Raw genomic sequence first — 57,671 nt, forward strand, 5'->3', positions numbered from 1 at the left:
CACACTATCGCAACATGAATACATAGTGTTGCGAGGCGAACCGGGGGAACTGAAACATCTAAGTACCCCGAGGAAAAGAAATCAACCGAGATTCCCCCAGTAGCGGCGAGCGAACGGGGAGCAGCCCAGAGCCTGAATCAGCTTGTGTGTTAGTGGAAGCGTCTGGAAAGTCGCAGGGTACAGGGTGACACTCCCGTACACGAAAACACACAGGCTGTGAGCTCGATGAGTAGGGCGGGACACGTGGTATCCTGTCTGAATATGGGGGGACCATCCTCCAAGGCTAAATACTCCTGACTGACCGATAGTGAACCAGTACCGTGAGGGAAAGGCGAAAAGAACCCCGGCGAGGGGAGTGAAACAGAACCTGAAACCGTGTACGTACAAGCAGTGGGAGCCTCTTTATGGGGTGACTGCGTACCTTTTGTATAATGGGTCAGCGACTTATATTCTGTAGCAAGGTTAACCGTATAGGGGAGCCGCAGGGAAACCGAGTCTTAACTGGGCGTTAAGTTGCAGGGTATAGACCCGAAACCCGGTGATCTAGCCATGGGCAGGTTGAAGGTTGGGTAACACTAACTGGAGGACCGAACCGACTAATGTTGAAAAATTAGCGGATGACCTGTGGCTGGGGGTGAAAGGCCAATCAAACCGGGAGATAGCTGGTTCTCCCCGAAAGCTATTTAGGTAGCGCCTCGTGAACTCATCCTCGGGGGTAGAGCACTGTTTCGGCTAGGGGGCCATCCCGGCTTACCAACCCGATGCAAACTGCGAATACCGAGGAATGTTATCACGGGAGACACACGGCGGGTGCTAACGTCCGTCGTGAAGAGGGAAACAACCCAGACCGCCAGCTAAGGTCCCAAAGTCATGGTTAAGTGGGAAACGATGTGGGAAGGCCCAGACAGCCAGGATGTTGGCTTAGAAGCAGCCATCATTTAAAGAAAGCGTAATAGCTCACTGGTCGAGTCGGCCTGCGCGGAAGATGTAACGGGGCTAAACCATGCACCGAAGCTGCGGCAGCAGTAGCGATACTGTTGGGTAGGGGAGCGTTCTGTAAGCCGTCGAAGGTGTGCTGTGAGGCATGCTGGAGGTATCAGAAGTGCGAATGCTGACATAAGTAACGATAAAGCGGGTGAAAAGCCCGCTCGCCGGAAGACCAAGGGTTCCTGTCCAACGTTAATCGGGGCAGGGTGAGTCGACCCCTAAGGCGAGGCCGAAAGGCGTAGTCGATGGGAAACAGGTTAATATTCCTGTACTTGGTGTTGCTGCGAAGGGGGGACGGAGAAGGCTATGTTGGCCGGGCGACGGTTGTCCCGGTTTAAGCGTGTAGGCTGAGCATCCAGGCAAATCCGGATGGTCAAGGCTGAGGCGTGACGACGAGGCACTACGGTGCTGAAGCAACAAATGCCCTGCTTCCAGGAAAAGCCTCTAAGCTCCAGGCAACACGAAATCGTACCCCAAACCGACACAGGTGGTCAGGTAGAGAATACCAAGGCGCTTGAGAGAACTCGGGTGAAGGAACTAGGCAAAATGGTGCCGTAACTTCGGGAGAAGGCACGCTGGCGCGTAGGTGAAGGGACTTGCTCCCGGAGCCGAGGCCAGTCGAAGATACCAGCTGGCTGCAACTGTTTATTAAAAACACAGCACTGTGCAAACACGAAAGTGGACGTATACGGTGTGACGCCTGCCCGGTGCCGGAAGGTTAATTGATGGGGTTATCCGCAAGGAGAAGCTCTTGATCGAAGCCCCGGTAAACGGCGGCCGTAACTATAACGGTCCTAAGGTAGCGAAATTCCTTGTCGGGTAAGTTCCGACCTGCACGAATGGCGTAATGATGGCCAGGCTGTCTCCACCCGAGACTCAGTGAAATTGAAATCGCTGTGAAGATGCAGTGTACCCGCGGCAAGACGGAAAGACCCCGTGAACCTTTACTACAGCTTGACACTGAACACTGGTCCTTGATGTGTAGGATAGGTGGGAGGCTTTGAAGCGTGGACGCCAGTCTGCGTGGAGCCGTCCTTGAAATACCACCCTTTAATGGCTGGTGTTCTAACGTAGGCCCGTTATCCGGGCTGCGGACAGTGTCTGGTGGGTAGTTTGACTGGGGCGGTCTCCTCCCAAAGCGTAACGGAGGAGCACGAAGGTTGGCTAATCCTGGTCGGACATCAGGAGGTTAGTGCAATGGCATAAGCCAGCTTGACTGCGAGAGTGACGGCTCGAGCAGGTGCGAAAGCAGGTCATAGTGATCCGGTGGTTCTGAATGGAAGGGCCATCGCTCAACGGATAAAAGGTACTCCGGGGATAACAGGCTGATACCGCCCAAGAGTTCATATCGACGGCGGTGTTTGGCACCTCGATGTCGGCTCATCACATCCTGGGGCTGAAGTAGGTCCCAAGGGTACGGCTGTTCGCCGTTTAAAGTGGTACGCGAGCTGGGTTTAGAACGTCGTGAGACAGTTCGGTCCCTATCTGCCGTGGGCGCTGGAAAACTGAGGGGGGTTGCTCCTAGTACGAGAGGACCGGAGTGAACGCACCGCTGGTGTTCGGGTTGTCATGCCAATGGCACTGCCCGGTAGCTAAGTGCGGAAGAGATAAGTGCTGAAAGCATCTAAGCACGAAACTTGCCCCGAGATGAGTTTTCCCTGACCCCTTGAGGGTCCTGAAGGGACGTTGAAGACGACGACGTTGATAGGCCGGGTGTGTAAGCGCAGCGATGCGTTGAGCTAACCGGTACTAATGACCCGTGAGGCTTAACCTTACAACGCCAGAGGCGTTTTGCGAGACGCGAAGATTTTCAGCTTGTGACGGATAATTCTGCGCGGCCCGTCGGGCGGCGCGGAAGACAGAATTTGCCTGGCGGCCTTAGCGCGGCGGTCCCACCTGACCCCATGCCGAACTCAGAAGTGAAACGCCGTAGCGCCGATGGTAGTGTGGGGTCTCCCCATGCGAGAGTAGGGAACTGCCAGGCATCCAAATACAGTGTGCTGATATGGCTCAGTTGGTAGAGCGCACCCTTGGTAAGGGTGAGGTCCCCAGTTCGACTCTGGGTATCAGCACCAGTTACGTAAGAGTTCGGCGAATAAAGAATTTGCCTGGCGGCTTTAGCGCGGCGGTCCCACCTGACCCCATGCCGAACTCAGAAGTGAAACGCCGTAGCGCCGATGGTAGTGTGGGGTCTCCCCATGCGAGAGTAGGGAACTGCCAGGCATCAAACCAGAAAAAGCCCTTTGCATAAGCAAAGGGCTTTTTTCTTTTCTGCGCTTTGCCTTTTCCACCCATAAAAAACCCCGGAACCGGTCCGGGGCGTTGATGCTATGCTCAGCGTTAATGAATAACCTGCGATAAAAACGCGCGCGTACGTTCAGACGTCGGATTCGAAAAGAAAGTTTCCGGCGGTGCCATCTCCACGATCTCGCCGCGATCCATAAAGATCACGCGATCGGCCACGGTACGGGCAAAACCCATCTCATGGGTAACGCACAGCATTGTCATGCCGTCTTCCGCCAGCCCAATCATGGTATCCAGCACCTCTTTAACCATCTCGGGATCCAGCGCTGAGGTCGGCTCATCGAACAACATAATCTTCGGTTTCATGCAGAGCGAACGCGCAATCGCCACACGCTGCTGCTGCCCGCCAGAGAGCTGGCCCGGAAACTTATGCGCATGCTCGGCGATGCGTACGCGCTCCAGGTAGTGCATCGCCAGCGCCTCTGCCTCTTTTTTCGCGGTCTTGCGCACCCAGATGGGCGCCAGCGTGCAGTTCTGCAGCACCGTCAGGTGCGGAAAAAGATTGAAGTGCTGAAACACCATACCCACTTCGGTACGCACGCGTTCGATGTTGCGTACATCATCATTCAGATGGATACCGTCGACCACGATGCGTCCTTGCTGATGCTCTTCCAGATGGTTAATACAGCGAATCGTCGTAGACTTACCGGAACCGGAAGGGCCGCACAGCACGATGCGCTCGCGCGGCTTCACCTGCAGGTTAATATCTTTCAGGACATGAAACTGCCCATACCATTTATTCACGTTCTCGAGCGAAATCATCAAAGCTGAATCGTGATGCGAATGTTGTGTCATGGAAAACCTCAGTGCGATTTACGCCCGGTGTGAAAGCGCTTCTCCAGATGCTGGCTATAGCGCGACATGCTAAAACAGAAAATCCAGTAAACCAGCGCGGCAAAGACATAGCCTTCGGTCGACATTCCCAGCCAGGCGGGATCGACGGTAGCCTGCTGCACGCTGCTAAACAGATCGAAAAGGCCGATAATGATCACCAGACTGGTATCTTTGAACAGCGCGATAATGGTGTTCACCAGGCCGGGAATCGTAAGCTTCAGCGCCTGCGGTAAAATCACCAGCAGCTGGGTTTTCCAGTAGCCGAGCGCCAGCGACTCCGCCGCTTCATACTGACCTTTCGGCAGCGCCTGCAAACCGCCGCGCACCACTTCGGCGACGTAAGCCGACTGGAACAAAATCACCCCAACCAGCGCGCGCACCAGCTTATCGATGCTGGTGCCTTCCGACATAAACAGCGGCAGCATCACCGACGACATAAACAGCACGGTAATCAACGGCACGCCGCGCCAGAACTCGATAAAAATGATCGACAGCGTACGCACCACCGGCATACGCGAGCGACGCCCCAGCGCCAGCAGAATACCCAGCGGCAGCGCGCCGGCGATGCCGACCGCGGCGATAATCAGCGTTAACGTCAGTCCGCCCCACTGGCGCGTCTCGACGTGCTCCAGGCCAAACAGGCCGCCATACATCAGCAGCCAGACGACGAGAGGATAGATCACCGCCCAGCAGGCGATATAGCGCCCGCGATACGGCAGAGATTTCACAAACATCGGGATAATCGAGGCGACGCCCAGCACCAGCGCCAGGTTAATCCGCCAGCGCAGCTCGTGCGGATAGAGTCCATACATAAACTGGCCGAAGCGCGCATGAATAAAAACCCAGCATGCGCCCTCTTTGGTGCAGTCGGCGCGCGTCTCGCCAATCCAGTTCGCCTGGAATACCAGCCACTCCAGCGCGGGCGGGATCACCTCCCACATCAGCCAGAGGCAAAACAGCGTCAGCAGCGTATTAAACCAGCTGGAGAAGAGATTTTTTCGCGCCCAGACCCAGGCGCGGCTCAGCGGCGTGGCGGCGGCCGGCGAGGCTTCGTGTGTGGTAACAGACATCGTCATCCCGTTCTCTTAGCGCTCGACCAGCGCAATTTTGCGGTTATAGATATTCATCAACAGCGAAATTACCAGGCTGATCGCCAGATAGACGCCCATAGTGATAGCGATAGTTTCGATTGCCTGGCCGGTTTGATTCAGCACCGTACCGGCAAACAGCGACACCATATCGGGGTAGCCGATCGCGGCCGCCAGCGAGGAGTTTTTCACGATGTTGAGGTACTGGCTGGTCAGCGGCGGAATAATGACGCGCATCGCCTGCGGGATAATGACCTGACGCAGCGTCACCGGATTGGGCAAGCCCAGCGAGCGCGCGGCTTCATGCTGGCCGTGCGGCACGGACTGAATGCCGGCGCGGATCACCTCGGCGATAAACGACGAGGTGTAGACAGAGAGCGCCAGAGTCAGCGCCGCCAGCTCCGGGATCATCACGAAGCCGCCGCGGAAGTTAAAGCCGCGCAGCGTCGGCACGTCCCAGTGCGTGGCGGCGCCGAAGCCCAGATGCGCCACCACAGGAAACAGCACGAACATGGCGAGAGCGGCGGGCCAGGTGCGGCGCAGCTGGCCGGTCTTGAGCTGATATTTGCGATGATAGCGGAACAGCGCATAGCTGCCTGCAGCGGCCAGTGCCAGCGCAACGATAAAGGGCCCGGAGCCTGGCGCATACTGCGGCCAGGGCACATAGAGCCCGCGGTTGCTGACGAAGGCGAGATCGAACGCGCTTAACGCCTGGCGCGGGCCGGGAAGATTACGCAGCACCGCGAAGTACCAGAAGAAGATCTGCAGCAGCGGCGGAATATTGCGGAAAGTCTCGATATAGATAGTCGAGAGCTTGCGCAGCAGCCAGTTGTCCGACAGGCGCGCCAGGCCGATGAAAAATCCCAGCAGTGATGCGAAAACGATGCAGAGCGCAGAAACCAGCAGAGTATTGGTCAGGCCCACCAGAAACACGCGCGCGTAGGTGTCGCCTTCGGTGTACTCGATGAGATGCTGGACGATACCGAAACCGGCACTGCGTTCAAGAAAGCCGAATCCGGACGTAATGCCGCGGCTGGCAAGGTTGATAATCGTATTGTGGATCAGATAACCCACTACGATAACCACCGCAACAATGGCGATAATCTGGTAAAGCCAGGCGCGAACCGCGGGATTACCGAATGAAATGTCCCTTTTCACGCTTGGGCGTTGTGACATGTTGAAACCTCAGAGACAAAGCGCAGGCAGGACGCCGCGCAACGCGGCGTCCCGTTAACATGTGTGATTAGCGGACCGGCGGGGCGTACTGAATGCCGCCCTGATTCCACAGCGCATTCTGGCCGCGCGCAATCTTCAGCGCGCTGTCTTTGCCCACGTTGCGGTCAAACACTTCCTGGTAGTTGCCGACTTGCTTGATGATGTTATAGGCCCACTTGTTGTCGAGCTTCAGGTCTTTGCCGAAGTCGCCTTCCGCACCCAGCAGATGCGCCATATCCGGCGTGGTCGGCTTGGCGGTCATCTGATCGACGTTCTTCGAGTTGATGCCCATCTCTTCCGCATTCAGCATGGCGTAGAGCGACCACTTCACGATGGTGAACCAGTCATCGTCGCCGCGACGCACGACCGGGCCCAGCGGCTCTTTCGAGATCACTTCCGGCAGTACGATAAATTCGTCCGGCTTACCGAGTTTGATACGCAGCGCGTAGAGCTGCGACTGATCGGACGCCAGCGTATCGCAGCGACCGCTGTCGAGCGCTTTAGCGGATTCGTCAGAGCGATCGAAGGTCACTGGGGTGTACTGCATTTTGTTGGCTTTGAAGAAGTCCGCCACGTTAAGCTCGGTATCGGTGCCCGCCTGAATACAGACCGTTGCGCCGTCCAGCTCTTTCGCGCTTTTCAGGCCCGCTTTCTGGTGAGTCAAAAAGCCGATGCCGTCATAGTAGTTCACGCCAGCGAACAGGAAGCCCATGCCGCCGTCGCGCGAAGAAGTCCAGGTCGTGTTGCGCGACAGAATATCCACTTCGCCTGACTGCAGCGCGGTGAAACGCTCTTTTGCGGTCAGCGGCGTATATTTCACTTTGCTGGCGTCGCCGAAAACGGCGGCGGCTGCCGCGCGGCAGACGTCAACGTCGATGCCGGAGAATTTGCCGCTGGCGTCAGCATAGGAGAAGCCCGGCAGACCATCGCTGATACCGCACTGCACAAAACCTTTCTTCTTAATCGCATCCAGCGTGGTGCCAGCGTGTGCCTGCTGAGTAACCGCGAGGAACGCAGCGGCGGCGACCAACGTAGAGAGCATCATCTTTTTCATAAAGCATCCTGTGTGGCGTAATTATTTTGTTATGTTTGATGCGCGCTCTGCAGCGCGCTATTACCTGTCTGTGGCGGTCAGCCACGCATAGCACTGCAAAGCCAGTGCCAGGTTTGCAGAAACGTGAGTGGGCTGGAAAGATCTCTTATTAATCTGAAGAATCAGGAAAGCAGCGTTACTATCGCGCACCAAAAGGAAGCAAAGCGAGTCGCCCCGATCACAATTAGTGCAAATAGTTTCACTATATGGAAGCAATGTGAGCTAAAGCTCAGGAAAGGATGTATGGAGAAGATGAGTTACGCTTTTCGGCAATGAAGATCACTGAGCGGCCGTCAGCGCTGGCGCTGCAGGGAAACAAGCGAAGAAAAGTGGAGGCGCGGCAGGGAAGAATGGGGATCAATGCGCAGGTAATTTTCACTGCCGCGATTGCAACTAAGGTTACCATTTGCGAGCGAGTTGTTTCATCGCTTTCAGCTTTATTGTGAAAGGCTGAGCTAATAAAAACGCCAGCACTCAGGCTGGCGTCATTTACCGCATCAACTAAAAATCAGTTCATGCCGTATTTTTTCAGTTTCTTACGCAGAGTACCACGGTTGATACCCATCATCAGCGCAGCACGGGTCTGGTTGCCACGGGTATACTGCATCACCATGTCCAACAGGGGCTGCTCGACTTCAGCCAGTACCAGCTCATAGAGATCATTAACATCCTGACCGTTCAGTTGAGCAAAATAGTTCTTCAGTGCCTGTTTAACCGAATCACGCAGAGGCTTTTGCGTCACCTGATCCTGTGAGTTAACGGTAGAAACGGTCAGTACGTCAGAATTTACGCGTTGTTCGAACATAGTTCTTTCAGCTCTTTATTTCGTTTACGCAAGATTTTCGAAGTATGCCTCCAACGCCTCCAGCTGTTCGCTGGCATCCTCTATGGCGTTGAATGTGCGCCGAAACTGGTCATTAGGGGCATGCTCCTGCAAATACCAGGAGACGTGCTTTCGCGATATACGGTATCCCTTGCCTGGACCATAAAAGTCGTGCAGCTCACGTATATGCGCAACGAGCATACGCTTCACCTCTGCCAGCGGCAGCGGCGCAAGCAGCTCCCCAGTGTCCAGATAATGCTGGATTTCCCGGAAGATCCACGGTCTTCCCTGAGCCGCGCGGCCTATCATCAGGGCATCGGCCCCCGTATAGTCAAGCACGGCTCTGGCTTTATGCGGGTCAGTTATGTCGCCATTCGCGATAACGGGAATGGTGACACTCTGCTTAACTGTCCGAATGCTGTCGTATTCAGCTTCCCCGTTGAACAGGCAGGCACGAGTGCGTCCATGTATCGTCAGGGCCTGAATGCCACAGCGTTCAGCCAATTGGGCAATCTCTACACAGTTACGGTTTTCCGTATCCCAGCCGGTGCGAATCTTCAGCGTAACGGGCACATCCACTGCGTTAACCACGGCGGTGAGAATAGATTTCACCAGCTCGGGATACTGCAGCAGCGCTGAGCCTGCCATCTTGCGATTCACTTTTTTGGCCGGGCAACCCATGTTGATATCGATGATCTGCGCGCCAGACGCCACGTTAATACGCGCGGCCGCCGCCATATCATCGGGATCGCAACCTGCTATCTGCACGGCGCGAACGCCGGGCTCGTCACTGTGCACCATACGCAAACGGGATTTGTCACTGGCCCAGACTTCAGGGTTAGATGACAGCATCTCGGAGACCGCCATACCGGCGCCGTTCTCAAAACAGAGCGTGCGGAACGGCCTGTCGGTAATCCCGGCCATCGGCGCAGCAATGAGTCGATTACGTAGCTGGTGGTGTCCAATGCGCATGAAGAAGAAGTGACCGTAACTGTTCGCAAGGCGGCGTATATTACGCATTTTTTACCGAAGATGAAAGGCCAAACTTTGAACAATTCGCCGTAAATAACGGGATAAAGACGGTTAAACAGCAGTCAATTTTTTAATTATTATTAATATTCAATTACTTAAAAAAATACGCTGAAATTGTGAACAAAAATTTTTCTCAAAACATGGCGTAAATCACAACATAAAAAGCGCCACATCAGGCAATTAACCAGAGATATGACGCCCAGGTGGTGCTTTATTGCGCAACTTGATTGCGGCCGGAACGTAATTAACAGGCCAGGTCGCGCTTTGGTTTAGCTCAAGATAAAAGCAGGGCGGCGTAACCGACCTGCTTTTATATTAGCGCCGCACGCCGGTAATGCGGCACCACTCCTCTTTTTCCGCCACCGGATCGAGCGCGAAGCGATCGGCATAGGCTTCGCAAACGCTCTCCGCCTGGCTGGCCAGCACGCCGGAAAGACCCAAATGGCCGCCTGCTTTCGGCAGCACGCCAATCAGCGGCGCCAGCTCGCGCAGCGGACCGGCGAGAATATTGGCGACCACGACGTCGGCCTGCAGGTTCTCAGGCTGTTGATGCGGCAGGTAGAGCGACAGGCGATCGGCGACGCCGTTGCGCTCTGCATTATCGCGGCTGGCCTGGATCGCCTGCGGATCGATATCGATGCCGATCGCCTGCGCCGCGCCCAGCTTCAGCGCGGCAATCGCGAGAATGCCGGAACCGCAGCCGAAATCGATCACCGTTTTGCCCGCCAGATCCAGGCCGTCCAGCCAGGTGAGGCAGAGGGACGTGGTCGGGTGCGTGCCGGTGCCGAACGCCAGGCCCGGATCGAGCATTACGTTAACAGCGTCAGGATCCGGCACGTCGCGCCAGCTTGGGCAGATCCAGAGGCGCTCGCCGAAGCGCATCGGATGAAAGTTATCCATCCACTCGCGCTCCCAGTCTTTATCTTCGATCTGTTCGATCTTATGGCGAAAGCCAGATCCCAGCAGAGGATGCTGGCTCAGCTCTGCGACCACATCCTCCATCTCCGTTTCCGCGTCGAACAGGCCGATCACGTCGGTATCGCCCCACAGGCGCGTTTCGCCCGGCAGCGGCTCGTAAACCGGATTATCGTGCGTATCCTGAAAGGTCACGGAGACCGCGCCGCTCTCCATCAGCGCATCGCTGATGGGTTCGGCGTGCTCGCCGGTACTGTTAATCTTGATTTGAATCCATGGCATAGCGTTTCTCTTTATTCCAGCGCGGCATCAGGCGCGCGGCCAAACAGATTACCGACCAGAAAAGCCAGCAGGCTTATGGTCAATGACGGAACGATAGGGTGAAAGCCACCCCATTGAATATTGAGGCTGGCAAGCAGCGTGTAGCTCCCGGCACCCGCCAGCATGCCGGAGATGGCGCCGGCAGCGTTGGCGCGCGACCAGTAAAGGCCAAGCACCAGCGGCCAGAGGAAAACGGCTTCCAGACCGCCGAAGGCCAGCAGATTGAGCCAGATAATCATATCCGGCGGATTCCACGCCGCCAGCAGCAGCAGCACGCCCAGCAAGAAGGTAATGGTGCCCGATAGCAAGCGCAGGCGCGCTTCGTTTTCACTCTGCTGCGGCGCGATGCGCAGATAGAGATCTTTGATCAGGGTAGCGGAAGATTGCAGCAGCTGCGCGTTGATGGTCGACATGATCGCCGCCATCGGCGCGGCGAGAAATACGCCCGCAGCCATCGGCGGCAGCACGGTGATCATCAGCGTCGGGATGACGCGATCGGGAATAGTGAGATCCGGCAGAATCGCCCGGCCGAGCGCGCCGGCCAGATGCATGCCGAGCATCAGCACCACTACCACGATGGTGCCGAGAATAATGCCGCGATGCATCGCTTTGCTGTCTTTATAAGAGATGCAGCGCACGGCGGTATGCGGCAGGCCGATAACGCCGAAGCAGACCAGCACCGCAAAGGAACTAAGGAAGGTCGGATTGATAACGTTGCCGACCCCTTCCGGCGACACCAGCTGCGGATCGATGGCGCGCAGTTTGGTCACCGCCGTGTCGAGCCCGCCCGCCTGATGAATCACGGCGAACAGCAGCAGAAAGGTGCCCACCAGCATCACCAGGCCCTGCATAGCGTCGTTGAGCACGCTGGCGCGAAAGCCGCCGAAAGCGGTGTAGAGCGCAATAGTGCCGCCGAAAATCAGCAGGCCGGTATCGTAAGGAATGCCCGCGGCGGTTTCCAGCAGGCGCGCGCCGCCGATAAACTGCACCGTCATCGCGCCGATAAAGGCCACCAGCAGGCTGATGCTCGCCAGCCAGATCAGCAGCGTGCTGCGATAGCGGGCATAAAGCATATCGTTTAGCGTCACCGCGTTATAGCGGCGCGCCAGAATAGCGAATTTCTTCCCTAACACGCCAAGCGACAGCCAGACCGCCGGCACCTGAATCATCGCCAGCAGCACCCAGCCGAGTCCATATTTATAGGCCGCGCCGGGGCCGCCGATAAACGAACTGGCGCTGATATAGGTGGTGGTGACGGTCATCGCCAGCACAAAACCGCCCATAGAGCGGCTGCCGAGAAAATATTCAGTGAGAAAACTGCCCTGGCGCTGTTTGCGCATGGCAAACACCGACAGCCCGGCGATCAGCACCAGGTAAGCCAGCAGCGGAAGAATGATTTCAGTTTCCATCGTTATCCTCTAACGGCATATCGCGGAACACCAGACGTACCATCAGCCAGCACAGCACGATAAACAGCAGCGGGGCAAACACGCAGGAGAGTTCAAACCAGCGCGGCAGACCGGTCACGCCGGCCTCATCGCCGCCCAGCCACGCGGAGACGCCCCAGACGGCCAGATAGGCGAGCGTCAGGTAGAGCGCCCAGCGCGCCTCTTTATTCGCTTGCAGAAAACGCCAGTCCATTATGCAACCTCTACGGCGACAAAAATGAAAAAGGCCGGTATCACCGGCCTGGTCTTGTTGACAAGGTGCCAACCTGGGCGCTGTCAGCAGTCAGTAACCCCGCCGGCATCGCCCTTGCTGTTGCGCTTACTTATCGTACAGTCCGAGTTTCTTTTCCAGATAGTGGATGTTGGTGCCACCCTGCTGGAAGTATTCGTCGGACATAATGCGCATTTGCAGCTCGATATTGGTCTTGATGCCGTCGATGATCAGTTCAGCCAGCGCATTTTTCATGCGGGCGATCGCCACGTCGCGGGTTTCGCCATAGCAGATCAGCTTGCCGATCATGGAATCATAGTACGGCGGCACGCTGTAGCCGGCGTAAATATGTGATTCCCAACGCACGCCAAAACCGCCTGGCGCGTGGAAACGGGTGATTTTGCCCGGGCTCGGCAGGAAGGTGTTGGGATCTTCGGCGTTGATACGGCACTCGACCGCATGGCCGCGAATGATCACGTCTTCCTGCTTGATAGAGAGCGGCTGACCGGCAGCGATGCGCAGCTGCTCTTTGATCAGATCCACGCCGGTGATCATCTCGGTAACCGGATGCTCGACCTGAATACGGGTGTTCATCTCGATAAAGTAAAACTCGCCGTTTTCATACAGGAACTCGAAGGTGCCTGCGCCGCGGTAGCCGATTTCGATACAGGCGTTAGAACAGCGCTCGCCGATATAGCGACGCAGTTCCGGCGTAATGCCCGGCGCTGGCGCTTCTTCGACCACTTTCTGGTGGCGACGCTGCATAGAGCAGTCGCGCTCGGCCAGATAGATCGCGTTGCCCTGGCCGTCGGCCAGTACCTGAATCTCGATATGACGCGGATTCTCGAGGTACTTCTCCATGTAGACCATGTCGTTGTTGAAAGCCGCTTTGGCTTCCGCTTTCGTCATGTTGATGGACTGCTCGAGCTCTTTATCGCTGCGCACGACGCGCATGCCGCGACCGCCGCCGCCGCCGGACGCTTTGATGATGACCGGATAACCGATACGCTTAGCGATAGCGCGGTTTTTCTCCATGTCGTCGCCCAGCGAGCCGTCGGAACCGGGTACGGTCGGCACGCCCGCTTTTTTCATCGCGTTGATGGCGGAAACTTTATCGCCCATCAGGCGGATGGTGTCCGCTTTCGGGCCGATAAAGATAAAGCCGGAACGCTCAACCTGCTCGGCGAAATCGGCATTCTCAGAGAGGAAGCCGTAGCCGGGGTGGATGGCGACCGCGCCGGTAATCTCGGCGGCGGAGATCAGCGCCGGGATGTTGAGATAGCTTTTAACTGACTGTGCCGGGCCGATGCAGACGGTTTCGTCCGCCAGCAGCACGTGTTTCAGATCGCGGTCTGCGGTGGAGTGCACCGCCACGGTCTTGATGCCCAGCTCTTTACAGGCGCGGAGAATACGCAGCGCGATTTCACCGCGGTTAGCAATGACAATTTTATCCAGCATGGTGCGCCTCGTTATTCGATGACGACCAGCGGCTCGTCAAATTCAACCGGCTGGCCGCTTTCGACCAGAATGGCTTTCACGACGCCAGATTTATCGGCTTCGATCTGGTTCATCATCTTCATCGCTTCGACGATGCAGAGCGTGTCGCCGGCGTTAACTTTCTGTCCGATTTCAACAAAGGCTTTCGCGTCCGGGCTCGGCGTGCGATAGAAGGTGCCGACCATCGGCGAACGCACGATGTGGCCGCTGATTTCAGCAGGCTTGGCGGACTCTACGACCGGCGCTGCGATCGGCGCGACGGCGGTGGCTAACGCAGGCTGCGGAGCTGGCGCAGCGTAAGCCTGCTGCATAACGGGATAACCCACATTGGCAGGTGCACGGCTGATACGAACGGACTCTTCGCCCTCAGAAATTTCCAGCTCAGCGATGCCGGATTCTTCAACCAGTTCGATCAGTTTTTTAATTTTACGAATATCCATGAGTGTGGTTCCGTACTCTGTTTAATTGGAGTGAGACAGGCGTTTTACTGCCGTTTGTAAAGCCCATGAGTAGCCGTCGGCGCCTAAACCGCAAATGACGCCGGCGGATACGTCGGAAAGATAGGAGTGATGGCGGAAAGGTTCACGCGCGTGCACGTTAGAGAGGTGCACCTCGATAAAAGGAATGCTTACCGCCAGAAGGGCATCGCGCAATGCTACGCTGGTGTGCGTAAATGCAGCGGGATTAATGATGATGTAATCCACATTGCCTCTGGCCTCATGAATGCGATCGATCAGCTGATATTCCGCATTGGACTGCAAATGACTCAGTTCCACATCGAGCTGGTCCGCCTGCGCGGCTAAATCGCTGACGATTTGCTGCAGCGTCGCGCGACCATACTTTTCCGGCTCGCGCGTGCCCAGCAAATTAAGGTTGGGACCGTTCAAAAGCAGAATGTGAAATTTATGCGCCATCGTGCTGCCATCTCCCGCAATCATTGAGGCATCGCGTAAAATACCTTGCTATCTTCCGTTTGTCACCCGCCGCGCCCAAAAAGGCGACGCCGCGCGCAACAAAGCCGGGCATTATATCCGTTTCGGGGCAATTCGCAGCAAAATACTGGTCTTATCTGCGAAGTTGATCCAGCGTGGCCCGAAGGCCACACCTTTTATCAGAAATAACGGGAAGAAGACAACTTAGCGTGGCAACCACTGACGAAACTTTTTGTAACGCCACGCTAACAACGCCAGTGCGCCCAGCGCGTAAAGCAGCGGCTGAGGCGAGAGCACCTTCACCGACCAGAGATAGTGAACCGGCGCGAGGATCGCCGCCAGATAGATAAAGTTATGCAGCGTTTGCCAGCGGCGGCCGAGTTTGCGCTGGGCGCGCTGGAACGAGGTCGCCGCGAGCGCCAGCAAAATCAGCCAGGTCAGGATGCCCAGCGTAAGATAGGGGCGCGTGACCAGCTCGCGGCCCAGCAGACCCAGGTTGTCGACGCCCAGCTCCAGCAGGTAGTAACTCAGCAGATGAAGAGAGGCCCAGACGAAGGTCCAGACGCCGAGCAGGCGGCGAGTGCGGATCAGCAATGGCTGTTTCGCGTAGCGCGTCAGCGGCGACACCAGCAGCGTGCCCAGCAGCAGCTTCAGCGCCATTCTGCCGGTGAAGTGCTGAATATCCTTCGCCGGGTCGGCGCTCAGCCAGCCCTGGTTCGCCGCCATAAAGAGATAGACCAGCGGCAAAAACGCCGCCAGATGCAGGACCGCCTTGAGCCAGACGATCTGTTTCAGCGTAAGGCGCACTCAGTAGTTCTCCCGCAAATCGAGCCCGCGATAGAGCGAGGCTACCTCGTCGGCGTAGCCGTTGAACAGCAGCGTCGGCTGACGCTTCACGCTGAGCGTGCCGCCGGGGCCGATAAAGCGTTCGGTCGCCTGCGACCAGCGCGGATGGTCGACGTGCGGATTAACATTGGCATAAAAACCATATTCGTTTGCCGCAATCTGATTCCAGGTCGTCGGCGGGCGATCGCGCGTCAGGGTAATCTTGACGATCGACTTAATGCCTTTAAAACCATATTTCCACGGCACGGTCAGGCGAATCGGCGCGCCGTTCTGCGGCGGCAGCGCTTTGCCGTACACGCCGGTGCTGAGCAGGGTGAGCGGGTGCATCGCCTCGTCAAGACGCAGTCCTTCCACGTAGGGGTAGTCCAGCCCGCCGCCGATAAAGCGATCTTTCTGCCCCGGCATCTGATCAGGCGCGTAGAGCGTCTGAAACGCGACGAAGCGCGCATTGCTGTTGGGCTCCGCCAGCTTCAGCAGCTTATTAAGCTCGAAACCGACCCAGGGCACGACCATCGACCAGGCCTCGACGCAGCGCATGCGATAGATTCGCTGCTCCATGGCGAACTTTTTGAAAATATCGTCCATGTTGAGCGTGATCGGCTTCGCTACTTCGCCGTCGATGGTCAACTGCCAGGGATCGGTTTTCAGCGTGCCGGCATTGGCGGCGGGGTCCGCCTTATCAAGGCCGAATTCATAGAAGTTGTTATAGCCGGCGACCTTATCTTCCGGCGTCAGCGTCAGGCTGGCCTGATACTTTTCCGGCTTGCTGAAGGTTAGCGGGCGTCCGGCAGGCGCGGCGGGGCGATCGTTGCCTTTGAACCAGCTCAGCACGTCTGCCTGCGCGACGCCGGGCATGCCGAGCGCCGCGGCGCTCAGGCCGAGAGTTTTCAGCACCTGGCGGCGCCGCATATTAAAGATGCTTTCCGGCGTAACGTCGGCTTCAGTCAGATATTTTGTGGGTTTCATCGCTCACCTCCCGGCTCGAATATGCCTTCCAGCATGATGACTATTGCCGATCGACGCGACTTTCGCCGCTAAAATATGAAATTTCCTGGCACGACGCGCCGATGAGAATGCGCCGAAAAGCTGAACGACCCGGGCTAACCGTTGTCTGGTACGGATATACTTGCTCATCTTACGCAGCGGCGCTGCCGCAGAGCGGGATTTATGCTATTTTGCTCGCGCTTGCGTCAGGCGCGGCGCAGGGCGGGCGTAAATGGGTCATTACCGCAGCGAACAGGCACAGGGATGCGATTAACCACGAAACTATCTGCGTTTATTACATTTTTAAGCTTACTGGCGATGTTTTTGATGCTGGTGGGCTGCGCTTTTAGCGTTTACTGGCTAACCCATCAGCGCGTCGAAGGACGCGTGCAGACACTAGCGACCGAAGTGGATCAGGCGCTGCTGAAGCAGTCGCCTGACGCGCTGCGCGACTGGCTGCAGCACACCATGACGGTGATGAATACCGAGCGGATCGAGCTGCGCAACGGCGACGGCATCCTGTTCCGACTCAGCCGGCATGAAAATCCGATGCTGGAAGATGAAACCAACCGCTTTATCCAGTTCGACGTGCCGCTGGTTCATCAGCCGGGCGTAACGATGCGCGTCGTGGCGCTCGACCCAGCCAAAACCTGGTTCCAGTCCTTTACCGGCGTCTATACCCTGGCGGCGATCCTCTTTGTCGTACTGGTGATGAGCCTGCTGCTGTTTATGATGCACTGCTGGCTCAACCGCCAGTGGCGCGGCATGGAGCGGCTGGAGAAACGTGCCGAGGCGATCCTGGCGGGCGAGCGGACGCAGCTGCGCAAAGGCGACGTCGACGAGTGGCCGCCGCGCGCCAGCAGCGCCATCGACGTGCTGCTGAACGATCTGCAGGAGGCGGGCGAGCAGCGCCTGCGTATCGACACGCTGATTCGCGCCTTTGCCGCGCAGGATAGCCGCACCGGCCTCAACAACCGGCTCTTTTTTGACAATCAGCTGGCGACGCTGCTGGAAGACCAGGAGGATGTCGGCACGCACGGCGTGGTGATGATGGTGCGCCTGCCCGATCTCGATATGCTCAATGAGACCCTGGGAACGACGCTGGTGGATGAGTATCTCTACGATCTGGTCAATATGCTCTCGACCTTCGTACTGCGCTACCCCGGCGCGCTGCTGGCCCGCTACTTTCGTAGCGACTTTGCGGTGCTGCTGCCGCACCGTAGCCTGAAAGAGGCTAACAGCATCGCGGATCAGCTCATTAACGCCGTCGATTCGCTGCCGCCGATGCGCATGGTGAACCGCGACGATCTGATTCATATCGGCATCAGCGCCTGGCACAGCGGGCAGAGCGTGTCGCAGGTAATGGACAACGTCGAGATGGCGACGCGGCGGGCGACGCTGCTGGGCGGCAACAACTGGTCCAACGGCGAGGGGAATCCCCTCGATGCCGGGCGCGGCAGCGTGCGCTGGCGAACCCTGCTGGAAAACACGCTGAGCCGCGGTGGTCCGCGTCTCTATCAGAAACCGGCGGTGCTGCTGGACGGCAGCGTGCATCACCGCGAACTGCTGATGCGTATCTTCGACGGAGATAAAGAGGTGCTGGCGGCGGAGTTTATGCCGCTGGTGCTGCAGTTCGGCATGGCGGACAGCTGGGACCGTCAGCTGGTCACGCGTATCGCCGCTCTGTCTGACGTCTGGCCTGACGAAACTCTGGCGCTGCCGATCAATATCGACTCGCTGCTGCAGCGTCCTTTCTTTAACTGGCTGCAGAACATGCTGCTGCAGTGTACTAAAGCGCAAAGAAAACGATTTTTATTTGAACTTGCTGAGGCAGATGTCTGTCAACACATCAACCGTTTAGCGCCGGTATTTCATGCGCTACAGGCGTTCGGCTGTCGTATCGCCGTCGATCAGGCGGGCTTAACCGTGGTGAGCAGCGCCTATATCAGGCAATTCCCCATCGATTTAATTAAGCTTGATCCTGGCCTGGTGCGCAATATCGATCGGCGCACCGAAAATCAGCTGTTCGTGCAGAGCCTGCTGGAAGTGTGCAAATCAGCCCAGACGCAGGTGTTCGCGACGGGCGTACGCACGCATGCGGAATGGCAGACGCTGATTGGCCTGGGCGTATCGGGCGGGCAGGGCGATCTCTTTGCGCCTTCGCTGCCGGTAAACAGTAATGTGAAAAAGTATTCACAACGCTATCATATTTAGCCATTTCCGGTGGCAACCACCTAAAGCCGGATCTGAGCGGCAGGAAGAGGCGGCGGCATCGCCAATATCCTGTGGCGGAAATGTTAGATTTTATGTCGAACGAGCACGCCTGAACGGGCGCATGAAGCCAGTAAAACGGGTGAATACCGCCGTTTTGCACCCGTGAGTTCTCGTTGACGATCGTGTAAAGCCAAATTGGTCTATTTTTTCACCGAAGCAGAACGTTTTTGCGCCTTGTGGCGGCTTCGCGTGGTTGGTAAAGTAAGCGGATTTTATTTTCCGCCCCCAGCTTGCAGGATTATCCTTTAGATATGTTTAAAAAATTTCGTGGCATGTTTTCCAATGACTTGTCCATTGACCTGGGTACCGCGAATACCCTGATTTATGTAAAAGGACAAGGCATCGTGCTGAACGAGCCTTCCGTGGTTGCCATCCGCCAGGACCGTGCCGGTTCCCCAAAGAGTGTGGCGGCCGTTGGCCATGATGCAAAACAGATGCTCGGCCGTACGCCAGGTAATATTGCAGCGATTCGCCCGATGAAAGATGGCGTGATCGCGGACTTTTTCGTCACTGAAAAAATGCTGCAGCACTTTATTAAACAGGTGCACAGCAACAGCTTTATGCGTCCTAGCCCGCGCGTGCTGGTGTGCGTGCCGGTCGGCGCGACCCAGGTAGAGCGTCGCGCTATCCGTGAATCCGCGCAGGGTGCGGGCGCGCGTGAAGTCTTCCTGATCGAAGAGCCGATGGCGGCCGCGATCGGCGCTGGCCTGCCGGTTTCAGAAGCGACCGGCTCCATGGTGGTCGATATCGGCGGCGGCACCACCGAAGTGGCGGTCATCTCCCTGAACGGCGTGGTTTATTCATCCTCTGTCCGTATCGGCGGCGATCGCTTCGACGAAGCGATCATTAATTATGTGCGCCGTAACTACGGCTCGCTGATCGGCGAAGCGACGGCAGAGCGTATCAAGCATGAGATCGGCTCCGCCTATCCGGGCGACGAAGTGCGCGAAATCGAAGTACGCGGCCGTAACCTCGCGGAAGGGGTGCCGCGCGGCTTTACGCTGAACTCTAATGAAATTCTGGAAGCGCTGCAGGAGCCGTTAACCGGCATCGTGAGCGCGGTAATGGTCGCGCTGGAGCAGTGCCCGCCGGAACTGGCGTCGGACATCTCCGAACGCGGCATGGTGCTGACCGGCGGCGGCGCGCTGCTGCGCAACCTGGATCGTCTGCTGATGGAAGAGACCGGCATTCCGGTGGTCGTCGCAGAAGATCCGCTGACCTGCGTGGCGCGCGGTGGCGGTAAAGCGCTGGAAATGATCGACATGCATGGCGGCGATTTGTTCAGCGAAGAATAATCGCCTCAATCGGCTGAGACCTGAATCGAAATGCGCAGGGAGTCGCGTGGAAGCTGACGCCGCGCGCGTCGGCGTCAGCTGTCCAGCCCAGGGAAGTACGGCGATGGCCGTACTTCCTTACCTGTTGTCGAGGAACACGCAGAATATATGAAGCCGATTTTTAGCAGGGGGCCTTCCCTGCAGTTGCGCCTGTTTTTGGCGGTGATAGTAGCCATCGCGATTATCGTCGCCGATAGCCGCCTGGGTTCGTTTACCCAAATCCGCAACTATCTGGACACATCGGTCAGTCCGTTTTATTTCCTGGCCAACGGCCCGCGTCAGATTCTTGACGGCATTTCCGGTTCGCTGGCGTCGCGCCAGCAGCTTGAGCTGGAGAATAAAGCCCTGCGCCGCGAGCTTTTCCTGAAAAACAGCGACCTGCTGATGCTGGGGCAATATAAGCAGGAAAACGCACGCCTGCGCGAACTGCTCGGTTCGCCGCTGCGTCAGGACGAGCACAAGATGGTGACGCAGGTGATCTCCACCGGCACCGATCCTTACACCGATCAGGTGGTGATCGACAAAGGCAGCGTCAATGGCGTCTATGAAGGCCAGCCGGTCATCAGCGACAAAGGCGTCGTCGGTCAGGTTATCGCCGTCGGCCAGGTGACCAGCCGCGTTCTGCTGATTTGCGACGCGTCGCATGCGCTGCCGATTCAGGTGCTGCGCAACGATATTCGCGTCATCGCGGCAGGCAACGGCTGCACCGAAGATCTGCAGCTGGAGCACCTGCCGGGCAACACCGATATTCGCGTCGGCGATATGCTGGTGACCTCGGGCCTGGGCGGCCGTTTCCCGGAAGGTTATCCGGTCGCGGTGGTCTCTTCCGTCAAGGTTGATACGCAGCGCGCCTATACCGTGATTCAGGCACGTCCGACCGCCGGTCTGCAGCGCCTGCGCTATCTGCTGCTGCTGTGGGGCGCGGATAAAAACGGCGACATGCCGATGGCGCCGGATGAAGTACACCGCGTCGCCAACGAACGCCTGATGCAGATGATGCCGCAGGTGTTGCCGCCAGCGGGCGAGATGGGGCCGCCTGCGCCGTCCGCGCAGATGGGGCCGCCAGCGCCAGCCAGCAGCGGCGGGACGCAAAGCGCGCCTGCTAACGCGCGCGGAGGCCAGCCTTGAGTCGTTACCGCAGCCAGGGTCGTTGGGTTATCTGGCTGTCCTTTCTTGTCGCCCTCGTGCTGCAGATCATGCCATGGCCGGAACAGCTCTATATGTTCCGGCCTTCATGGATCCTGCTTATCCTGGTTTACTGGGTGCTGGCGCTGCCGCACCGCGTCAACGTTGGCACCGGCTTCGTGCTGGGCGGGGTGATGGATCTGATCGCCGGATCCACTCTTGGCGTACGCGCGCTGGCGCTCAGCATCATCGCCTATCTGGTCGCCTTTAAATTCCAGCTTTTCCGCAACTTAGCGTTGTGGCAGCAGGCGTTAATGGTTATGGTGCTGTCGCTGGCGGTGGATGTCATCGTCTTCTGGGCGGAATTTTTGGTGATCAACGTATCGTTCAGGCCAGAAATTTTCTGGAGCAGCGTTATCGACGGGATTCTCTGGCCCTGGCTATTCTTATTAATGAGAAAGATTCGTCGTCAGTTCGCTGTTCAGTAAGGAATTTTATGCTATCCCTCTATCTGGCTTCCGGTTCACCGCGTCGACGTGAGCTGCTGACGCAGCTTGGCCTGTCGTTTGAACGTCTCCATACCGATGTTGAAGAGCGACGCCGCCCTGATGAGGCGGCGGAAAGCTATGTGCGTCGCCTGGCGCATGATAAAGCGCGCGCCGGCGTCGCCGTAGCGGAACAGGACCTGCCGGTGCTGGGCGCGGATACCATCGTGGTGCTCAACGGCGACGTGCTGGAAAAACCGCGCGACGCCGCCGACGCCGCCAGCATGCTGGCGCGGCTCTCCGGCCAGACGCATCAGGTGATGACCGCCGTTGCGCTGGCGGATCGCGAGCGCGTGCTCGACAGCTTAGTGACGACGGACGTGACCTTTCGTCTGCTGAGCGCGGCGGAGATCGCCGACTATATCGCGACCGGCGAGCCGATGGACAAAGCCGGCGCCTACGGAATTCAGGGCACAGGTGGAAACTTTGTCCGTAAAATTAATGGCAGCTATCACGCGGTTGTCGGATTGCCGTTGGTTGAGACAGGCGAGTTATTCAGCCATTTTCAGTCACTGCGTGCCGTAAGGGGATAACATGACGGCTGAATTACTGGTCAACGTCACGCCTTCCGAGACGCGCGTTGCCTATATCGACGGCGGCATTCTGCAGGAAATACATATCGAGCGCGAAGCGCGGCGCGGCATCGTCGGCAATATTTACAAAGGACGCGTCAGTCGCGTTCTGCCCGGCATGCAGGCGGCCTTTGTCGACATCGGTCTGGATAAAGCCGCCTTTTTGCACGCCTCCGATATTATGCCGCACACCGAGTGCGTCGCCGGCGACGAGAAGAAAAACTTTATCGTGCGCGATATCGCCGAGCTGGTGCGGCAGGGACAGGATCTGATGGTGCAGGTGGTGAAAGATCCGCTCGGCACCAAAGGCGCGCGCCTCACCACCGACATCACGCTGCCGTCGCGCTATCTGGTCTTTATGCCAGGCGCCTCGCACGTCGGCGTCTCTCAGCGTATCGAAAGCGAACGCGAGCGCGAACGCCTGAAGGCGGTGGTAGCGGACTACTGCGACGATCTCGGCGGCTTTATTATCCGTACCGCAGCCGAAGGCATCGGCGAAGAGGAGCTGGCGCAGGACGCCGCTTTTCTGAAACGCCTCTGGACCAAAGTCACCGAGCGGAAAAAACGCAATCAGACCCGCTGCCTGCTCTATGGCGAGCTGGCGCTGGCGCAGCGCATTCTGCGTGATTTCGCCGGCGCGGCGCTGGATCGCATCCGCGTAGATTCGCGGCTCACCTGCGAACTGCTGGTGGAGTTCACGCGCGAATACATACCGGAAATGGCCGACAAGCTGGAGCTCTACGCCGGCAAGCAGCCGATTTTCGATCTTTTTGACGTCGAGAATGAAATTCAGCGCTCGCTGGACCGTAAGGTCGAGCTGAAGTCAGGCGGTTATCTGATCATCGATCAGACCGAGGCGATGACCACTATCGACATCAATACCGGCGCCTTTGTCGGCCACCGCAATCTCGACGAAACCATTTTTAATACCAACGTTGAGGCGACGCAGGCGATTGCGCGCCAGCTGCGGCTGCGCAACCTCGGCGGCATCATCATCATCGACTTTATCGATATGAGCAACGAAGAGCACCGCCGTCGCGTGCTGCATTCGCTGGAGGCGGCGCTAAGCAAGGATCGGGTAAAAACCGGCATCCACGGCTTCTCGGCGCTGGGCCTGGTAGAAATGACGCGTAAGCGCACGCGCGAAAGCATCGAGCATGTGCTGTGCGAGGATTGCCCGGTCTGCAAAGGGCGCGGCACGCTGAAGACGGTGGAAACGGTCTGCTACGAAATCATGCGTGAAATCGTCCGCGTTCATCACGCCTACGACTCCGATCGTTTTCTGGTCTATGTCTCTCCGGCAGTCGGCGAAGCGCTGAAAAGCGATGAATCGCACGCGCTGGCGGAGGTGGAGATTTTCGTCGGCAAACAGGTCAAGGTGCATATTGAGCCGCTCTATACCCAGGAGCAGTTCGACGTCGTCATGATGTAAGCCCTCGCTTCCGGCGAATCCCTCGTCGACGGGCTAAAAAAGCGGCCTTGCTTAGGTTAAAATGCGCATTCATACCGCTGATTGTCTGGCGACGGTTGAGTATGAGAGATAACCATCCGTCCAGTGCGGAAGACAAGGAGAGGTGTGTGAGGCAGCTGCCGAGGATTTTGTTACTGCTGGTTGCGACCGCGATTGTGATCGTGGCGCTGCTGGTCAGCGGGCTGCGTCTGGCGATGCCGCACCTCGACACCTACCGCAGCGAAATTCTGTCGACGGTGTCGCGCGCCAGCGGGGTCAGCGTGACTGCCGACGCGCTGAGCGGCCGTTGGGAAACCTTCGGGCCGACTCTGCAGATCCGCGATCTGCGCGTCGATATGCAGGCGAACGGCAAGCTCGACATCGCGCGCGTCACGCTGGCGCTGGATGTCTGGCAGTCGCTGCTTCACTGGCGCTGGCAGTTTCGCGATCTCACCTTCTGGCAGCTGCGCCTCGACAGCAACCGTCCGCTTTTCTCCAGCGATAAAGAGAAAAACAGCTTCCGCCCCGGCCGCATCAACGAACTTTTCCTGCGCCAGTTCGACCACTTCGACCTGCGCGACAGCTCGATCTTTTTCCGCACCCCCTCCGGCCAGCGCGCCGAGCTGGCGATCCCGAAACTCACCTGGCTGAACGAGAAAAACCGCCATCGCGCGGAAGGCGAGGTGAGCCTCTCCAGCTTTACCGGCCAGCACGGCGTCGTACAGGTGCGGCTCGACCTAAACGATAGCGAGGGCTTACTCAACGACGGCCGCATCTGGATGCAGGCGGACGACGTCGACGTGCGGCCGTGGCTGGGGCGCTGGATGCGCGACAATACGCGGCTCGACAGCGCGCGTTTCAGCCTGGCGGCCTGGGTCAGCCTGCGCGAAGGCGAGCTTTACGCAGGCGATCTGCTGCTGCGCAAGGGCGGCGCGAACTGGCAGAGCGAAGAGGGCGCGCATCACCTGCAGGTCGACGGCCTGACCGCGCACCTCTCGCGCTATCAAAACGGCTGGATGGTCAGCGTGCCGCAGACGCGCCTCAGCACCGAAGGCGAGGCATGGCCGGCAGGGCACGTCGCGCTGCTGTGGCGTCCGCAGGATAAAGAGCTGCTCGGCCCTGAACATCAGGGCGAAGTGCGGATCAGGGCGACGCAGCTGGTGCTGAACCGCATCGCGCCGCTGGTGCCGCTCTTCGCGCCGCTGTCGCCGTCGCTGTTCGAAAACTGGCGCGCGCTGCAGCCGCAGGGCACCATCGAAGGGCTGGCGCTGGATATTCCGCTGGAGCAGCCGGATCAGACGCGGATGCAGGTCAAATGGCGCGACTTCCGCTGGCAGCCCTGGCAGCTGCTGCCGGGCGTCAGCAACCTGAGCGGCGAGGCGCGCGGCAGTCTGAGCAACGGGCAGGTCAACGTTGAAATGGGCCGCACCGATGTAGCCTATAGCGCCATGTTCAACGCGCCGCTGGAGATCCACCAGCTGCACGGCTCGCTGAGCTGGCTGCGCGACGCGAACGGGTTAACGCTCGACGGCCGCGATCTCGATGTGCAGGCGCGCTCGCTCTGGGCGCGCGGCGATTTCCGCTATCAGCAAAATCTTGGGCGCGATCCGCGCCTCGACATTCTCGCCGGCATCCGCGTTACCGACGCGGGCGACGCCTGGCGCTACTTTCCGCAGCCGCTGATGGGCAAGGCGCTCACGCGCTATCTGAGCGGCGCTATCAAAGGCGGCCAGGTCGATAACGCCACGCTGCTCTTCGCCGGCAATCCGAAACTGTTCCCGTTCAGTCATAACGATGGCATGTTTCAGGTATGGGTGCCGCTGCGTCACGGAACCTACGCCTTTCAGCCTAACTGGCCTGACGTGACGCAGCTCGATATCGATCTCGACTTTATCAACGACGGGCTGTGGATGCGGGCGCCGCGCTTCAGGCTGGGCGAAGTCGACGTCAGCAATTTCAGCGCGGTCATCCCGGACTATCTGAAAGAGAAGCTGCTGATCGACGGCGATATCAGCGGCAATGGCGATCAGATCGCGCGCTATTTCCAGGATACGCCGCTGAAAAAGTCGCTGGGCGCGGCGCTGGAGCAGCTGGAGATAAAGGGAAAAACCCAGGGACACCTGAAGCTTGATATTCCGCTCGACGGCGAGCTAGTGCACGCCAGCGGCAACGTCGATCTCAACAATAACGCTTTGCACATTAAGCCGCTCGACACTACCCTGGAAAACCTCACCGGCCGTTTCCGCTTTAATAACGGCAATCTGGACAGCGATACGCTGCGCGCGAACTGGTTCGGTCAGCCGGTCAACGTCAGCTTTAGCACCAAAGAGAATCCGCAGGACTTCGGCGTCAACATCCAGCTCGACGGCGACTGGCAGCCGGCGAAGCTGTCGCAGGTGCCCGCGCAGATCGCCAGCCAGCTTAGCGGCCATCTGCCGTGGCAGGGCAAGGTAAACATTACGCTGCCGCATCAGGGCGGAGCGCGCTATGACGTCGAGTTGAAAGGCGATGCAAAAGAAGTAAGCAGTCGCTTACCGGCGCCGCTCAACAAGGCTGGCGGCGAAGCGATGCCCATCGCGGTCAACGCCAGCGGCGATCTGAAACAGTTCGAACTCAGCGGCAGCGTGGCGAATCGCCATCGCTTCAACAGCCGCTGGCTTCTTGAGCCGCAGCTGCGCGTCGAGCGCGGCGTCTGGCTGAACGATGCGCGCAGCAAACCCGCCTTGCCGGATCGCGCGGGCATGGTATTAAATCTGCCTGCGCTGGACGGGGAAGCCTGGGCCGGACTGATGATGGCGGGCGGCGCTGCTCAGGGCGGCGGCGCGAGCGAAATGGGCGGCGTGGCCTTGCCGGGCGACGTCACTTTGCGCACGCCGGCGGTCACTCTGGCCGGGCAGCAGTGGCATGATATCGACGCGACGCTGGAGCAAGGCGCTAAGGGCAGCAGCAACGTCAGCATCACAGGCCGGGAAATTCGCGGCACGCTGGCGATGGCGCAAAACGCCGCATGGCGCGTCGCCCTCGACTACCTTTATTACAACCCTGAATGGCAAAGCGGCGGCGACAGCGGCGCGGCACGCCAGCAGCAGCAACAGGCGAGTAAAATCGACTTTAGCCGCTGGCCCGCGCTGCAGCTAAGCTGCGCCGAATGCTGGCTGCGGGGGCAAAAGTTCGGTCGCATCCAGGCGCAGGTCACGCCAAAAGGTGATACGTTAGCACTTACTAACGGTCTGGTGGATACCGGCAGCTCGCGTCTCAAGGTCTCCGGCGAATGGGTTAACAGCCCTGACGCCCCGCGCACCTCGCTGAAGGGCTCGCTGAGCGGCAGCAATATCAACAACGCCACCAACTGGTTTGGCGTCAATACGCCGCTGCGCGACGCCTCCTTCAAGGTCGATTACGATCTACACTGGCGCTCGGCGCCGTGGCAGCCTTCGGAAGAGACGCTGAGCGGCACGCTTAAAACTCACTTCGGCAAAGGGCAGATCGCCGACGTCAATACCGGCGCGGCGGGACAGCTGCTGCGTCTGGTGAGCTTCGATGCGCTGCTGCGCAAGCTGCGTCTCGATTTTAACGATACATTTAATAACGACGGCTTCTACTTCGACTCGATTAACGGCACCGCGTGGATTGAAAACGGTGTGATGCGCACCGATAACCTCCTGGTGGATGGCCTTGAAGCGGATATCGCGATGCAGGGCAAGGTCGATTTAGTGAAGCGCAATATCGATATGGAAGCGGTGGTCGCGCCCGAGATCTCCGCCTCGGTCGGTGTAGCCACCGCCTTTGTGATTAATCCGGTCGTGGGCGCGGCGGTCTTCGCAGCGAGTAAGGTGCTGGGTCCGCTGTGGAATAAGATCTCGCTGCTGCGCTATCACATCGACGGCCCGCTGGATAAGCCGCAAATCAACGAAGTTCTGCGCAAACCGCGCGAAGACGAAAAGAAGTGAATTTGACGCCGTCAGGGAATTGCCGCAGGCTAGTAAAATCTGACGTTATTAGCGCAGGGCCAGCGGGCTCTGACGCACAATGAGTGTCACACCCTCATTATCTGAGCATAAAACGAGCGAGATACGATGACTCTGAACCTGGTAAGTGAGCAGTTGCTAACTGCTAACAATATTAATCAGCAGGACCTGTTTTCCCTGTTAGGGCAGCTTTCAGAACGTCGTCTGGATTATGCCGACCTCTATTTTCAGTCCAGCTTCCATGAATCCTGGGTGCTGGAAGACAAGATTATCAAAGACGGCTCCTGGCATATCGACCAGGGCGTCGGCGTGCGCGCCGTCAGCGGCGAAAAAACCGGCTTCGCCTATGCGGACCAGATTACCCTGAACGCCCTGCGCCAGTCGGCGGAAGCGGCACGCAGCATCGTGCGCGAGCAGGGCAACGGCAAGGCGCATACCCTTTCCAACGTGATGCATCGCGCGCTCTATCAGCCGCTTAATCCGCTCGATAGCCTGACGCGCGAAGATAAAATCGCCCTGCTGCAGCGCGTGGACAAAGTGGCGCGCGCCGCAGACGCGCGCGTGCAGGAGGTCAACGCCAGCCTGAGCGGCGTTTACGAGCAGGTGCTGGTGGCAGCGACCGACGGCACGCTGGCAACGGACGTGCGACCGCTGGTGCGCCTCTCCGTCAGCGTGCTGGTAGAGGATAACGGCAAACGCGAACGCGGTTCCAGCGGCGGCGGCGCGCGCGTCGGCTACGAATTTTTCCTCGCTGATGAAAACGGCGACGTGCGCGCCGACGCCTGGGCGAAAGAGGCAGTACGTATGGCGCTGGTCAATCTTTCCGCCGTTGCCGCGCCGGCGGGCACGTTGCCGGTGGTGCTGGGCGCGGGCTGGCCGGGCGTGCTGCTGCACGAAGCGGTAGGCCATGGCCTGGAAGGCGACTTCAACCGCCGCGAGACCTCGGTATTCAGCGGCAAAATGGGCCAGCTGGTGGCGTCTGAGCTCTGCACCGTAGTGGACGACGGCACCATCGAAGGGCTGCGCGGTTCGCTGGCGGTAGATGACGAAGGCGTGCCGGGCCAGTACAACGTGCTGATCGAAAACGGCGTGCTGAAAGGCTATATGCAGGACAAGCTCAACGCGCGTCTGATGGGCGTCGCGCCGACCGGCAACGGCCGCCGCGAATCCTATGCGCATCTGCCGATGCCGCGTATGACCAACACCTATATGCTGGCGGGCAAGTCGACGCCGCAGGAAATTATCGAAAGCGTTGAGTATGGCATCTACGCGCCTAACTTCGGCGGCGGCCAGGTCGACATCACCTCCGGCAAATTTGTCTTCTCGACCTCCGAGGCCTATCTGATTGAGAACGGCAAGGTGACGAAGCCGGTGAAAGGCGCCACGCTGATCGGTTCCGGCATTGAGGCGATGCAGCAAATCTCGATGGTCGGCAACGATCTGGCGCTGGATAAAGGCGTCGGCGTGTGCGGCAAAGAGGGGCAGAGCGTGCCGGTCGGCGTTGGCCAGCCGACGCTGAAGCTGGATAAACTCACCGTCGGCGGCACCGCCTGATCCTCCGCCCTCGCTGACAGCGCGCGCGTCTGGCAAGGATGCCGGACCGGGCGCTTTCTATCGCTGGGCACGGCGCAGGCCGTCAGCTGGCGCGATGCTGCTGATACTGCTCCGCCACCTGCTGGAAATACTCCGTGAGATAGTCGATGCACACCTGCACCTTCAGCGGCAGCTTATCCTTTTCGGTATAAAGCGCATAAACCGGACGCGGATCGGATTGATACTGCGGGAAAAGAATATCGATCTCCCCTGCGTTAATCTCCTCAATCACCCACATCATCGGCACATAGGCGATGCCGTTGCCAGCCTTGAGCCAGCGGATTAGCGTTAGCGAATCGTTGGTGACGAAACGGCCCTGCGGCGAGAGGCGCGAAACCAGTCCTTCGGGCGCGATCAGCTCGAAATTATTATCGGGACGCACGCTGTACTCAAGCCAGGCGAAGTTATCGACGTCGGCCGGCTTCTCTGGCGCGCCGTGCTGCTGCAGATAGCTTTTCGCCGCGCACACCACCATCGGCATCGCGCCGAGGCGGCGAGAAAAAAGGCTGGAGTCCTTTAGCGCGCCTACGCGAATCACTAAATCGAGCCCGTCGGCGATCAGATCCGGCGCCGGAATGCCCGCCACCAGATTCACGCTCAGGCCAGGGTACTCGCGCAGCATATTGCTGGTCATTTCGGCGAGGACGTTTTGCGCCATGGTAGAGGAGCTACCGATGCGCAGCGTGCCGACCGGCGTATTGTTGAAGGCGTAGAGCTGCTCGTGCACCTGCGTGGCCTCAGCCAGCATGCGGCGACAGCCCTGATAATAAATTTTGCCCGCCTCGGTCAGACCGATGCTGCGCGTGCTGCGGTTCAGCAGCTTAACCTGTAGCTCATCTTCCAGTTTCGCCACAATCTGACTGATAGACGAAACGCTGAGGTGAAGCTGGCGTGCGGCGGCGGTAAAAGAACCTAATTCAACCACTTTGGCGAAAATTGACATGCCTTTCAGTCGTTCCATTGTTTACTCTGGTTAAAAAGTGATTTAGCTCACATTCTGTAGAAAATGTATAGTCAGGCGCGTTACTATATGCGCGCCGGGTATTCCCCGGTGATTCGCTTTTGCCCGGGAAGGGTTAAGCCGACCTGCTGCAAAACGTCTGTTGCCGCCCGATGATACGCTATTATTTACTCAGCAGTGGTTCGGATGCTGTCATCCGCCACCCAGCCGTTGCGGCTTGCAGCCGGGCAGGCTAAGGATCATCCCGGCAAGGTCGTACTAAGGATCCCTGATGAGTGTGCTTCCGGTTTTTGTCGTATTTGGGCTCTCTTTCCCGCCCATCTTCATTGAATTAATCGTCTCGCTAATGCTGTTCTGGTTGGTGAAACGACTGCTGACGCCAAGCGGTATCTACGATCTCGTGTGGCATCCGGCGCTTTTTAACACGGCGCTCTACTGCTGTGTGTTTTACCTGGTATCCCGTCTATTCGTCTGAGGTTTAAGTGAAATCGCTAATAAGAAAAATCGCGCGTTACGCGATTACTATCCTGCTGGTTATCATCGCTATTGTTATCATCTTTCGCGCCTGGGTGTTTTACACCGAGTCGCCGTGGACGCGCGACGCTAAATTCGCGGCGGATGTCGTGGCGATTTCGCCGGACGTGACGGGTTTGATTACCGACGTGCCTGTACATGACAACCAGCTGGTGAAAAAGGGCGATACCCTTTTTGTCGTGGATCGTCCGCGCTATCAAAAAGCGCTGGATCAGGCGCAGGCCGACGTCGAGTACTATCAGGCGCTGGTCAGCGAAAAACGTCGTGAGGCGGCGCGCCGCAATCAGCTGGGCACCTCGGCGATGTCGCGCGAAGCGATCGACCAGGCGAACAACGATCTGCAGACCACGGAACATCAGCTGGCGAAATCGATCGCCACGCGCGATCTGGCGAAGATCGATCTGGATCGCACCGCCATCACCGCGCCGTCCGACGGCTGGGTAACCAACCTCAACGTCTATGAAGGCGAGTTCATTACCCGCGGCTCCGTCGCGGTGGCGCTGGTGCAGCAGCACTCTTTCTACGTGCTGGCCTATCTGGAAGAGACCAAGCTGCACGGCGTCGAGCCGGGCTATCGCGCCGAAGTGACGCCGCTCGGCAGCAACGTGGTGCTGCGCGGCACCGTCGACAGCGTCGCCGCTGGCGTAACCAACAGCAGCAGCTCGGTCGACAGCAAAGGCATGGCGACCGTGGACTCCAACCTTGAGTGGGTACGCCTGGCGCAGCGCGTCCCGGTGCGCATTCGTCTCGATCAGCAGCCCGGCAACCGCTTCCCGGCGGGCACCACCGCGACCGTGGTGATAACCGGCCAGGGCGATCGCGCCGATACGCAGGTGTCGCCGATGTCGCGTCTCTTCAATCGCCTGCGTGAGTTTGGTTAAGCGGGGCCGATATGTTCGAGTTCCTGCGTTTCCCGATCAAGCTGACCTTCGCGCTGGTGGCGGCGCTGATGATCGGCTTTCATCTTAACCTTGAAACGCCTCGCTGGGCGGTGATGACCGCCGGCATCGTCGCGGGCGGCACCGCTTTCGTCGCCGGCGGCGATCCCTACTCCGGCGCGCTGCGCTATCGCGGCGTGCTGCGTATTATCGGCACCTTTATCGGCTGTATCGCCGCGCTGACCATTATGATCGCTACGGTGCGCGCGCCGGTGGTGATGCTGCTGCTCTGCTGCATCTGGGCGGGCGTCTGCGTCTGGCTCTCCTCGCTAATCAAAGTTGAAAACTCCTATGCGCTGGGGCTGGCGGGCTATACCGCGCTGATTATCGTGGTGACCGCCGACGCCAACAATGGCCTGACGCTGGTGCCGCAGTTTGCGGTTGAACGTTGCAGCGAGATTGTGCTCGGCATTCTCTGTGCCATTCTGGCGGATATGATCTTCTCGCCGCGCTCGATTAAAAAGGTCATCGACAGCGAAGTCGATGCGCTGCTGGTGGCGCATTATCGCCTGCTGCAGCTCTGCGTGGCGCATGAAGATAAAGAGGAAGTCGACAAGGCGTGGAGCGCGCTGGTGCGCCGTACCTCGGCGCTCGGCACCATGCGCGGCCAGCTAATGATGGAGTCGTCGCGCTGGCAAAACGCCAACCGCCGGCTGCAAATGCTCAACACGCTGTCGCTGACCATGATTACCCAGGCGGCGGAAACCTTCCTCATTCAGAATTCGCGCCCGGAATATATTCCTTCGCAGTATCGTCTGCTGATAGAGAAGAAGGCAGAAAGCGTTGCCGACGTGCATCGGCGTATGAAGGTGATGCGGCGGGTGATTGGCGCCAGTGAAGAGGGCAAGGCGCCCGTGACGCTGGCGAGCTGGGTTGGCGCGGCGACAGAATATTTGCTGCTGCTAAAAGGGATTAAAAGCAACAGCCGCATCACGACGCTGGAAGAGGGCATTCTCGAGCGCGAAATCGTTATCCAGGCGCGCTCTGCTGAAACCCATCACGCGATGATTAACGGCATCCGCACCTTTGTCGCCACGGCCCTCGGCTCGTTGTTCTGGCTCTATACCGGCTGGACCTCCGGCAGCGGCTGTATGGTAATGCTGGCGGTGATTACCGCGCTGGCGATGCGCGTGCCGAATCCGCTGATGATGGCGAAGGATTTCTTCTACGGTATGATTTTTGCGGTGCCGCTTAGCTCGTTCTATTTTATGTACCTGCTGCCCAGCACCCAGCAGAGCGTGCTGCTGCTCTGCATCGCCATCGGTCTGCTCGGCTTCATTAGCGGCATCCTGATACAGCGTCGTCAGCTGGGCACGCTCGGTGCGCTGGCCGGTACCATCAACGTGCTGGTTCTGGATAATCCTATGACCTTCCACCTGAGCGTGTTCATCGACAACGTGCTGGGGCAGATGATCGGTGCTTTCGTCGCACTGATGGTCATCCTGCTTATTCGCGACAAATCGAAAGCGCGCACCGGACGTAAGCTGCTGAACCGCTTTATGTATGCTGCGGTGTCGGCGCTGACCACCAACCAGGCGCGCCGTCGCGAAAACCATCTTCCCGCGCTCTATCAACAGCTGTTTATGCTGCTGAACCTGTTTCCCGGCGATATCGACAAATATCGCATCGCGCTGACGCTGATTATCGGCCATCAGCGGTTGCGCAGTGCGGACGTGCCGGTCAACGCCGACCTGTCGGCCTTCCATCGCCAGCTGCGCGCTACGGCGGATCGCGTGATTTCAGCGCGCAGCGATGAGAAACGGCGCCATTACTTTGAACAGCTGCTGGCGGAGTTCGAGGTCTATCAGCAGAAGCTGGTACAGTACGATGCGCCGCTCAGCGTCACCGAGCCGGTGAAGCGCCTTGCCGATATGCTCAGCAAATACCAGAACACCCTCATCCAAATCTGAATCTGGCCGCTGTCCGACGCAGCGGCCGCTCCAGTGCCACGCCTTCCCTAAAACGCTCGCTTTTGCCATCTATACTTTTCTGACAGGAAGAGAAACTGACAGGAGCGACCCTATGACGACCCCACTGCACGACAGCGAATTTTTTCAGACCGGCTATCTGGCCGATGGCGAATGGCATCGCGCCGCCGCCACCTTTGATGTGTTGAACCCTGCTACCGGCGAAGTGCTGGCCGCCGTGGCGAAGGCGGGCAAGGCCGAAACCGAACAGGCAATCGCCGCCGCCGAGCGCGCTTTCCCCGCCTGGCGCGCGCAGACCGCCAAAGCGCGTTCCGAGATCCTCTATCGCTGGTATCAGCTGATGATCGACAACAAAGCCTGGCTGGCGCAGCTGATGACTGCTGAACAGGGCAAGCCTTTGAAAGAGGCGGAAGGCGAGGTGGAATACGCCGCCAGCTTTATTCAGTGGTTTGCCGAGCAGGCGAAGCGCGCTAACGGCGAAATCATTCCGCCGGCCAAACCCGGCTCGCGCATTCTTGCTACGCGCGAGCCGATCGGCGTCGTTGCCGCGATCACGCCGTGGAACTTTCCCATGGCGATGCTGACGCGCAAGCTCGGACCCGCGCTGGCGGCAGGCTGCACCGGCATTATCAAGCCGGCAAACAACACGCCGCTGAGCGCGTTTGCGCTGCTGGCGCTGGCGAAAAAAGCGGGCGTGCCGGACGGCGTGCTTAACGCGGTGGCCGGCGATACCCACGCCATCAGCGATGCGATTATGGCCAGCAAGGCGGTGCGTAAAATTTCTTTCACCGGCTCGACCGCGGTCGGCAAAACGCTGGTGCGCAACGCCGCCGACACCATGAAAAAGGTGTCGATGGAGCTGGGCGGCAACGCGCCCTATATCGTTTTTGAGGATGCGGATATCGACGCGGCGGTTAAAGGCGCCATCGCCAATAAATTCCGCAACGCCGGCCAGGTCTGCGTCAGCGTCAACCGTTTCTATATCCACGACGCCGTGTACGACCGTTTTGTCAACCAGCTGGCTGAGGAAGTGAAAAAGCTCAAGGTCGGCAACGGCGTCGAAGAGGGCGTGGTCGTGGGGCCGCTGATCGAAGCGTCCGCCGTGGATAAAGTGGAAGAGCACGTTAAGGACGCCAAAGCAAAAGGCGGACGGATCGTCACCGGCGGCGAACGTCATGCGCTGGGCGGCAACTTCTGGCAACCGACGGTGATCGCCGACGCGCACGAAGCGATGATGCTGGCGAAGGAAGAGACCTTCGGTCCGGTCGCAGCCTGCTTCCGCTTTAGCGACGAGCAGGAGGTCATTCGTCGCGCTAACGACACCGAGTTCGGCCTTGCGGCCTACTTTTATACGCAGAACCTGCAGCGCGTCTTTCGCGTCTCCGCCGCGCTGGAAAGCGGCATGATCGGCATTAACGAATGCGCGGTGTCGACCGAGCTGGCGCCGTTTGGCGGCGTAAAAGAGTCGGGGCTGGGGCGCGAAGGTTCGGTGCTTGGCCTGGAAGAGTATCTGGAGGTCAAGGCGCTGCATATCGGCGGCCTGAGCGAAAGCTAATGCGCGGGCGGCCTCGCGCCGCCCGGTGAGGAAGGACAGGAGCCTTCACTATGAAAACCGAGCGTTTCGACTTTAACGAGATTGTCGACCAGTCGCATTTTTTCCGCCAGTTCAGCGAGCGTTTCGCCCTGAACATTTATCGTATTGGCGACCTGGATGCGTTATGGGACGTACTCACCGGCGAAGAGCTGACGATGCCACTGGAAATTGAATTTATCAATCTGGGAAAGGGGCAGAAACGACGCTATGGCGCGCTGATCCTGTTATTTGATGAGGCAGAAGAGGAGCTGGAAGGCCAGCTCCGCTTTAATATTAAGTAACCCACAAAAAGGGCCCCGACAAGCGGGGCCAAAGGGTTCGTCAGCAGTTGTTGACGAGGAATTACTTATAGAGTTCAGCAGTGAAGTGGTAGCTGTCGCCAGTGCGCGCTTCGATCACTTTATAGGCGCTGGCGCCTTGTTCATCGGCTTTCTGCGAAAGCTGCGCGCGGTAGTCCATCGGCGAGCCCGCTGTACCACTGATTGTCACTGTCCCCGCAGGCTGCATGTTCTGCGCCTGGTCACCGGTAATCAGCTGCGCTGCCTGAGCGCCGAATGCGATTACGGAAAGCAGGCTAACGGTTGCGATGGTTGTTTTGATTTTCATTGTTCGTCTCCTCATTACAATCAACAACCTGCGGTTGACATCATGATGCGGGTCGTCGATATAGCAGGCGTCGCGTGGGCGCCCGATCGGTTAATTATTTGTAGAGCTCAGCCGTGACGTGGTAGGTGTCGTCCTGGTTGTTCTCGATAATGCGGTAATGGCTTGCGCCCTGCGCGTCGGCTTTCTGAGAAAGCGCCTGACGGATGTTGGTCTGATCGCCGTCATGACCGCTGATGCTAATGGTCTGGTTCAGCGGCTGCAGCGTTTCGGCCTGTTGATTCGATACCAGACTGGCTGCGCTGGCGCCAAACGACAGCGCGGCGGTCAGGGCGGCTAAAGCGATAAGTGATTTGGTTTTCATGGTCTACTCTCCTGAATTCATCGATAAGGCCACCCGAGGCGCAATGCGCGCTTCAATAAGGTCGCCCGTCCAACGACGTCTGGCTACCGCGCTTATTTATACAGCTCGGCGGTAGCGTGGTAGTTGCCGTTGTTATAAGCCTCGATTACGCGGTAGGCGCTGGCGCCTTTCTGTTCTGCCTTCGCGTTCAGCTCTTCTTTAATCTGCATTGGAGAACCGGCCACGCCGCTTACGCTTACTGAGCCGATAGACTGCAGATTTTGAGCCTGCTGCGCGTTAATGGATTCTGCTGCAAAAGCGCCGAATGACAGAGCAGATAGAATGCTCAGGGTTGCGATAGTAGTTTTAACGTTCATATATATTTCCTCGTCGTCTGTTTTTGTCTTTTTGTTTGATGTGATTTGCGTCACGAAAAGAAGTATAGAACTAATAACGTCTGAAATTAATATCTGCCTAATAATGTTTTGTTGTGATTCTTTATCCTTATGACTCTTTTTTATTCTTTATAGTTATAAAAAGTGCGTGAAAAAGCGACATTTAGACAAAAATGGTTTTAAAAACAGTTTATTAAGTCACTTTAACTTTTTGTGCGAAAGGGCATGGTGGATGTGGCTGGTTATTGATTTGGATCTGGGCATTATCGCTAATCGCGTAGTGTAAAGCAGCGTAAAATAGCGCGAAAGGTTAAGCAGGCAGAAAGGTATGACCATAGCCGTTCAGGGCGTCAGCTGGAAATAGAATAAGTTAACGGACTGGATAAGCAGGATATGAAATGGCTGACAGGGCAGGTAAGGCGACCGGCAGCGCGACTGCCGGTCAACGACGCGGGTTACAGCTCTTGTTCAAAGACGGTAAGAAGCGCGCCGTGCAGCTTTTTGACGGTAAAGGCACGTGCGGGCGTAATAAATATCGTATCGTCGCCGGCGATAGTACCGAGAATGCCTTCCGCTTTGCCCAGGGAGTCAAGCAGACGGGCAATCAGCTGCGCTGCGCCAGGACTGGTGCGAATCACGATCAGCGCATCGTTATAGTCGATATCCAGCACCAGATTTTTTAACGGGCTGGTGGTCGTCGGCACACCCAGTTCCGCCGGCAGACAGTAAACCATCTCCATTTTGGCGTTACGCGTGCGCACCGCGCCGAATTTAGTCAGCATACGGGATACCTTCGACTGATTAATATTGTCGAAGCCTTCCTCCTGCAGCGCCTGTACTATCTCGCCTTGAGAGCTGAATTTCTCTTGTTTTAACAAGGCTTTAAACGCTTTAATCAATTCGTCTTGTTTAGATGGGTTTCGCATAAGCTACCAGTAAAGAAAAATGCCGAACGCCCGCCGACGGCAGATACATTATTATGCATATGAATGAATTTTTATGCAATTAGTCGATAAAAAAGGCGGGCGCCGCACGTTGCGGGCGGCAATGATAACAAAATTTTTTGCTCAGACCAAAACGACGCAAGAGCAGGAAAAGCGAAGGTTGCAGAATTGTTATACAATTGAGGTGTCATATGGATAGCTATCACGGCCGTGCTCTATCTGCCATCGACATCGTTGTCGGTCATTCAGGCGCGTTGTGCTGACAAAGTAGCAACCCAAAAGATTAAGTGCTGCTGCACGCATAATGAACAGTGGGTTTGTCATCGTCTGAGAAGTTGATTCAGGTCTGGACACAGATGGAAATTCGGCTCTACTCTGCCCCACCTTAATAAGGAGTACAGAATGAAAGTTGCCGTTCTTGGCGCTGCTGGCGGAATCGGTCAGGCGCTCGCCCTTCTGTTAAAAACCCAGCTTCCGGCGGGTTCCGAACTCACTCTCTATGATATTGCGCCGGTGACGCCCGGCGTAGCGGTAGATCTCAGTCATATTCCTACCGCGGTTAAAATCCAGGGCTTTAGCGGCGAAGACGCGACGCCTGCGCTGCACGGTGCGGACGTCATCCTGATCTCGGCGGGCGTCGCGCGTAAGCCGGGCATGGATCGCGCCGATCTCTTTAACGTTAACGCAGGCATCGTGCGCAACCTGATCGAGCAGGTGGCGCAAACCGCGCCTAAAGCGCTTATTGGCATTATTACCAACCCGGTCAATACCACGGTGGCGATCGCTGCCGACGTGCTGAAAAAGCACGGCGTTTATGACAAAAATCGCCTGTTCGGCGTTACTACGCTGGATATTATCCGCGCCAATACCTTTGTCGCCGAGCTGAAAGGCAAGCAGCCAGACGAGATTGAGGTGCCGGTCATCGGCGGCCACTCGGGCGTGACTATCCTGCCGCTGCTGTCGCAGGTGAAAGGCGTGAGCTTTAGCGACGACGAGGTCGCCAGCCTGACGAAACGTATCCAGAATGCGGGGACGGAAGTGGTCGAAGCTAAAGCGGGCGGCGGATCCGCGACGCTGTCGATGGGCCAGGCCGCGGCGCGCTTCGGCCTGTCGCTGGTGCGCGCCCTGCAGGGCGAGGCGAACGTAGTGGAGTGCGCTTACGTAGAGGGTGACGGCGAGTATGCCCGCTTCTTCTCGCAGCCGCTGCTGCTGGGCAAGAACGGCATCGCCGAGCGGCGCGCTATCGGCGCGCTGAGCGATTTTGAACAGCAGGCGCTAAACGGCATGCTGGAGACGCTGAAGAAAGATATCGCGCAGGGCGAGGAGTTTGTGAAGCAGTAAGCGCTGCGTTCAGACTCTTTTCACCGCTGCAGAGGCCCGGCTTAACGGGCCTCTGCAGCGTGCGAACCGCTTTCCACTTCCCTTCATTACGCGCCTTTACCCGTTCACCGCCGCGCTACAGACCGCCAGATTTAAAGGTGCGCGCTGCCGGCGTGCCGTTGCTGGCTGGCGTCTTCTTGCCCAGCGTCTCCATACGCACCTGGAAAGGCGGGAAGGGCATTTCGATGCCGTGCTCGGCAAAGCCTTTCAGGATCAGCTGATGCAGCTCGTGACGCAGCGGCATGCGGTGGCCCATCTCCGCCGCGTGGATACGCAGCTCGAACAGCTGAATGCCCTGCTGCAGATCGACCAGGAAGACATCCGGCGCTGGCACGTCCAGTACATAGCTGCAGCGTTCGCACGCCTGTCTCAGCACCGTCGTCACCTCTTCGCTGTCCACATGCGCGGGCGCAGGAATAGTCAGCACCACGCGCGTCACCGAGTCGGACAGCGACCAGTTGACGAACTGCTCGGTAATAAAGGCCTTGTTCGGTACGATAATCTCTTTGCGGTCCCAGTCGATAATGGTGGTGGCGCGCGTATTGATGCGCGTAATGCTGCCGGTCAGATCGCGGATGGTGACGGTATCGCCGATACGGATCGGCTTTTCGAACAGGATAATCAGGCCGGAAATAAAGTTGGCGAAAATCTCCTGCAGACCAAAACCGAGTCCCACACCGAGCGCGGCGACCAGCCACTGCAGCTTCGACCACTCGATGCCGATCATTGAGAAGCCAATCAGGCCGCCGACCAGCATCAGCACATACTTGGTCAGGGTGGTAATGGCGTAACCGGTGCCGGGCGTCAGATTAAGGTGCTGCAGCAGCGCCAGCTCCAGCAGCGCGGGCATATTGCGCACCAGTTGGGTGGTAATAATCAGCACCAGAATCGCAATCAGCACCGAGCCCAGCGTAATAGGCTGAATGCTCTCTACGCCCTGCACCGTGGTGCTGACGTCCCACAGACGAATATTCTCGAGAAAGCCGAAGGCGGAATGAATCTCCGACCAGAGCACGATCACCGACACCAGCGCAATCAGGGTAAGGATCGAACGCACCAGCCGCAGCGACTGCGCGCTGATGGCGTCGAGGTCGATAATCGGCTCATCTACGTCGACCTCGCCGTTTTGCGCGGCGGACTCTTTTTCGTCCTCGTGACGCGCGCGGTTGGCCAGCATATCGGCACGGCGCTGACGCGCGCGGTCAAAGGCGATGCGCCGACGCTGGATCAGCATCCAGCGGCGGATAATGTGGTAGATCACCAGCAGCAGGAACCAGATAGCGACAGAGGTCTCCAGTCGCGCCAGCAGCGCCTGCGCGGTCGCCAGATAGCCGATCATCGAGGCGAGGGCGGCCGCCAGCGGAATGGCGATCATCAGGTTCCACAGCACGCGGTTCACCAGATTCTCGCCGTTGCCCTCTTTATCCAGATAGAGCGGGATGCCGGCGCGCTTCAGGCTCACGGTCACGATCGACAGCGCGCCGCAGATCAGGATAAAGCAGAGTCGGCCAAGCGAAGCGGAAAACTGGCGATCCTCCATATTGGCGAAGGCGATCAGCAGCATAATCAGCGGAACGATCAAGCCGATAGTCAGCGAGTAATAGCGGGTCGCGCGCGCCACGCGGGTTTGCGGCCAGCGAAAATGCACCACGAACAGGCCGTTCGGCCGGGCGAACGCGGCGCTGATCATAAAGGCCCACAGCAGCGGCAGCGTCGCCGTAATACCGTCGCCGAACGCCACCGCGATAGGGTAGGGCCAGGCGTGCTGTAGCCCATAGCCGAGCGCCGCCCAGAGCACCGGCAGCGGCAGCGCCACCAGAATCGACCAGAAAACGGTGCGCACCGTCAGACGAAAGCGATCCTGCGTTACTTTGCCCACCTTGCTCGCCGAGCGCGCCAGGAAGGCGTTGAAATGGCGGCGCGTTCTGAGGCTGAAGCCGACCAGCAGCACCGCGCCGATCAAGGGCAGCACGGTCTCGCGGCTGGTGACCATCATCGCCAGCGCTTTGCCCAGCTGGCCCAGGGTATCGAGCGACAGGAGGCGCGACAGATCCCGCGCCACTTCCACCGGATAGTTCAGGCCGATCGCACTGATGTCCGCCGTCCAGAACAGGTAGCGGTGGGTGGCGTCTTTCACGTCGGTCAGCGCATCCTGCAGCTGGGTATTGGCGACCTTGAGCTTGGTAATCTCGAGGATCAGCGTATCGCAGCCGGAGATCAGCGAATTAAGCAGCTCGCGCTGGGTTTTCAACTGCGCATCCAGAATACGGCGCTGTTCAGCGCTGAAGGGCTGTCCGTCGGGCTGATGCGCTTTGCGCAGCGTCTCCTGCTGCTGCAGCAGGTCCTCGTAGCGCAGGCGCTGCACGCGCAGCTGCGCCATTTCATTGTCGATCTGCTGCGACTTAGGCATATCAGGCAGTCGCGCCACCTGCGCGCGCAGCGCTTCGCCCAGCAGATTGGAAGCGCCGAGCCACTGTGACTGTTCGCGCAGAGTGCCCAGCGCCTGACGCACCTGGATAATCTGATTGGTCGCCAGCCGCTGCTGAGAGGCCACCAGATCCATGCGCTGCGCCTGCTGGTTAAGTGCGGCGGAAAGGTCGCGGTTAACGCGAAACTGATCGCTGATAATGGGCGGCAGGTCGCCGCTGTTTTCCGCCAGCTGTTCGGTGCGCGCCAGCGCCAGCTCCGCCTCGCGCTGACGCTGTTCGTTTAACTGATTACGCAGCGCCTGCAGATAGTTGTCGAGCTGCGCCGCTTTGCGCTGATGCAGATCGGCGCGCATGCGCGCCAGCTCCTGACGATTGTTGGCGGAGAGCTGCGCCAGCTCCAGCTCGTCCACGCGCGCTTTATTGACCGCGTTTTCCGCCTGGCGCGCCCAAATCTGCGCCTGGCTCTGCGGCGAGGCGGCGGCGGATCCGCTCTGCAAGCGGCGATCGCTTTCGGTCATCGCCCGGCGCGCGTCGGTTTGCTGCTGCGGGAGCTGCGACAGCGAGTCGCTGATCTCGCGGGCGCGGTCCTGCTCCTGCTGCGCCTGGCGGCCCTCTTCCAGCAGCTGGCTGCTGACCTGCAGGATCTCCTGATCGAGCTGAGCGCTGCTCATGCTGCCGGTGCTGCGCACGCTTTTGCTGCCGTCGTCTAGCGAGGTGATTTGCTGGCGCAGTTCGCGCGCGAGGCGGGGGAAATCGTCGATGACCTGCTGATACTGCTTTGCGCGCTCCAGCGACGCATCGCGTTCGGAAAGATAGTTGAGGGCAGCCTCAAGAGACTGCACCTGCTCCGCCTGCGCGGGAGAGCTTTTTGCCGCTTTCGCCTCGTCCAGCGCCTGTTTAAGTTGGCTGGCGTCCGGCACGGTGGCCGCCAGCGCTGAGGTGCTGAGCCAGAGGCTCAGCAGCAGGATGAGAAACGATCGCACAGCAAAAACACTCTCAGCGGTTAGTCGGCGATAACGTCGACGGGGTCGGTCTGCGGCAGCGCGATAGCCAGCGGCTGACCGAGGCGGGTCTTGCTTTCAGCTTCCAGGCTCTCCGCCAGCTTCACGCGTCCCGGCGCGAACAGATTAATCACGGTGGAGCCGAGCTTAAAGCGGCCCATCTCCTGGCCTTTCAGCAGCACAACGGCGCCTTCGCTATCCGCAGCCGGATAGTGCCAGCGTTTGATCACCCCTTCGCGCGGCGGCGTAATGGTGCCGGCCCAGCTGGTTTCGATGCTGCCGACGATAGTGGCGCCCACGAGGATCTGCACCATCGGACCGATATCGGTATCGAAATAGCAGATAACGCGTTCGTTGCGCGCGAACAAATTGGGGATATTGCGCGCCGTCAGCGGGTTCACCGAGTAGAGATCGCCCGGCACATAGATCATCTCGCGCAGGATGCCGTTGCACGGCATATGCACGCGGTGGTAGTCGCGCGGCGCAAGGTAAGTAGTGACGAAATGGCCGTCGCGGAACTGCGCCGCCATCGCTTCCTGACCCGCCAGTAGCGCGTCGAGCGTATAGTGATGGCCTTTCGCCTGGAAAATCTGGTCGCCTTCGATGCGGCCCAGCTGGCTAATGGCGCCGTCGGCAGGCAGCACGATCAGGTTCGCGTCGGGATCGACCGGACGCGCGTCATCTTTCAACGGGCGCACAAAGAAGTCGTTAAAGGTGCGATAGCTGGCGGTATCGGACTTCCGCGCTTCCGACATATCCACTTTGTAGAACCAGACGAAGATATCAATCACCAGTTTGGTCAACCAGCCGCCACGACGGCTGGCACCCCAACCGGCAAGTTCCGTTAACCATTTTTTCGGCAGTACATGATTCAGGCCGAGTTTTACACGATCAAACACCTTAGCCTCCTGGCTTTGTTTCGCGTCAATCAAAAAGGGGGCGAATCATATCAGCGCCCCGGTCAGATGGCGAATTTCCCCGTGATCGCGTCCGTTACAGAGGCGATGCAGGGTCAATGCCGCGGTAAGCAGCGAGCATCACTCGCTGGAGGAGAAATTTTTGCGCGTTTTCACCTGCGCCATGCTCTCCAGAATACGGTGATAGTTGTCGAAGCGTGAAACGTCTATCTGGCCCGCCTCGACGGCGGCGCGGATAGCGCAGCCAGGATCGCTGCCGTGCTTACAGTCGCGGAACTTACAACTGCCGAGAAATTCACGAAATTCGACAAATCCGCGGGTAATTTGTTCCGGCTCAAGATGCCATAAGCCGAACTCGCGCACCCCCGGCGAATCGATCACGTCGCCGCCGTGAGGAAAGTGGTACAGGCGCGACGCGGTGGTGGTGTGCTGGCCCAGCCCGGAAACGTCAGAGACGTCGTTGGTCACGATGGCGGTTTCCACCGCCGCGTCCAGGCCGAGCAGGGCGTTCAGCAGGCTCGATTTGCCGACGCCGGACTGTCCGGCGAAGATGCTGATGCGATCGGTGAGGGCCGCTTCGAGATCCGCCAGGCCCGCTTTGGCATGGCTGGAGACCATCAGCACGCGATAGCCGATACGGCGATAGATATCCATCTGCTGGTCGACGAAGGCGCGCGCCTCGTCATCCAGCAGATCGGTCTTGTTCAGCACCAGCAGCGGTTCGATGCCCAGGGTTTCGCTCGCCACCAGATAGCGGTCGATAATATTAAGCGACAGCTCAGGCAAAATCGCCGAAACGATAATGATCTGGTCGATATTGGCGGCGATCGGCTTCAGCCCGTCGTAGTAGTCGGGGCGCGTCAGCACGCTGCTGCGCTCGTGCACCGCTTCGACAATGCCTTTGCCGCCGCCGAGCGCCGGGCGCCAGACGACGCGATCGCCGGTCACCAGCGAACGGATAGTGCGGCGCAGGTTGCAGCGATGCACCTCGCCCGCGCGGTCTTCGACGTCTGCGTGCATGCCGAAACGGCTGATCACGACGCCTTCCGCCGCTTCACCGAACAGATTGTCGTCAGCTTCCGGCGCATCGCGCTGGTTAAGACGACGCTGATGGTTAGCGCTGACGCGACGTTGTTGACCTTTCGACAGTTTATTTTTGCTCACGCATCCTCTCAGGCTTTCGTCAGACTTCGCCCGGTTGGGCAAAACGTCTATGATACACCTTATTCACTCTTGATGACGACTACGGCTACGGCGGGAAAAAGCATGGCGACAGGAAATGAAAATAATCTGATTTGGATCGATCTGGAGATGACCGGACTGGATCCGGAGCGCGACCGCATTATCGAGATTGCCACGCTGGTAACCGACGCGAATCTCAATATTCTGGCGGAAGGGCCAGTCATGGCGGTGCATCAGTCCGATGCGCAGCTGGCGCTGATGGACGAGTGGAACGTGCGCACCCATACCGCGAGCGGGCTGGTGGAGCGCGTCAAAGCCAGCGAGTTCGACGATCGCCGCGCCGAACTGGCGACGATTGAATTCCTTAAACAGTGGGTGCCTGCTAACAGCTCGCCGATTTGCGGCAACAGCATTGGTCAGGATCGCCGCTTTCTTTTCAAATACATGCCGGAGCTGGAAGCCTACTTCCACTATCGCTATCTCGACGTCAGCACCTTAAAAGAGCTGGCGCGTCGCTGGAAGCCGGAAATTCTGCCAGGCTTCAAAAAGGCGGGCACGCATCAGGCGCTGGATGATATTCGCGAATCGGTCGCCGAGCTGGCATACTACCGCGAGCACTTTTTGCAGCTTTAACTCTTAAAGGTGCGCAGGAAAACAGCAGGTTGCTGCTTTAATCGGCAAACGAATCGAAAGCGCAAAATTTTGCTTTTAGACTCTTGCAGCAGCAATAATTTCTCGTATAATGCGCACCCCGTACCGATGAAGAATTTATACAACGGTACAAGGCGCGGGAATAGCTCAGTTGGTAGAGCACGACCTTGCCAAGGTCGGGGTCGCGAGTTCGAGTCTCGTTTCCCGCTCCAAAATTTGATTAGCAGTACCTTTCCTAAGCGGGAATAGCTCAGTTGGTAGAGCACGACCTTGCCAAGGTCGGGGTCGCGAGTTCGAGTCTCGTTTCCCGCTCCAAAATTTGTTTAGCAGTACCTTTCCAGTGCGGGAATAGCTCAGTTGGTAGAGCACGACCTTGCCAAGGTCGGGGTCGCGAGTTCGAGTCTCGTTTCCCGCTCCAAATTTTACATCACTAATAATCATACGCTTAGTTGAGCCGTTGACGATCGCCGTGTAACGCTGCGCTTATCAGGTTATCCACAGCGCGCCAGCCGTGTTTTACCGCTGCTCAGGGCGATCTGTAAAACTATTTTAAACAGAGTTATCCACAACTTTCTCGCTGTCTTCGAACGCTATCCACATTCTTATTTGTACACATTATCTGTTTAACTGCTTGAATTGACAGGTAGTGAAGATATTTCATTTTGTTAAAATCTTCTTTGACGCGCCCTGTGTCAGTTGAATGACAACAGCTTTTTATTTTTATGCACAGCTTGTGGAAAAGTAGCTGGCGTTCGCCGCTGGTTAATCATGCGTCACGCGGCAAACCCTTCTCAATAGCGCGTACCAGCCGTTTTTGCTGCGCGGGCTGCACGTCAATCGCCAGAGCCTGTCGTTTTTCCTGCTGCTGAAGCAGCGCCCATTCGATATGTTCGTCAAGCAGCGGGTTTTCGCCCAGCCGCTTCTCCAGCACGCCTGCGATTTCAGCGCGCCAGGGCGCGTTGCCCAGCGCCACGGCGATATTGCGCAGCCAGCGCAGATGGCCGATACGGCGTATCGCTGAGCCTTCCGTCACGCGTAAAAAGGTTTTCTCATCCCACTGGAACAGCGTTATGAGCTCCGGCGCATGCAGCGCGGCGCGCGGCGAGAAGTCCGTTTCATCGCTGAGTTGCCCATAGCGATTCCAGGGACAGATCAGTTGACAGTCGTCGCAGCCGTAAATGCGGTTGCCCATCAGCGGGCGTAGCGCTTCCGGAATAGCGCCCTCAAGCTCGATGGTGAGATAGGAGATGCAGCGGCGCGCATCTACCACATAGGGTTCGACGATGGCGTTGGTCGGACATATGGTCATACAGGCGACGCAGCGGCCGCACTGCTCTTCCTGCGGCGCGTCGATCGGCAGCGGCAGATCGATCAGCAGTTCGCCGAGGAAAAACCATGAGCCCGCCTCGCGGTTCAGGATCAGTGAGTGTTTACCGGTCCAGCCGAGGCCCGCTTTAGCCGCCAGCGGACGTTCCAGCAGCGGCGCAGAGTCGACAAAGGGGCGGAAATTGAGCTCGCCGCACTTTTCCTGAATCATTTCTCCGAGCTTTTTCAGACGATTGCGCAATACTTTGTGGTAATCGCGTCCCAGAGCGTAGCGGCTGACATAGCCGAGCTGCGGGTTTTTCAGCGTACTGGCAAAGGCGGCTTTGGCCGGAAGGTAGTTCATGCGTACGCTGATAACGCGCAGCGTGCCGGGCAGCAGTTCATGCGGACGCGCGCGCATCATGCCGTGGCGCGCCATCCACTCCATTTCGCCGTGATACTGTTTGTCCAGCCACGCCTGCAGACGCGGCTCTTCCGCGCTGAGATCGGTGTCGGTGATGCCGACCTGCTGAAAGCCGAGATCCTTGCCCCACTGTTTAATCTGTTGAGCAAGCTGATGAAGATCGAGAGGGTATGACATGAGTAACCAGGAATCGAAAGCGAACGGCCGCAGTTTACCATATTCCGTCTGGCCTGCGCAGGCTCTGCGCCAGCTCGAGCGTGACGGCGCCGACGCGCTGGGCATTACGCTTTACGAGCTAATGCAGCGCGCCGGGCAGGCGGCGTTCGAGCTGGCGCGCGCGCAGTGGCCGCAGGCGCGCAGCTGGCTGATTCTCTGCGGGCATGGCAATAACGGCGGCGACGGCTATGTCACGGCACGCCTGGCGCAGGCGGCGGGTTATGCGGTCACGCTGCTGGCGTGCGACAGCGATAAACCGCTGCCCGACGAGGCGCAGCGCGCGCGCGAGGCCTGGCTGGAAGCGGGCGGCGAGATCCATGCCGCTGACGCCCCCTGGCCGGAGCAGGTCGATCTTATCGTCGACGCGCTGCTGGGGACCGGCATCAACCGCGCGCCTGCCGAACCTTACCTTAGCCTGATTAAACAGGCGAACGCCCATGCCGCGCCGGTGCTGGCAATCGATATGCCGTCAGGGCTGTCGGCGGCGACCGGCTGCGCGCCGGGCGAGGCGATCGCTGCGACGCAGACGCTGAGCGTTATCGCGCTGAAGCCCGGTCAGATCACCGGCAAAGCGCGCGACCTTATCGGCGAGCTGCGCTACGCCGATCTCGGCCTGAGCGCCTTTCTCGCCGGTGAAAACGCGCCGATGGCGCGCTACGACGCCACCTCGCTTTCGCGCTGGCTGAAGCCGCGCAAGCCTACCTCGCACAAAGGCAACCACGGCCGCCTGCTGGTGGTGGGCGGCGACACCGGCACCGCCGGCGCGATTCGCATGACCGCCGAAGCGGCGCTGCGCGCCGGATCGGGTCTGGTGCGCGTCCTGACGCATCGCGATAATATTGCGCCGGTACTGACGGCACGTCCGGAGATCATGGTGGACGAGCTGACCGACGCCAGCCTGCAAAGCGGGCTGAAGTGGGCGGACGTCATCGCTATCGGTCCGGGCCTGGGACAGCGGGAATGGGGACAGAATGCGCTGAAAGCGGTTGCCGCCAGTGAAAAGCCAATGCTTTGGGACGCTGATGCGCTTAACCTGCTGGCAATCAATGCGGAGAAACGTCAGAATCGCATCATTACGCCGCACCCAGGCGAAGCGGCGCGACTGTTAGGCATTAAGACCAGCGAAGTCGAGAGCGATCGCCTACTCGCCGCGCAGAAACTCGCGGCGCGCTACGGCGGAGTCGCGGTGTTGAAAGGCGCCGGCACCCTTATCGCCAGCGAGCAGGGCGACATGGCCTTCGCCGACGTTGGCAACGCCGGTATGGCTTCCGGCGGCATGGGCGACGTATTAAGTGGTATTATCGCCTCGATGATGGGGCAGCAACTGGCGCTGTTCGACGCGGCCTGCGCAGGCTGCGTGGCGCACGGCGCGGCGGCGGACGCAGTGGCGGCGCGGCGCGGAACGCGCGGCATGTTGGCAACAGATTTATTCGAGCTGCTTTGGCAGTTTGTTAATCCAGAGATGACCCAATAATAAAGCATGAAGACCTGTGTTATTTCCTTGCCCGATGAGGCGGCGACCCTCGAACTGGGCGCTAAGCTGGCCCGCGCCTGTACCGGTGCGGCGGTAATCTATCTCTATGGCGATCTGGGCGCGGGTAAAACGACCTTCAGCCGTGGATTTTTGCAGGCGCTTGGCCACCAGGGCAACGTCAAAAGCCCGACCTATACGCTGGTAGAGCCATACCAGCTCGACGCGCGCGCGCTCTATCACTTCGATCTCTATCGCCTGGCCGATCCGGAAGAGCTGGAGTTCATGGGGATCCGCGACTATTTCACCGGCGAGGCTATCTGTCTGGTGGAGTGGCCGCAGCAGGGCGCGGGCGTCTTGCCGCCGCCCGATCTGGCGCTAACGCTAAGCTACGTCGGCGCCGCGCGCGAGGCGCGCCTTGAGGCGCACTCCGCGCTGGGCGAACTCCTGACAGAGCAGGTGGCGCAGGCATGATCGCACGGATGAAAAGCGCGCTGCTGCTGATACTCTGTCTGGCGACAGCGCCCGCGCTGGCGGCTAGCCTCTCTGATATCAAAGTCGAAAACGGTGACAGCAAGGCGACGGTAACCCTGAGCTTCGCCGGACAGCCGGTGTACGGCTTCTTTCCGCTGCGCAACCCCGATCGCGTGGTGCTGGATATTCGTCAGAGCGGCGTGATTCAGGGGCTGCCGCTTAACTTCAGCGGCGAAAATATTGTCAGGCGTATTCGCACCAGCACGCCAAAGGATAAGCAGAGCATTCGGCTGGTGTTCGAGCTGACGCAGGCGGGTAAAACCCGCGCGGTGACCCAGCGCAACGGCAGCAGCTATAACGTGGTGTTCACTATTCAGGGCAAGCAGCCCGTCAGCCGCGCCGCGCCGGTTTCTACCGCGACCACGACGCCGGGCCGGGCGGCACCGAGCCGACCCGCCGCCAACCCGTTCAACGCCAACCAGGTGACGGCGGTCAGCAATACCAACACCACCACGCGTCCAGGCAATGCGCTGCCCACCAGCAACGACACGGTGATTGTAGCGATCGACGCCGGCCACGGCGGCCAGGATCCCGGCGCTACCGGCCAGCGCGGACTGCATGAAAAGAACGTCACCATCGCCATCGCGCGCAAGCTGAAGGTGCTGCTGAACAACGATCCGATGTTTAAAGGCGTGCTAACGCGCGACGGCGACTACTTTATTTCGGTGATGGGCCGTTCCGAAGTGGCGCGTAAAGAGAACGCCAACCTGTTGGTTTCCATTCACGCCGACTCGGCGCCGAGCCACAGCGCCACCGGCGCGTCGGTATGGGTGCTGTCGAACCGACGCGCCAACAGCGAAATGGCAAACTGGCTGGAGCAGCGCGAGAAACAGTCGGAACTGCTGGGCGGGGCAGGCGATCTGCTGGCGAACAGCCAGGCCGATCCCTACCTGAGCCAGGCGGTGCTGGATCTGCAGTTCGGTCATTCGCAGCGCGTCGGTTATGACGTGGCGATGAAAGTTTTGCAGCAGCTGCGCGGCGTTTCGCCGCTGCATAAGCGTTTGCCGGAGCACGCCAGCCTCGGCGTGCTGCGTTCGCCGGATATTCCCTCACTGTTAGTGGAAACCGGCTTCATCAGTAATGCCTCGGAGGAGCGACTGCTCGGCAGTAGCGCTTACCAGGATAAAATTGCGATGGCTATCTACAAAGGCCTGCGCAATTATTTCCTGGCGCACCCGCTACAATCGCTCCCAAAGGAGGAAAACCGTCCGATCGGCTCATCGCCGACGGTGAGCGTCGCCAGTAATCCGGCGACCGGCACCACGCAGTATACCGGCACGGTGCAGCGTCATACCGTCACCCGCGGCGAAACGCTCTCCGGCATCGCCGCGAAATATGGCGTTAGCATGGGGACGCTGCGCGAGATGAACCGGCTGAAGCGCGATGTGGTCTGGGTCGGACAGCGCCTGAAGGTGCCGGCCAACAATACGGTGGCCGCGCGCGGCCCGGCGCGTCATAAAGTGGTGCGGGGCGACTCGCTGACGGCTATCGCCGCGCATTATGGCGTCAGCCCGCAGGCGATCATCCAGGCGAACAATATGAAGTCCTCAAACGTGATGTTGGGGCAAACCCTGAAAATACCCGCCTCCTGACGGTCAGCCCGGCCAGGCGCCGGGCCAGGCTCTACAAGGATAATCACCATGCCCATTCAAATTTTACCGCCGCAGCTGGCTAACCAGATTGCGGCGGGCGAAGTCGTCGAGCGTCCAGCATCGGTGGTAAAAGAGCTGGTGGAAAACAGTCTCGACGCCGGCGCGACGCGCATCGACATCGACATTGAAAAAGGCGGCGCGAAACTGATCCGTATTCGCGATAACGGCTGCGGCATCAGCAAAGAAGAGCTGGCGATGGCGCTGGCACGCCACGCTACCAGCAAAATCGCCTCGCTTGACGATCTGGAAGCGATTATGAGCCTGGGCTTTCGCGGCGAAGCGCTGGCCAGCATCAGTTCAGTTTCGCGCCTGACCCTGACTTCGCGCACCGAAGCGCAGAGCGAGGCCTGGCAGGCGTATGCCGAAGGCCGCGATATGGCGGTCACGGTTAAGCCAGCGGCGCATCCGTGCGGCACTACGCTGGAGGTGCTCGATCTCTTCTACAACACGCCCGCGCGTCGCAAATTTATGCGCACCGAGAAAACCGAGTTTGGCCATATCGACGAGGTGATTCGTCGCATCGCGCTGGCGCGTTTTGACGTCTCCATCTCGCTCAGCCATAACGGCAAGCTGATGCGCCAGTATCGCGCGGTCAATGACGAGGCGCAGCGCGAACGGCGGCTGGGAGCGATTTGCGGCACGACCTTTATGCAGCATGCGCTACGCATCGACTGGCGACATGACGATCTGCTGCTGCGCGGCTGGGTCGCCGATCCGGCCGGATCGCGCCAGCTGACCGATATTCAGTATTGCTACGTCAACGGCCGCATGATGCGCGACAAACTGATCAATCATGCGATACGGCAGGCGTTTCAGACGCAGCTGCAGGCGGACCAGCAGCCAGCCTATGTGCTCTACCTGGAAATCGATCCGCATCAGGTGGATGTCAACGTGCATCCCGCCAAGCATGAGGTGCGCTTCCATCAGTCGCGGCTGGTGCACGATTTTATCTTTCAGGGCGTGATGAGCGTGCTGCAGGAGAGCAGCGCGCCGACCCTGCCGTCGATTCAGGCAGAAGAGCCAGCGCCGCGCTGGCAGCCGGAAAATCGCCAGGCGGCGGGCGGCAACCACTTTTCCCAGCCCGCTGCGCCGCGCCGCAGCGAAGGCGGCGCGGCGGCGCCAGCATCACCGCCAGCCGCGCAGCCGGGCTGGCAGAATAAAGAGAATGGCTACAGCAAGCGCGAAGGCGCGGTCTATCAGCAGCTGCTGAAAACGCCGGCCGCAGGTCAGCGCGCGCCGGCTGAACCGGCCGCGCCGCCGGTTGTACCGCGCGCGCAGCCAGCCGAGGCGCCGCTTTCCTCGCATGCGCAAAGCTTCGGCCGCGTGTTAACGGTGGTGCGGGAGCGTTATGCGCTACTGGAGCAGGAGCAGGCGCTGCTGCTGCTGTCGCTGCCGGTGGCGGCGCGCTGGGTGCGGCATGCGCAGCTACAGCCGGGCGAGACGGGGTTGAAGTCACAGCCGCTGCTCATCCCGGTGCGCATGAAGGTCGCGCGGCCGGAGCGTCAGATCGCCGCAGAGAGGCAGAGCCTGCTGAACGAGATGGGCGTCGATCTGCAGCCGGAAGGCGACCACGTAACCCTGCGCGCGGTGCCTTTACCCTTGCGCACGCAAAATTTACAAATCTTGATTCCAGAGCTGCTAGGCTATCTCGCCCGGCAGCCGGAGAGCGGCGCCCCTCAGCTGGCTCAATGGCTGGCGCGACGTTGCGATACCGACGCGCCTCACTGGAATCACTCGCAGGCGATCACGCTGCTGGCGGAGCTGGAACGGCTCTGTCCGCAACTGTTGAAATCGCCGCCTTCTGGCCTGATTCAGGCCCTGGATATTGAGAGCGCGCTTGCTGCATTAACCCATGAGTGAACACAACCCGGCTGGCCGACCAAAGGCTATTTTTTTGATGGGGCCCACCGCTTCGGGCAAAACCGCGCTGGCGATAGCACTAAGAAAGCAGCTGCCGGTGGAACTTATCAGCGTCGACTCTGCCTTAATCTATCGCGGGATGGATATTGGCACGGCCAAACCTTCGGCAGAAGAGCTGGCGCAGGCGCCGCATCGCCTGCTGGACATCCGCGATCCCTCGGAAGCCTATTCCGCCGCCGACTTCCGCCGCGATGCGCTGGCGGCGATGGCGGAGATCGTTCAGAGCGGCCGCATTCCGCTGCTGGTCGGTGGAACCATGCTCTATTTCAAGGCGTTACTGGAAGGATTGTCGCCGCTCCCCTCGGCCGATCCTGAGATACGTCAGCGCATTGAGCAAATGGCGCGCGAAAAGGGGTGGGAGGCGCTGCATCGTCAGCTGTGCGACATTGACCCGGTGGCCGGGAGTCGTATTCATCCGAATGATCCGCAGAGACTTTCGCGAGCACTGGAAGTTTTTTTTATTTCGGGTAAAACTTTAACGGAACTGACTAAAACATCCGGCGAAGCGTTACCCTACGATGTGTATCAGTTCGCCATCGCCCCCGCGAGCCGTGAACTGCTGCATCAGCGCATCGAACTACGCTTTCAGCAGATGCTGGCGTCAGGATTTGAAGCGGAGGCTCGGGCCCTGTTTGCACGAGGTGATTTGCATACGGATATGCCTTCCATTCGCTGTGTCGGTTATCGTCAGATGTGGTCGTACCTGGCTGGCGAGATCGATTACGACGAGATGGTTTATCGGGGAATTTGCGCAACCCGGCAGCTCGCTAAACGCCAGATGACCTGGTTACGCGGCTGGGAAAATGTACGCTGGCTTGACAGCGACAGCCCAGAATCCGCGCGTGATGAGGTGCTTCAGGTTCTTAGTGCGAAGCATGGGTGATTGTGTACAATTGGCTGGTTATCGTGCGCAAATTTTTACGCAGTTTTTTCAGAACTTCGGTTCTACAAGTAATAAACAACAAGCATATAAGGAAAAGATAGAATGGCTAAGGGGCAATCATTACAAGACCCGTTTTTGAACGCACTGCGTCGTGAACGTGTTCCGGTTTCGATTTATTTGGTCAACGGTATCAAGCTGCAGGGACAAATTGAGTCTTTCGATCAATTCGTGATTTTGTTGAAGAACACGGTAAGCCAGATGGTTTACAAGCACGCCATTTCTACCGTGGTTCCATCGCGCCCGGTTTCTCATCACAGCAACAACACCGGTGGCGGCAGCAACAACTACCACCACGGCGGTAGCAACGCTTCTGCGCCGTCGCAGCCACAACAAGACGGCGATAACGCGGAATAACGCGCTACCCGTACAAGCCAGGGCGGGAGAACGCAGACCGTTTTCCGTCCTGGTCTTCTATTTTCTAAGCGAGGTTATAGCTTGTTTGACCGTTATGAAGCCGGTGAGCAGGCCGTACTGGTACACATCTGGTTCTCCCAAGACAAAGAGATGGAAGATCTCCAGGAATTCGAAACCCTGGTCTCTTCTGCGGGCGTAGAAGCGCTGCAGGTCATTACCGGCAGTCGTAAAGCGCCACATCCCAAATATTTTGTCGGTGAAGGAAAGGCAGCTGAAATTGCCGATGCGGTAAAATCAAGTGGAGCATCGGTCGTATTATTCGATCATGCCTTAACCCCTGCGCAGGAACGCAACCTGGAGCGCCTGTGCGAATGTCGCGTCATTGATCGTACCGGTCTGATCCTGGATATCTTCGCCCAACGCGCCCGAACGCATGAAGGTAAGCTGCAGGTCGAACTGGCCCAGCTGCGCCATCTTGCTACGCGACTGGTACGCGGCTGGACGCACCTTGAGCGTCAGAAAGGCGGCATCGGCTTACGCGGCCCGGGTGAAACCCAGCTGGAAACCGACCGTCGTTTGCTGCGCAATCGAATCAGTCAGATTTTGTCCCGCCTAGAACGCGTAGAAAAACAGCGCGATCAGGGACGTCAGGCGCGCGCCAAAGCGGACGTGCCAACCGTGTCGCTGGTCGGCTACACCAACGCCGGTAAATCCACCCTGTTTAACGCCGTCACCTCCGCTAACGTCTATGCGGCGGATCAGCTGTTTGCGACGCTCGATCCGACGCTGCGCCGTCTGAACGTGGCGGACGTCGGCGACGTGGTGCTGGCGGATACCGTCGGCTTTATTCGTCATCTGCCTCACGATCTGGTGGCCGCGTTTAAAGCGACGCTGCAGGAAACGCGACAGGCGACGCTGCTGCTGCATGTGATCGACGCCGCCGACGTGCGCGTCAGTGAGAACATCGAAGCGGTCGATGCGGTGCTGGAAGAGATCGAGGCGCATGAAATTCCCACGCTGCTGGTGATGAATAAAATCGATATGCTGGACGGCTTCGTTCCGCGCATCGATCGCAATGAAGAAAATCAGCCGATCCGCGTCTGGCTTTCCGCACAGAGCGGCGAAGGTTTGCCGCTGCTATGGCAGGCGCTCTCCGAGCGTCTGGCAGGCGAAATCGCGCAGTTCGAACTGCGCCTGCCGCCGGAAGCGGGGCGCCTGCGCAGCCGCTTCTACCAGCTGCAGGCCATTGAAGATGAATGGAATGAAGAAGAAGGCGGCATCGGCCTACGCGTGCGTCTGCCGATGGTTGACTGGCGACGCCTGTGCAAGCAGGAACCGGCGCTGCTTGATTACATAGTTTGACACGTTGCCCAAACGTCCTTACGCAATAGCTGGTATGGTGTAGCAGGCGGCTGCCGCTTTTCTGGGATCTTTTTCTTTAGCTCTTTAGGGCGAACAAAGGCAGCCAACACAGCTACAGCCTGAAAGCTGCAGGGTAAACAGCGCACTTACAATAAATGGAGTAGAACATGGCGTGGAATCAGCCCGGTAATAACGGACAGGACCGCGACCCGTGGGGAAGCAGCAATAATAAAGGCGGCAACTCTGGGGGAAACAAAGGCGGTCGTGAACAGGGACCGCCGGATCTGGATGATATCTTCCGTAAGTTGAGCAAAAAGCTCGGCGGACTGGGCGGTGGCAAACAGAGTGACAATGGCCAGCGCAGCGGCGGCAGCGGTGGCAAACTGGTCGGCATCGTTGCTGTCGCGGCGGTTGTAATCTGGGCCGCCAGTGGATTCTACACCATTAAAGAAGCGGAGCGCGGCGTTGTCACGCGCTTCGGCAAGTTCAGTCATCTGGTAGAGCCAGGCCTGAACTGGAAACCGACCTTTATCGATCAGGTGCGTGCGGTAAACGTCGAAGCGGTGCGCGAGCTTGCTGCCTCCGGCGTGATGCTGACCTCGGATGAGAACGTGGTGCGCGTCGAGATGAACGTGCAGTACCGCGTAACCGATCCTGAACGCTACCTGTTTGCCGTCACCAGCGCAGACGACAGCCTGCGCCAGGCGACCGACAGCGCGCTGCGCGGCGTCATCGGCCGCTCTACGATGGACCGCATTCTGACCGAAGGCCGTACCGTGGTGCGTAGCGATACGCAGCGCGAAATCGACGAAACCATTCGCCCTTACAACATGGGCATCACGCTGCTTGACGTCAACTTCCAGGCGGCGCGTCCGCCGGAAGAGGTGAAAGCCGCGTTCGACGACGCCATCGCCGCGCGTGAAAACCGCGAGCAGTACGTGCGCGAGGCGGAAGCCTATGCGAACGAAGTGCAGCCGCGCGCGAATGGTCAGGCGCAGCGTATCCTCGAAGAGGCGCGCGCTTATAAAGAACGTACCGTGCTGGAAGCGCAGGGTGAAGTGGCGCGTTTCGCCAAGCTGCTGCCTGAATACAAGGCGGCGCCGGACATCACTAAAGAGCGTCTCTACATCGAAACCATGGAACGCGTGCTGAGCCATACCCGCAAAGTGCTGGTTAACGATCGCGGCAATAATCTGATGGTGCTGCCGCTCGACCAGCTGATGCGCGGCGCAACCGGCGCGGCGCAGAGCGGCCACAAAGGCGCGAGTCTGAACACGCTGCCCGCTTCGCCTGGCAGCACTGCCAGCCGCAGCGACACGTCAGCCTACAATCCAGACAGCATCATGGATCAGCGTCGGGCCAATGCTCTGCGCAACGATACCCAGCGCGAAGGGAGAGAGTAATCGATGCGTAAGCCCATAATTGTAGTCATTATTGTTGTACTGGTGGCGCTCTACGCTTCACTGTTCGTGGTGCAGGAAGGCGAACGCGGCATCGTGCTGCGCTTCGGTAAAGTGCTGCGCGACGATGAAAACAAACCGCAGGTGTTCGCGCCGGGTCTGCATATGAAAGTGCCGTTTATCGAGACGGTAAAAACGCTGGACGCGCGTATTCAGACCATGGACAACCAGGCGGATCGCTTCGTCACCAAAGAGAAGAAAGACCTGATCGTCGACTCTTACATCAAGTGGCGCATCAGCGACTTCAGCCGCTACTACCTGGCGACGGGCGGCGGCGACGTTTCGCAGGCGGAAGTGCTGCTGAAGCGTAAATTCAGCGACCGTTTGCGTTCTGAGATGGGCCGTCTTGATGTGAAAGATATCGTGACGGATTCTCGCGGCCGTCTGACCACCGACGTGCGCGACGCGCTGAATACCGGCAGCGCCGGCAGCGACGACGACGTGCAGACGCCGGCGGCGGATGACGCCATCGCCAGCGCGGCGGCGCGCGTTGAGCGCGAAACCAACAGCAAAGAGCCGGCGATTAACCCGAACAGCATGGCAGCGCTGGGCATTCAGGTCGTCGACGTGCGCATCAAGCAGATCAATCTGCCGACCGAGGTCTCGGACGCGATTTACAATCGTATGCGCGCCGAGCGTGAAGCGGTGGCGCGCAGCCAGCGTTCTCAGGGTCAGGAAGAGGCGGAAAAACTGCGTGCGCAGGCGGACTATCAGGTCACCCGCACGCTGGCGGAAGCGCAGCGTACCGCGCTGATCACCCGAGGCGACGGCGATGCCGAAGCAGCGAAGCTCTTTGCCGACGCGTTCAGTCAGGATCCGGACTTCTACGCCTTTATCCG

At 58.8% G+C, this 57,671-nt stretch carries 48 protein-coding genes, 4 tRNA genes and 3 rRNA genes (1 of these 55 running past the window's edge); 32 read left to right on the forward strand and 23 right to left on the reverse strand.

Translation table 11 applies throughout. The annotated features are described in order from the left end of the window. The 4 genes from JS46_RS19445 to rrf (JS46_RS19460) all read left to right on the forward strand — a co-directional run. Window positions 1–2,761, forward strand: a 23S ribosomal RNA gene (locus tag JS46_RS19445); the annotation flags it as partial. Between the two features lie 94 nt (window positions 2,762–2,855). Beyond that, a 5S ribosomal RNA gene (gene rrf / locus JS46_RS19450) occupies window positions 2,856–2,971 on the forward strand. Between the two features lie 15 nt (window positions 2,972–2,986). Then, a tRNA-Thr gene (locus JS46_RS19455) sits at window positions 2,987–3,062 on the forward strand. Window positions 3,063–3,094: 32 nt separating this feature from the next. Continuing rightward, window positions 3,095–3,210, forward strand: a 5S ribosomal RNA gene (gene rrf / locus JS46_RS19460). 117 nt (window positions 3,211–3,327) lie between these two features. Here rrf (JS46_RS19460) and JS46_RS19465 read toward each other — a convergent pair. From JS46_RS19465 to JS46_RS19480, 4 genes are all read right to left on the reverse strand, one after another. Further along, the gene (locus JS46_RS19465; RefSeq protein ID WP_033754729.1) at window positions 3,328–4,086 is read right to left on the reverse strand and encodes an amino acid ABC transporter ATP-binding protein; all 759 of its coding nucleotides are present in this window, start codon (window positions 4,084–4,086) and stop codon (window positions 3,328–3,330) included. Window positions 4,087–4,094: 8 nt separating this feature from the next. Next, window positions 4,095–5,195 carry an amino acid ABC transporter permease gene (locus tag JS46_RS19470; protein ID WP_033754732.1) on the reverse strand — a complete coding sequence of 367 codons (1,101 nt, stop codon included), beginning with the start codon at window positions 5,193–5,195 and terminating at the stop codon, window positions 4,095–4,097. Window positions 5,196–5,210: 15 nt separating this feature from the next. Further along, the gene (locus tag JS46_RS19475; protein WP_033754735.1) at window positions 5,211–6,389 is read right to left on the reverse strand and encodes an amino acid ABC transporter permease; all 1,179 of its coding nucleotides are present in this window, start codon (window positions 6,387–6,389) and stop codon (window positions 5,211–5,213) included. A 67-nt stretch (window positions 6,390–6,456) separates the two neighbouring features. Beyond that, on the reverse strand, window positions 6,457–7,482 hold the full coding sequence (locus tag JS46_RS19480) for an amino acid ABC transporter substrate-binding protein (RefSeq protein ID WP_033754738.1): 1,026 nt from the start codon (window positions 7,480–7,482) through the stop codon (window positions 6,457–6,459). Between the two features lie 278 nt (window positions 7,483–7,760). Here JS46_RS19480 and JS46_RS19485 point away from each other — a divergent pair, with 278 nt between their 5' ends. Beyond that, complete coding sequence (locus tag JS46_RS19485; protein ID WP_033754741.1) at window positions 7,761–7,967, forward strand: hypothetical protein; 207 nt, start codon at window positions 7,761–7,763, stop codon at window positions 7,965–7,967. 62 nt (window positions 7,968–8,029) lie between these two features. Here the strand turns inward: JS46_RS19485 and fis are convergent, their stop codons facing one another. The 10 genes from fis to msrP form a co-directional block, all read right to left on the reverse strand. Continuing rightward, the gene (gene fis, locus JS46_RS19490) at window positions 8,030–8,326 is read right to left on the reverse strand and encodes a DNA-binding transcriptional regulator Fis (RefSeq protein WP_000462905.1); all 297 of its coding nucleotides are present in this window, start codon (window positions 8,324–8,326) and stop codon (window positions 8,030–8,032) included. A 24-nt stretch (window positions 8,327–8,350) separates the two neighbouring features. Further along, window positions 8,351–9,316, reverse strand: coding sequence for a tRNA dihydrouridine synthase DusB (gene dusB / locus JS46_RS19495; protein WP_033754748.1), 966 nt, complete (start codon window positions 9,314–9,316; stop codon window positions 8,351–8,353). Window positions 9,317–9,691: 375 nt separating this feature from the next. After that, complete coding sequence (gene prmA / locus JS46_RS19500) at window positions 9,692–10,573, reverse strand: 50S ribosomal protein L11 methyltransferase (RefSeq protein WP_033754751.1); 882 nt, start codon at window positions 10,571–10,573, stop codon at window positions 9,692–9,694. Window positions 10,574–10,584: 11 nt separating this feature from the next. Beyond that, window positions 10,585–12,021: a sodium/pantothenate symporter gene (gene panF / locus JS46_RS19505; RefSeq protein ID WP_033754754.1), complete on the reverse strand. Its 1,437-nt coding sequence runs from the start codon at window positions 12,019–12,021 to the stop codon at window positions 10,585–10,587. Continuing rightward, entirely contained in the window at window positions 12,011–12,253 is a 243-nt protein-coding gene (locus tag JS46_RS19510; RefSeq protein ID WP_033754757.1) for a YhdT family protein, read from the reverse strand. Before JS46_RS19510 ends, panF begins: the two co-directional genes overlap by 11 nt. A 126-nt stretch (window positions 12,254–12,379) precedes the next feature. Beyond that, window positions 12,380–13,729, reverse strand: a complete 1,350-nt coding sequence (accC, locus tag JS46_RS19515) for an acetyl-CoA carboxylase biotin carboxylase subunit (protein ID WP_033754760.1) — start codon at window positions 13,727–13,729, stop codon at window positions 12,380–12,382. Window positions 13,730–13,740: 11 nt separating this feature from the next. Then, entirely contained in the window at window positions 13,741–14,208 is a 468-nt protein-coding gene (accB, locus tag JS46_RS19520; protein ID WP_033754763.1) for an acetyl-CoA carboxylase biotin carboxyl carrier protein, read from the reverse strand. A gap of 21 nt (window positions 14,209–14,229) precedes the next feature. Next, on the reverse strand, window positions 14,230–14,682 hold the full coding sequence (gene aroQ, locus JS46_RS19525) for a type II 3-dehydroquinate dehydratase (RefSeq protein WP_033755287.1): 453 nt from the start codon (window positions 14,680–14,682) through the stop codon (window positions 14,230–14,232). A 222-nt stretch (window positions 14,683–14,904) separates the two neighbouring features. Next, the gene (gene msrQ, locus JS46_RS19530; RefSeq protein ID WP_033754766.1) at window positions 14,905–15,507 is read right to left on the reverse strand and encodes a protein-methionine-sulfoxide reductase heme-binding subunit MsrQ; all 603 of its coding nucleotides are present in this window, start codon (window positions 15,505–15,507) and stop codon (window positions 14,905–14,907) included. Next, a complete protein-coding gene (gene msrP, locus JS46_RS19535) occupies window positions 15,508–16,512 on the reverse strand; it encodes a protein-methionine-sulfoxide reductase catalytic subunit MsrP (protein WP_033754769.1) in 1,005 nt (334 codons plus the stop codon). It lies immediately after the preceding gene. Between the two features lie 282 nt (window positions 16,513–16,794). Here msrP and csrD point away from each other — a divergent pair, with 282 nt between their 5' ends. The 8 genes from csrD to tldD all read left to right on the forward strand — a co-directional run bounded on the left by csrD (window position 16,795) and on the right by tldD (window position 29,352). Further along, window positions 16,795–18,744, forward strand: a complete 1,950-nt coding sequence (csrD, locus tag JS46_RS19540) for an RNase E specificity factor CsrD (protein WP_033754772.1) — start codon at window positions 16,795–16,797, stop codon at window positions 18,742–18,744. A gap of 311 nt (window positions 18,745–19,055) precedes the next feature. Then, on the forward strand, window positions 19,056–20,099 hold the full coding sequence (mreB, locus tag JS46_RS19545; RefSeq protein WP_003855260.1) for a rod shape-determining protein MreB: 1,044 nt from the start codon (window positions 19,056–19,058) through the stop codon (window positions 20,097–20,099). A gap of 147 nt (window positions 20,100–20,246) precedes the next feature. Beyond that, complete coding sequence (gene mreC, locus JS46_RS19550) at window positions 20,247–21,266, forward strand: rod shape-determining protein MreC (RefSeq protein WP_033754778.1); 1,020 nt, start codon at window positions 20,247–20,249, stop codon at window positions 21,264–21,266. Beyond that, window positions 21,263–21,751 (forward strand): rod shape-determining protein MreD, encoded by a 489-nt coding sequence (gene mreD / locus JS46_RS19555; protein ID WP_033754780.1) that lies wholly within the window; start codon window positions 21,263–21,265, stop codon window positions 21,749–21,751. Before mreC ends, mreD begins: the two co-directional genes overlap by 4 nt. Before the next feature lie 8 nt (window positions 21,752–21,759). Further along, complete coding sequence (locus tag JS46_RS19560; protein ID WP_033754783.1) at window positions 21,760–22,341, forward strand: nucleoside triphosphate pyrophosphatase; 582 nt, start codon at window positions 21,760–21,762, stop codon at window positions 22,339–22,341. A gap of 1 nt (window position 22,342) precedes the next feature. Then, window positions 22,343–23,812 (forward strand): ribonuclease G, encoded by a 1,470-nt coding sequence (rng, locus tag JS46_RS19565; RefSeq protein ID WP_033754786.1) that lies wholly within the window; start codon window positions 22,343–22,345, stop codon window positions 23,810–23,812. A gap of 146 nt (window positions 23,813–23,958) precedes the next feature. Further along, window positions 23,959–27,780 carry an AsmA2 domain-containing protein YhdP gene (yhdP, locus tag JS46_RS19570; protein WP_033754787.1) on the forward strand — a complete coding sequence of 1,274 codons (3,822 nt, stop codon included), beginning with the start codon at window positions 23,959–23,961 and terminating at the stop codon, window positions 27,778–27,780. A gap of 126 nt (window positions 27,781–27,906) precedes the next feature. After that, window positions 27,907–29,352, forward strand: a complete 1,446-nt coding sequence (tldD, locus tag JS46_RS19575; RefSeq protein WP_033754790.1) for a metalloprotease TldD — start codon at window positions 27,907–27,909, stop codon at window positions 29,350–29,352. A gap of 82 nt (window positions 29,353–29,434) precedes the next feature. On the opposite strand, the gene aaeR is transcribed toward tldD, so the two are convergent. Next, entirely contained in the window at window positions 29,435–30,352 is a 918-nt protein-coding gene (aaeR, locus tag JS46_RS19580) for an HTH-type transcriptional activator AaeR (RefSeq protein ID WP_033754793.1), read from the reverse strand. Window positions 30,353–30,623: 271 nt separating this feature from the next. Here aaeR and aaeX point away from each other — a divergent pair, with 271 nt between their 5' ends. The 5 genes from aaeX (at window position 30,624) to JS46_RS19605 (ending at window position 35,627) form a co-directional block, all read left to right on the forward strand. Beyond that, window positions 30,624–30,827, forward strand: coding sequence for a p-hydroxybenzoic acid efflux pump operon protein AaeX (gene aaeX / locus JS46_RS19585; RefSeq protein WP_033754795.1), 204 nt, complete (start codon window positions 30,624–30,626; stop codon window positions 30,825–30,827). A 7-nt stretch (window positions 30,828–30,834) separates the two neighbouring features. After that, on the forward strand, window positions 30,835–31,767 hold the full coding sequence (gene aaeA / locus JS46_RS19590; protein WP_033754799.1) for a p-hydroxybenzoic acid efflux pump subunit AaeA: 933 nt from the start codon (window positions 30,835–30,837) through the stop codon (window positions 31,765–31,767). 11 nt (window positions 31,768–31,778) lie between these two features. Next, entirely contained in the window at window positions 31,779–33,734 is a 1,956-nt protein-coding gene (aaeB, locus tag JS46_RS19595) for a p-hydroxybenzoic acid efflux pump subunit AaeB (protein ID WP_033754801.1), read from the forward strand. A gap of 112 nt (window positions 33,735–33,846) precedes the next feature. Beyond that, a complete protein-coding gene (locus JS46_RS19600; RefSeq protein WP_033754803.1) occupies window positions 33,847–35,307 on the forward strand; it encodes an NAD-dependent succinate-semialdehyde dehydrogenase in 1,461 nt (486 codons plus the stop codon). A gap of 50 nt (window positions 35,308–35,357) precedes the next feature. Then, on the forward strand, window positions 35,358–35,627 hold the full coding sequence (locus JS46_RS19605; RefSeq protein ID WP_033754805.1) for a barstar family protein: 270 nt from the start codon (window positions 35,358–35,360) through the stop codon (window positions 35,625–35,627). Between the two features lie 61 nt (window positions 35,628–35,688). On the opposite strand, the gene yhcN (JS46_RS19610) is transcribed toward JS46_RS19605, so the two are convergent. From yhcN (JS46_RS19610) to argR, 4 genes are all read right to left on the reverse strand, one after another. Continuing rightward, window positions 35,689–35,952: a peroxide/acid stress response protein YhcN gene (gene yhcN / locus JS46_RS19610; protein ID WP_033754807.1), complete on the reverse strand. Its 264-nt coding sequence runs from the start codon at window positions 35,950–35,952 to the stop codon at window positions 35,689–35,691. 94 nt (window positions 35,953–36,046) lie between these two features. Next, a complete protein-coding gene (locus JS46_RS19615) occupies window positions 36,047–36,313 on the reverse strand; it encodes a YdgH/BhsA/McbA-like domain containing protein (protein WP_033754810.1) in 267 nt (88 codons plus the stop codon). Window positions 36,314–36,405: 92 nt separating this feature from the next. After that, the gene (yhcN, locus tag JS46_RS19620; protein ID WP_033754812.1) at window positions 36,406–36,669 is read right to left on the reverse strand and encodes a peroxide/acid stress response protein YhcN; all 264 of its coding nucleotides are present in this window, start codon (window positions 36,667–36,669) and stop codon (window positions 36,406–36,408) included. A 473-nt stretch (window positions 36,670–37,142) separates the two neighbouring features. After that, window positions 37,143–37,613 carry a transcriptional regulator ArgR gene (argR, locus tag JS46_RS19625; protein ID WP_033754814.1) on the reverse strand — a complete coding sequence of 157 codons (471 nt, stop codon included), beginning with the start codon at window positions 37,611–37,613 and terminating at the stop codon, window positions 37,143–37,145. A 420-nt stretch (window positions 37,614–38,033) separates the two neighbouring features. Between argR and mdh the strand changes: the two genes are divergently transcribed. After that, window positions 38,034–38,972 carry a malate dehydrogenase gene (mdh, locus tag JS46_RS19630; RefSeq protein ID WP_033754817.1) on the forward strand — a complete coding sequence of 313 codons (939 nt, stop codon included), beginning with the start codon at window positions 38,034–38,036 and terminating at the stop codon, window positions 38,970–38,972. 115 nt (window positions 38,973–39,087) lie between these two features. On the opposite strand, the gene mscM is transcribed toward mdh, so the two are convergent. The 3 genes from mscM to rsgA all read right to left on the reverse strand — a co-directional run bounded on the left by mscM (window position 39,088) and on the right by rsgA (window position 44,522). Further along, on the reverse strand, window positions 39,088–42,423 hold the full coding sequence (mscM, locus tag JS46_RS19635) for a miniconductance mechanosensitive channel MscM (protein WP_033754820.1): 3,336 nt from the start codon (window positions 42,421–42,423) through the stop codon (window positions 39,088–39,090). Window positions 42,424–42,443: 20 nt separating this feature from the next. Further along, complete coding sequence (asd, locus tag JS46_RS19640) at window positions 42,444–43,340, reverse strand: archaetidylserine decarboxylase (RefSeq protein WP_033754823.1); 897 nt, start codon at window positions 43,338–43,340, stop codon at window positions 42,444–42,446. Between the two features lie 138 nt (window positions 43,341–43,478). Continuing rightward, window positions 43,479–44,522 (reverse strand): small ribosomal subunit biogenesis GTPase RsgA, encoded by a 1,044-nt coding sequence (gene rsgA, locus JS46_RS19645; RefSeq protein WP_033754826.1) that lies wholly within the window; start codon window positions 44,520–44,522, stop codon window positions 43,479–43,481. A 102-nt stretch (window positions 44,523–44,624) separates the two neighbouring features. Here rsgA and orn point away from each other — a divergent pair, with 102 nt between their 5' ends. The 4 genes from orn to JS46_RS19665 all read left to right on the forward strand — a co-directional run bounded on the left by orn (window position 44,625) and on the right by JS46_RS19665 (window position 45,609). Continuing rightward, window positions 44,625–45,173, forward strand: coding sequence for an oligoribonuclease (gene orn / locus JS46_RS19650; protein ID WP_033754827.1), 549 nt, complete (start codon window positions 44,625–44,627; stop codon window positions 45,171–45,173). Between the two features lie 154 nt (window positions 45,174–45,327). Next, window positions 45,328–45,403: transfer RNA gene (locus JS46_RS19655), tRNA-Gly, on the forward strand. Window positions 45,404–45,430: 27 nt separating this feature from the next. After that, window positions 45,431–45,506, forward strand: a tRNA-Gly gene (locus JS46_RS19660). A gap of 27 nt (window positions 45,507–45,533) precedes the next feature. Then, a tRNA-Gly gene (locus tag JS46_RS19665) sits at window positions 45,534–45,609 on the forward strand. 348 nt (window positions 45,610–45,957) lie between these two features. Here JS46_RS19665 and queG read toward each other — a convergent pair. Further along, complete coding sequence (gene queG, locus JS46_RS19670; RefSeq protein ID WP_033754829.1) at window positions 45,958–47,097, reverse strand: tRNA epoxyqueuosine(34) reductase QueG; 1,140 nt, start codon at window positions 47,095–47,097, stop codon at window positions 45,958–45,960. On the opposite strand from queG, the gene nnr reads away from it, so the two are divergent. The 9 genes from nnr to hflC form a co-directional block, all read left to right on the forward strand. Continuing rightward, window positions 47,096–48,610, forward strand: a complete 1,515-nt coding sequence (nnr, locus tag JS46_RS19675; protein WP_072010465.1) for a bifunctional ADP-dependent NAD(P)H-hydrate dehydratase/NAD(P)H-hydrate epimerase — start codon at window positions 47,096–47,098, stop codon at window positions 48,608–48,610. The genes queG and nnr overlap by 2 nt on opposite strands. 6 nt (window positions 48,611–48,616) lie before the next feature. Continuing rightward, window positions 48,617–49,081, forward strand: a complete 465-nt coding sequence (gene tsaE / locus JS46_RS19680) for a tRNA (adenosine(37)-N6)-threonylcarbamoyltransferase complex ATPase subunit type 1 TsaE (protein ID WP_033754831.1) — start codon at window positions 48,617–48,619, stop codon at window positions 49,079–49,081. Further along, complete coding sequence (amiB, locus tag JS46_RS19685) at window positions 49,078–50,733, forward strand: N-acetylmuramoyl-L-alanine amidase AmiB (protein ID WP_033754834.1); 1,656 nt, start codon at window positions 49,078–49,080, stop codon at window positions 50,731–50,733. The genes tsaE and amiB overlap by 4 nt, the downstream gene beginning before the upstream one ends. Before the next feature lie 48 nt (window positions 50,734–50,781). Next, complete coding sequence (gene mutL, locus JS46_RS19690) at window positions 50,782–52,653, forward strand: DNA mismatch repair endonuclease MutL (protein ID WP_033754836.1); 1,872 nt, start codon at window positions 50,782–50,784, stop codon at window positions 52,651–52,653. Beyond that, the gene (gene miaA, locus JS46_RS19695; protein ID WP_033754838.1) at window positions 52,646–53,596 is read left to right on the forward strand and encodes a tRNA (adenosine(37)-N6)-dimethylallyltransferase MiaA; all 951 of its coding nucleotides are present in this window, start codon (window positions 52,646–52,648) and stop codon (window positions 53,594–53,596) included. The genes mutL and miaA overlap by 8 nt, the downstream gene beginning before the upstream one ends. Before the next feature lie 102 nt (window positions 53,597–53,698). Further along, window positions 53,699–54,010, forward strand: a complete 312-nt coding sequence (hfq, locus tag JS46_RS19700; protein WP_033754840.1) for an RNA chaperone Hfq — start codon at window positions 53,699–53,701, stop codon at window positions 54,008–54,010. A gap of 81 nt (window positions 54,011–54,091) precedes the next feature. Continuing rightward, complete coding sequence (hflX, locus tag JS46_RS19705) at window positions 54,092–55,372, forward strand: ribosome rescue GTPase HflX (protein ID WP_033754842.1); 1,281 nt, start codon at window positions 54,092–54,094, stop codon at window positions 55,370–55,372. 167 nt (window positions 55,373–55,539) lie between these two features. Further along, window positions 55,540–56,775, forward strand: a complete 1,236-nt coding sequence (hflK, locus tag JS46_RS19710; protein ID WP_033754845.1) for an FtsH protease activity modulator HflK — start codon at window positions 55,540–55,542, stop codon at window positions 56,773–56,775. Between the two features lie 3 nt (window positions 56,776–56,778). Then, window positions 56,779–57,671: the 5' portion of a protease modulator HflC gene (gene hflC, locus JS46_RS19715; protein ID WP_033754848.1), read on the forward strand. It continues 112 nt past the right edge of the window; the window shows 893 of its 1,005 coding nt (coding positions 1–893); it begins with the start codon at window positions 56,779–56,781; the stop codon falls past the right edge of the window.

Origin of the sequence: Pantoea sp. NGS-ED-1003 (genome assembly GCF_000738765.1) — a bacterium.
GTDB lineage: Bacteria > Pseudomonadota > Gammaproteobacteria > Enterobacterales > Enterobacteriaceae > Pantoea > Pantoea septica.

Coding starts and splice junctions, on each gene's coding strand:
- tsaE (WP_033754831.1), top strand. CDS start 48,617: ATGAAGACCTGTGTTATTTCCTTGCCCGATGAGGCGGCGACCCTCGAA.
- dusB (WP_033754748.1), bottom strand. CDS start 9,316: ATGCGCATTGGACACCACCAGCTACGTAATCGACTCATTGCTGCGCCG.
- JS46_RS19615 (WP_033754810.1), bottom strand. CDS start 36,313: ATGAAAACCAAATCACTTATCGCTTTAGCCGCCCTGACCGCCGCGCTG.
- argR (WP_033754814.1), bottom strand. CDS start 37,613: ATGCGAAACCCATCTAAACAAGACGAATTGATTAAAGCGTTTAAAGCC.
- JS46_RS19480 (WP_033754738.1), bottom strand. CDS start 7,482: ATGAAAAAGATGATGCTCTCTACGTTGGTCGCCGCCGCTGCGTTCCTC.
- mreB (WP_003855260.1), top strand. CDS start 19,056: ATGTTTAAAAAATTTCGTGGCATGTTTTCCAATGACTTGTCCATTGAC.
- prmA (WP_033754751.1), bottom strand. CDS start 10,573: ATGCCATGGATTCAAATCAAGATTAACAGTACCGGCGAGCACGCCGAA.
- amiB (WP_033754834.1), top strand. CDS start 49,078: ATGATCGCACGGATGAAAAGCGCGCTGCTGCTGATACTCTGTCTGGCG.
- JS46_RS19605 (WP_033754805.1), top strand. CDS start 35,358: ATGAAAACCGAGCGTTTCGACTTTAACGAGATTGTCGACCAGTCGCAT.
- rng (WP_033754786.1), top strand. CDS start 22,343: ATGACGGCTGAATTACTGGTCAACGTCACGCCTTCCGAGACGCGCGTT.
- nnr (WP_072010465.1), top strand. CDS start 47,096: ATGAGTAACCAGGAATCGAAAGCGAACGGCCGCAGTTTACCATATTCC.
- JS46_RS19485 (WP_033754741.1), top strand. CDS start 7,761: ATGTATGGAGAAGATGAGTTACGCTTTTCGGCAATGAAGATCACTGAG.
- JS46_RS19510 (WP_033754757.1), bottom strand. CDS start 12,253: ATGGACTGGCGTTTTCTGCAAGCGAATAAAGAGGCGCGCTGGGCGCTC.
- accC (WP_033754760.1), bottom strand. CDS start 13,729: ATGCTGGATAAAATTGTCATTGCTAACCGCGGTGAAATCGCGCTGCGT.
- queG (WP_033754829.1), bottom strand. CDS start 47,097: ATGTCATACCCTCTCGATCTTCATCAGCTTGCTCAACAGATTAAACAG.
- yhcN (WP_033754807.1), bottom strand. CDS start 35,952: ATGAAAATCAAAACAACCATCGCAACCGTTAGCCTGCTTTCCGTAATC.
- msrP (WP_033754769.1), bottom strand. CDS start 16,512: ATGAAACCCACAAAATATCTGACTGAAGCCGACGTTACGCCGGAAAGC.
- aroQ (WP_033755287.1), bottom strand. CDS start 14,682: ATGGCGCATAAATTTCACATTCTGCTTTTGAACGGTCCCAACCTTAAT.
- hfq (WP_033754840.1), top strand. CDS start 53,699: ATGGCTAAGGGGCAATCATTACAAGACCCGTTTTTGAACGCACTGCGT.
- aaeR (WP_033754793.1), bottom strand. CDS start 30,352: ATGGAACGACTGAAAGGCATGTCAATTTTCGCCAAAGTGGTTGAATTA.
- mdh (WP_033754817.1), top strand. CDS start 38,034: ATGAAAGTTGCCGTTCTTGGCGCTGCTGGCGGAATCGGTCAGGCGCTC.
- JS46_RS19600 (WP_033754803.1), top strand. CDS start 33,847: ATGACGACCCCACTGCACGACAGCGAATTTTTTCAGACCGGCTATCTG.
- mutL (WP_033754836.1), top strand. CDS start 50,782: ATGCCCATTCAAATTTTACCGCCGCAGCTGGCTAACCAGATTGCGGCG.
- csrD (WP_033754772.1), top strand. CDS start 16,795: ATGCGATTAACCACGAAACTATCTGCGTTTATTACATTTTTAAGCTTA.
- mreC (WP_033754778.1), top strand. CDS start 20,247: ATGAAGCCGATTTTTAGCAGGGGGCCTTCCCTGCAGTTGCGCCTGTTT.
- JS46_RS19470 (WP_033754732.1), bottom strand. CDS start 5,195: ATGTCTGTTACCACACACGAAGCCTCGCCGGCCGCCGCCACGCCGCTG.
- JS46_RS19465 (WP_033754729.1), bottom strand. CDS start 4,086: ATGACACAACATTCGCATCACGATTCAGCTTTGATGATTTCGCTCGAG.
- fis (WP_000462905.1), bottom strand. CDS start 8,326: ATGTTCGAACAACGCGTAAATTCTGACGTACTGACCGTTTCTACCGTT.
- yhcN (WP_033754812.1), bottom strand. CDS start 36,669: ATGAACGTTAAAACTACTATCGCAACCCTGAGCATTCTATCTGCTCTG.
- miaA (WP_033754838.1), top strand. CDS start 52,646: ATGAGTGAACACAACCCGGCTGGCCGACCAAAGGCTATTTTTTTGATG.
- tldD (WP_033754790.1), top strand. CDS start 27,907: ATGACTCTGAACCTGGTAAGTGAGCAGTTGCTAACTGCTAACAATATT.
- JS46_RS19560 (WP_033754783.1), top strand. CDS start 21,760: ATGCTATCCCTCTATCTGGCTTCCGGTTCACCGCGTCGACGTGAGCTG.
- orn (WP_033754827.1), top strand. CDS start 44,625: ATGGCGACAGGAAATGAAAATAATCTGATTTGGATCGATCTGGAGATG.
- aaeB (WP_033754801.1), top strand. CDS start 31,779: ATGTTCGAGTTCCTGCGTTTCCCGATCAAGCTGACCTTCGCGCTGGTG.
- panF (WP_033754754.1), bottom strand. CDS start 12,021: ATGGAAACTGAAATCATTCTTCCGCTGCTGGCTTACCTGGTGCTGATC.
- aaeX (WP_033754795.1), top strand. CDS start 30,624: ATGAGTGTGCTTCCGGTTTTTGTCGTATTTGGGCTCTCTTTCCCGCCC.
- accB (WP_033754763.1), bottom strand. CDS start 14,208: ATGGATATTCGTAAAATTAAAAAACTGATCGAACTGGTTGAAGAATCC.
- JS46_RS19475 (WP_033754735.1), bottom strand. CDS start 6,389: ATGTCACAACGCCCAAGCGTGAAAAGGGACATTTCATTCGGTAATCCC.
- hflK (WP_033754845.1), top strand. CDS start 55,540: ATGGCGTGGAATCAGCCCGGTAATAACGGACAGGACCGCGACCCGTGG.